Genomic DNA, 56,712 nt, shown 5'->3' on the forward strand with positions numbered 1-56,712 from the left:
TATACCCCTTTTCTTTGGCTAAAACAACATCGTCTTTTCCTTCTTCTCTTATTATTTTAGAATTATCTTGGTCATGTAACCAACCGTATTTAGTGATTTCTTGTCGGTTACCTCTCAAGGTCACATTATAATCGCTACGTTTTGTATACTCTCTTCTAGGTAAAGGTGCTGTAGTTTCGTTTTCCCAATAGCTTTTACCATCTACATGTACCCAAGTTGAAGACCCTTCGTAACGTGGACTGTCATCTACTTGATATACTTTTTGTGTCCATTGTCCTTTAACCTCGTCTTTAGATTTATTTTCAAACACCCATTCGTTATCGCCATTATACATATAGAAATCTTTGTTTTCAAACAACCAATCTTGTCTCCAATGCTTTATTATCATTGGTTGGTCTGGTCGTCCTACCTGCAATAAATGCTGAATAGAAATTTTATCATCGGCATCAGTTACTAATTGTGCCCACTCTAATCCTTTGTCTACTTTAGTTTTTGAAGGTCTATATAAAGAATCTTCACTATAAGAAAAGGTTTCGGCAAAATTAAAGGTGACTTCATAACAACCACACATCTCTTTAATAGCTTCTTGATCTTGTGATTTCTTTTTTTGCGCATTAATACTAAAAGTAAGTGCTAATACTAAGGTTAAAATTACAGTGCTTTTCATTTTATCTAATTTACTTTTTGTGTTTGAAAAAAAATTTAAAAAAAACTTATTCTTATTTAGAACGAATTAAAATAAGATTATATATTTGCGACAAATTTAACTAGAATGAGTCTAAATAAAAATAAAATTACAATTTATTTTTTTCTTTTTTTCTTTTCGTTCGCAATTGCTCAAGAAAGAACGGCTGCTGTTGATAGCACCAAAACAGAATCATTAGACGAGGTAGTTGTCACAGGGCAAATCAACCCTACTTCTATTAAAAAATCTGTACATAATGTCATTGTTATAAACAGGAAACAAATTGAACAAGTTGCTGCCAATAATCTTGCAGATTTACTCAACTTTAATCTTAACCTTAATATTATCCCGAATGCTCAAACAGGTCGTTCTACGATTTCATTTTTTGGTTTAGACTCACAATACTTCAATATATTAATTGATAACATACCAATGGTTAGTGATAATGGATTTGGTAACAATATAGATTTAACCCAAATTAATCTCGATAATATAGAACGAATAGAGATTGTAGAAGGTGCAATGGGTGTGGAGTATGGTGCCAATGCGGTCTCTGGTGTTATTAATATTATCACTAAAAAATCTATAGATAACGATTGGCGCATACAAGCTTATGTACAAGAAGAAACCGTTAGCGATGAATATGCTTGGTTTGATAAAGGTAGACATATACAAGCCTTAAGTATTACCCACAATATCAACGATAAATGGATGGCAAAAATTGGAGCTAATCGCAATGATTTTGCCGGATTCTTAAATAACAGAGAAGGTGAAAATTATTATCAAAACGATGGTCTTAGAGGTTATGAATGGCTTCCTAAAGAACAATTAACCACAAATGCCTTAATAAATTATAAAGGAAATAATTTTAGACTCGTTTATAAATTTGAATACTTTAATGAAAACATAAACTTTTACGATGCCTCAGTAAGAGCCAATATAGACACCGAAAGCCAAACTAGTAATCCTTCTGCTACAGACAAGATTTACACTACCAATAGGTTTGTAAACAACCTTAATATCAATGGTAAACTGAACTCTGGCGCTAACTATAATGCCTCAATTTCTTATCAACAACAAGAGCGCGATTTAAATGAATTTAATTACTATATTTTAAGTAGAGAACGTAGTAATGAAACAGATGAAACCTATCAATCTAGTAAAGTTTTATTCTCCAAAGGAACCATTGGAAATTTAGTAAAGAGCGACAGTTATAATTTTCAATTAGGTTATGAAGCACGTTACATGGAAGGCTTTGATACACAAGCCTCAGGAAGCATCACACAACAAGATAAAACAAATACCCAAACTAATTTAGCGGTCTTTACAACGTCTGAGTTTAACTTAACTGAAAACTTCTCACTACGTCCTGGCTTTAGATATGAATATAATACGCTTTTCGATTCTAAATTCTTAGCCTCATTAAGCGCAAGATATCTCATGAATAAAGGTTTTGAACTCCGAGGAAACGTTGGCACTTCTTACAGAGTGCCCAATTTTGAAGAGCTCTATTATTACTTTGTAGACTCTAACCATGACGTGCAAGGGAATGAAGATTTAAACCCAGAAAATGGCTATTCTGCATTTTTAAATTTAAAGAAAAAAAGCTGGTTTAACAACTCATCCTTAACCAATAATTTAAAAGTTAGCTATTTAGATGTTTCAGATAAAATTGATCTCGCTGTTGTTAACACAACACCATTACAATATCAATTTATTAATATAGACAAATATAAATTATTAGGTTTTACCTTAGAAAACACTTTACAAAGGGAAAACGTCTCATTTAATTTAGGTGCAACCCTTCAAGGTATTTCTAGAATTAATAATAGTGAGACTAATAGTAATGATGATTTTTTATACAATCTTCAGCTTAACACAAGTGCATCCTACTATGTAGAACCATGGAAAACTAGCTTTACGCTACTTTTAAAATACAATGGAGCACAAGAACAGTATTATGCTTCTGGCACAGACACAGATGGCAATTCTACATTTACTTTGGCAAAAACTGATGCCTATAGTTGGGTAGATACCTCTATAAAAAAATCCTTTTTTGAAAACAAAATAGATCTCACATTTGGTGCGCGCAACCTTTTTGATGTAACTAATGTCAACGTGAGCAATTCTGCAACAGGTGGCACTCACAGCACAACCAATAGTTCACTACTATTAGGCTATGGTCGTTCTTTTTATCTCAAATTATTATATAATCTTAATTTTTAAACACTAACACATATGAAACATAATTTTTTAAAACTCGTACTTTGCTTTGGTATTATTGCTTTTAATAGCTGTAGTAGCGATGACGACACTTCTGGACCAATCTCCATTGTTATAGAAGGCGCAGAAGTTACTCCAGATGTTGGAGGTTCTAATGAAGAAAACCAAGTATATATTGACTTAAGTACAAATACTTCAACAGCTGTACAAAGAGACTCTTGGGATTTAGGATTTTACTCTGGATCAGATTTTAGAGTTGCCATTAACGGTTCTATTTATATGGCGACCGCAGAATTATCATCTACAGATATCGATGCCATCAATTCTTCAACGACTGAAGTACAAGATCTACAACCACAAGTTGCAATCGGTACTTTTGACGCTGATAACATGGAATTTATTGATGCACCATATGGTCAAATTACAGAAACTGCAATTGAGGCTATTTCGTCTACAGAAGCAGAAAACCCAGTCTATTTAGTGAATTTAGGCTATGAAGTGGGTACAGAAGAAGCTGCTACAGGTAGCGTTGCCGTTGCAGGTGATGCAAGAGGATGGAAAAAAATTAGAGTTCTACGCGATGGTAATGATTACGTTCTTCAATATGCTGATTTAGATGATACCACACACCAAGAAGTTACTATTTCTAAAAACAGCACGTATAATTTTACCTTCTTTAGTTTTAATACGGAAACTGAAGTAAGCGTTGAACCTGAAAAATCAGAATGGGATTTAAACTTTACTGTGTTTACCAACGAAATTGAAGGTTATGGTTCTTATGGTTATTCAGATTTCGTAGTCACTAACACCAAAGGTGGTGCAGTTTCTTATAAAATTGATACTGAAACTGAAGCTTACACCTACGAAGATTTTACACTAACTGATGCCCTATCAATTGCTTTTGATAATGACCAAAGAAACATTGGTAGTTCTTGGAGAGTTGGTGGTGGACCAAGTAGTTCTCCTGCATTAATAGATACCGTATTTTATATCGTAAATGATACTTCAGGAAACTATTACAAATTACAATTTATAGCTATGTATAGTGACGATGGTGAACGTGGTCACCCAAAATTTGTTTATAGCTTACTACAATAAAAACAACAACTAAAAAGGAGTAGTGCTCTACTCCTTTTTTTACCAATGAAGTCAAACATTAGAATCATTTTAAATAACAAACCAATGAAAAAAACATTACAATTTTTAACTTTCGTACTCATTAGCACTACAACTTTCGCGCAAGAAACAGTTGTTAACTTATCTATGCAACCTACCTACGCTGACCAAGTGTATTACAAATTAAGTACCGAAACAGCAACCGCTTTCGCAAGGGATTCTTGGGATATAGCTTTTTTAAGAACTAGTGCTTATAGCTTTGGAATGCGCGTTAATAGTGGTATTGGGATAGAAGTTTTCGAAGCAGCTAACACTGCTGCTGGTTATGATACAATCGATATCGCCAATGAAGCCAATTGGACACCACTTTATAATAGTGAAACAACATGGAGCGATGGTGCTTTTGAGAAAGGATCTGCAACATATGGCTTTGGCGAATACAACCCTGTGACTCATGGTGTTGAAGGAACAATTGTATTTGTATTAAAATATGCAGACGGAACCTACAGAAAGTTTATTAACGAAGATTATGCTGCTGGTTATACGTTTAAATATGCAACTTGGGATGCTAGTACTTCTACTTGGAGTGCAGACCAAACTGTGACGATACCTAACACAAATAATCCAGACAATAAATTCAACTACTACTCTTTACAAAATGATGCAGAAGTTGTCGCGGAACCAGCAATTAGCGATTGGGATTTTGTTTTTACTAAGTATGCAACAGATTATTATGGAGATGGTAGTTTATATTATCCTGTAACAGGAGCATTACACAGTGATGAAGTAACTGTTGCACAAAATGATGAAGCTTCTGGGATGCCATCAAACCCAACGTTAACTTATTCTGATGAGATAAATACAATTGGTTCAGATTGGAAAACTTTAAACGCCTCTTATACATACGATGTTAACTCTAACAAAGCATATTACGTAAAATACGCTGATGATACTGTATATAGATTTTATTTTACAGCGTTTGGCGGAAGCAGCACAGGAGATATCACTTTAAATTTTGAAAATGTAACCAATGCATTGAGTATTGAGGACATTAATGATTCCGTTTCATTTGGTATATATCCAAACCCTTCAACAGACAAAAAAGTGAATTTAATTTATGACGTTGCTGCTTTATCTTTAAATAAAAACGAAGTGTCTATATTTTCTATAACAGGTAAAAAGGTATTTCAAACAAACCTTAATTCAAATTCAGGTTTCTACAATACAGCTTTAGATTTATCTTCATTAGTAGATGGTGTTTATGTATTACAGTTTACATCGGGTAATCAAAGTGCAACGAAAAAATTAATACTTAATTAAGTAAACCCTTAGATTTTGTTTTATTGAAAAAAGTCCTTGCATTAAGTTATGAGGGCTTTTTTTTAATGAAATACACTAAAAATCTTAGTCGCTTCATTATGCGAACTTTCAAAACACATGGCATTAAGATCGTGTGCTTTTTTCTGAGTGAAATAAGACAACATTTTTTCTGTTGGCATATTACCAGTTAATACATCCTTTGCCATAGGACAACCACCATAACCTTGTATTGCACCATCAAAGCGTCTACATCCAGCCTTGTATGCTGCATCAATTTTTTCAAACCAAGATGTTGGTGTTGTATGTAAATGAGCACCAAATTCTATATTAGAATATGACGGAATTAAGTTTGAAAACAAATAATCAATATTCTCTGCATCCGAACTACCAATAGTATCACTTAACGACAGTATTTTTACGCCCATTTTAGATAAACGCTCTGTCCACTCGCCTACGATATCTACATTCCATGGATCTCCATAAGGATTTCCAAATCCCATAGATATATAAACAACCACTTGTTTATTGTTTTTATCAGCAATTTCTAAAATTTCTGAAAGTGTAACCACAGATTGTGCTATGGTTTTATGTGTATTACGCATCTGAAAGTTCTCTGAAATCGAAAACGGGAAACCTAAATAATCAATTTCGGCATGTTTTGAAGCATCTACTGCTCCTCTAGTATTAGCAATAATTGCTAACAATTTGCTGACCGTTTTACTTAAATCGAGCTGTGCTAATACTTCAGCAGTATCTACCATTTGAGGTATCGCTTTTGGCGATACAAAACTGCCAAAATCTATCGTGTCAAACCCTACTCGAAGTAAAGATTGTATATACTGTACCTTCTTTTCTGTTGGTATAAAGGCCTTTATGCCTTGCATAGCATCTCGTGGACATTCTATAATTTTAACAGCTTTATTCATTGTTTCAAATATACATTAATTGAATATGAACTCGAAAATGAAATTGAAACTTAACATTCTATTATATTAATATAAAAATAGCTATTCCAACAAATACAACAATCTGAAGCCACTTTAAAACCATCCCAGAATTGTTATGTTTTACAACATATGTTTTTATGTTTCCCGCCAATAAAGCAATTGAAGAAAACACTAAAAACGACACTAGCATAAAAAGACCACCTAAAATATAGAATTGAATAACATGACTTAAAGTGTCACTAAATAAAAATCCTGGAAAAAAAGCTAAAAAGAATATCGTCACTTTAGGGTTGAGTACATTCATAAAAAAACCCTGAACAAATAAACCTGTTAAACTTTTTTTAGGCGCTACGTTAGATTCTAAATTTAACTGACCATCAGATCTATAAACTTTAAATGCTAGGTATAACAGGTAAATGGCACCCAATAATTTAATGCCAAAAAATAAATCTTCATTTGCAGCAATTATTGCCGAAACGCCAAATGCCAATAATGTGGTATGTATTAAGCAACCTGCTATTAAACCACACACTGTAGCCATTCCGTAAGATTTACCATTACTGATACTTTGTACTAAAACATAGATATTGTCTGGTCCTGGCGAAATGGCTAATGCTATTGTTGCTAGTGCAAATGATATAAGAATGTCGTAATTCAATAAAATTACCTCTTTAAAATGGCTTTATTAATTTTCTTTACAAGCTTTGGCCCTTCATATATAAAACCAGTATATACTTGTACTAAATCTGCTCCTGCGTCTAATTTCTCTATAGCATCTTTTGCAGAATGAATACCTCCTACTCCAATAATAGGAAATGCTTTATTGCTTTTATCTGCTAAATATTTAATCACATTTGTAGATTTTGCTTTAATTGGCTGTCCGCTTAAACCTCCATTACCGATTTCTTCAAGTCTGGCATCAGTTGTCTTTAATCCCGTTCTATCTACAGATGTATTGCTGGCAATAACACCATCGAGATGCGTTTCTGCAATAAGCTCCACAATCTCATCTAACTGTATGTTGTTTAAATCTGGTGCGATTTTTAATAGTATAGGTTTTTGTTTACTACACTTTGAATTTGCTTTTTGTACTGATGATATTAGCTCTAACAAGTAATCTTTATCATTCAGTTTGGCATGGCTACTAACATTAGGGCAACTAACGTTAAGTACAAAATAATCTACATAAGGATGCAATGCATTAAAACAGTCTAGATAATCTTTGGTATAATCTTCTGGCAGTGTTTGTGTATTTTTACCAATGTTTCCACCAATAATCACTTTTCCTTTATTCTTTTTTAGCTGCGAAATTGCGGCTTCTAAACCTTCATTATTAAAACCCATTCGGTTAATAATGCCTTTATCTTCTTTAAGTCTAAAAAGCCGTTGCTTCGGATTTCCTTCTTGCGCTTTTGGTGTTACGGTCCCAATTTCAATAAATCCAAATCCAAAATTTGCTAATTCATTATACAACACGGCATTTTTATCAAATCCTGCCGCTAAACCAACTGGGTTTTTAAATTTCAAGCCAAATAATTCTCGTTCTAGTTGTTTGTCTTCAACAACATACATCGCTTTAAAAAGATGCTTTACACCTGGAATTTTAGACAAATTCAGAATTAAAGAAAAGGTAAAATAATGGATTTTTTCAGGATCGAAACTAAATAAAACTGGACGAATTATAGATTTATACATCTTTTTGGTTTTGCTACGCAAAAATAAGTCAATTACTGTCAAATTAAAAGAAACAGAACTAAGACTTGTGCTTTAGTTAAGGGTTAACTATTTTTGAAACTATAATAAATAACCATGACAAACAAACAACATATCATTGATCGTTTTATCAGCTATATAACAATAGATACAGAATCTGACCCAAGTTCTGAAACCACGCCGAGCACAGAGAAACAATGGGATTTAGCAAACAAATTAGTTGATGAACTAAAAGCTATAGGTCTTAGTGATGTTACTATAGATGACAATGCTTACATTATGGCAACTTTACCCAGTAATGTAGATCATGAGGTCCCAACCATAGGATTTATTTCGCATTTTGACACTTCACCAGATTTTACTGGTGCCAATGTGAATCCTCAAATTATAGAAAACTACGACGGCAAAGCGATTGTACTTAATGAAGCACAAAACATAATATTATCTCCAGATTATTTTGAAGATTTATTAATGTATAAAGGGCAAACCCTAATAACTACTGATGGCACCACACTTTTAGGTGCAGATGACAAAGCCGGAATCACAGAAATTGTGTCTGCAATGGAATACTTAATTCAGCATCCAGAAATTAAACACGGCACACTAAAAGTCGGTTTTACACCAGATGAAGAAATTGGTAGAGGTGCGCATAAATTTGATGTAGAAAAATTTGGTGCTGAATGGGCTTACACCATGGATGGCAGCCAAGTTGGAGAACTAGAATATGAAAACTTTAATGCTGCTGGTGCAAAAATTACCGTTAAAGGTAAAATTGTACATCCTGGTTACGCTAAAGGTAAAATGATTAACGCCATGTACTATGCTTCTGAATTTATCAATGCTTTACCACGATTAGAAACTCCAGAACACACGGAAGGTTACGAAGGATTCTTTCATTTGCATAATATGGAAGGAGACGTCGAAGAAACGACGCTTCAATATATAATTCGAGATCACGATAAAGATAAATTTGAAGCAAGAAAAGCGTTAATGGTAAAGATTGTTGAAGACTTAAACACGAAATACGAAAGTGAAGTATTTAAGATAGATGTCAAAGATCAATACTTTAACATGAAAGAAAAAGTAGAACCTGTAATGCATATTGTAGATATTGCAGAAGAAGCCATGAAAGCTGTTGGTGTTACGCCATTAATTAAAGCAATAAGAGGCGGAACGGATGGTTCTCAACTTTCTTATATGGGTTTACCTTGTCCTAATATTTTTGCAGGAGGTCATAATTTTCATGGTCGCTATGAATATGTTCCGGTAGAAAGTATTCAGAAAGCCATAGAAGTTATTGTAAAAATTGCAGAACTAACAGCGCTAAAAAAATAACTCATATTTAATTATAATATTGATAAGCAGCGTACTAAACAACCTTTAGAACGTTGCTTTTTTTTTGTACTTAAAATAAAAAATCTTAATTTTCTAAATTAAATAGAAAAACAATGACAACGACTCCAGAACATGATGATCGTGTAGCAAAATTAACCTTTGCCTCAGTTTATCCACACTATGTGTCGAAGATTGAAAAAAAAGGGCGAACCAAAGCAGAATTACACCAAGTTATTGAATGGTTAACGGGCTATGATCTTGAAACACTAAACACGCTTATTGAAGACAAAGTTACATTTAAAACGTTTTTTGAAAACGCAAATATCCACTCCAATGCGCATCTTATAAAAGGGGTTATTTGTGGCTATAGAATAGAAGAAATTGAAACAAAATTAACACGTGAGGCCAGATATTTAGATAAGCTTGTTGATGAATTAGCGAAAGGTCGTAAAATGGATAAGATTTTAAGAGCAGGTTAAACAAGACTTTGAATTAGAGCGACTACTTTCATTCGGTTACGTTGTAACATAAAAAAAGAACAAATCATTAAAAATGATCTAATAATAACGTTGATTATGGTAAAACAAAAAAAACTAAAACAATTCGCTTTACTTATACTCTTCGTTGTAAGTAACACCGTATTTGGACAAAATACAAACCTTTCTAATGGAGTCGTTTTTGATGGCGAACCTTATTTATCTATTAACCCAACCAATTCTCAGCATATTGTTGTAGCATGGATGGGATGGGTTAATTTATCGAATCAATTTAAAATAAAAACAAAAACTAGTTTTGATGGAGGGCAAACCTGGAATGCGGCTACAGAATTACCGCATACCGTAAGCGGTTACACCTCTGCGGACCCTTCAATAGATTTCGATCATAATGGTAATGTATATGTTTGTTATATAGACTTTACTGGCACTGAGGCTCCAGTTACAGGTGGCGTTTATATTTGTAAGTCTACAGATGGTGGACTAACGTGGAATGCGCCTACTGAAGTCATTAACACAAATTATGATGGCACCAAATGGCCCATTGATAGGCCTTGGATGGTTATAGACAAATCTTCTGGCTCTAACCAAGGAAACATCTATGTTACCAGCATGAATTTAAATAGAGATAACCCAAGTTACAATCCTTATTTATCCATATCTAGTGACGCTGGCGCTACGTTTACAACCACATATATTGATACTTCTGGCTGGTTAGCAGGTAGCATTAATCCCCTTCCTATGTGTTCGCCTACTGTAAGTGCTTCAGGTAAATTTTATGGTGCCTATCCATCATATGTTTTAACTCAAAGCCTCTATCCGCAGGTGTTTCTCGCAACGTCTTTAGATGCTGGTTCAAATTTCTCGTATAATACCGTAATTACACATCAAACACCAACAAATAATGGCAACTATTCTAACGCAAAAAAAGCGAGTCTTTTACTTTGTAATCCATCTAACGAAAATCATTTGGTCTACATTTATCTCAGTGCAGAACTTGGAGATTTAGATGTGTTATTAATAGAATCTACAGATGCTGGCAGCAACTGGTCTACTCCTACTAGAATCAATGATGATCCTATTGGAAATGACCGAATGCAAGACTTAATTTGGGGCGATTTTGACTCAGATGGTGATCTTATAATTAGTTGGAGAGACCGAAGAAATGGAACCGATGGGACGTATCAAAACCCAACTGAGATTTGGGCTTCTTACCGTAGTAATACAGATACTGAGTTTTCTTCAAATTTTCAAATTTCCAATCAATCTGTAGCACATGATACGGATTTAGAATATGCCGGAAATGACTTTATGTCTATAAAAACACAAGATGATATATTATATGCGTCTTGGGGAGACACAAGAGATGGCGAATTAAATATTTGGTTTCAACGCATGGCTACTGATGGTTCTGTATTATCAACACATCAAATTGCATCAGAAGATATTCCTAATATATTTATTTACCCTAATCCTACAGTGTCTAAAATTTTTGTTGAAAGCGAAAGCTTAAAAAAAGTAGTGTTATATGATCTCTCCGGAAAACAGATGCAATCCATTGATAATGACGACAACTCTACTACAATAGAGATCAATACAATGTCTATTCCTTCAGGAACATATATTGTAGAAGTTACAACTACTGAGACTACCGTGACTAAAAAAATCATGAAGCACTAATTATTAAAATGAAGTAATCCCTATTTATTAATGACAAAAATAAGTTCCGTTGAAGAATATATTGAATTAAATACGCATTACGCAGAAGCACTTCGCGTGTTGAGAAACATTATTTTAAAAACAGAATTAACTGAGACTATAAAATGGAGCATGCCAACGTATTGCTTAAATGGAAAAAATGTTCTCGGTATTGGTGCATTTAAAAATCATTTTTGCCTCTGGTTTCATCAAGGTGTGTTTTTAAAAGATGAACTCCAATTACTGCAAAATGCTCAAGACGGTAAAACTAAGGCCATGCGTCAAATGCGTTTTAATAGCAAAGTCGCAATTAACGAGGTAGCCGTTTTAGCTTATATTAAAGAAGCTATTGAAAACCAACGTATAGGAAAGGAACTAAAACCGCAACGCCAAACGCAGCCTATTGTGATACCAGAAGTATTAAAAACAGCGTTTAAATCAAATGCTAAACTTAAAGCGGCATTTAATACGTTTTCACCTTCCCATCAACGCGAATACTGTAATTATATTATAGAAGCTAAGCGACAAGACACGAAACAACGACGTTTAGAAAAAATTATTCCTATGATTATAAAGGGCAACGGATTGCATGATAAGTATAAGAACCGTTAGTAACTCTTAGTAGAAAGGTAAAAAAAAAGACCGTTCGGTTAAGAACAGTCTTTTACTATGTAGTATTAAATACAAAACTTACTTCTTAGAAGCAGGTGCATTTAATTTATTACTCATTTCCATTGATATTGCAGAACGATCAAATTTAATCTTACCAGCTAATGTTTCAATAACACAACTGTTATCTTTATCATTAAGCTCTACAACTTTGCCGTGCATTCCACTTTTTGTAATAATACGATCGCCTCTTTTTAATTCAGCTGCGAACTTTTTTTCTTGTTTAGAGCGTTTAATTTGTGGTGCTAGAATAAAAAAATACATCACAGCAAAAATGCCAATAATAGGTAAAAATGATCCTAATGATTCCATCTATAAAATATCAGTAATTATTAATCGTGGTTATGACCTTCATGACCTGGTTGCGTAGAATACTTTCTAGGTGCACTTGAAGCATCAGTAGATAAAGGATTGATTGTAGCTTTACCTGGTTGTTGTGTAGGTGTCGCTGCTTTTGCTGGTGCATTTGGATCTGCTTTTACAGAAGCCGATATTTTAACTATTTCTTTACCACTTTCAGTGTTTGTTGTCATTGTGATAGACTTAGTAACTTTACCATTACCTTTTCCGTTAAACTTTACAGCAAATTCACCTGTTTCTCCTGGTGCCACTTCTTTAGTCCAGTTAGATGGTACTGTACAACCACATGTACTTTTAATATTACTTACTACTAGTAATGAATTTCCTGTATTGGTATATTTAAATGTAGTTTCTACAGGCGTTCCGTTTTCAATAGATCCAAAATCGTGCTCAGTTTTATCTAAACTTATTACAGGAAAATCACCTGCATTGGCATCTCTTTCTGCTGCTACTGCAATGTTTTCTGTTTTAATTTTACTTGCTGCATCTTCTTTACAAGATGTAAACGCGACCATACATAATGCACTAAGTCCTAAGATTACTTTTTTCATTATTTTTATTATTAAATTAAAATTTATTTTAAGCCTGCGAAGTTAATGAATAATTTAGTCAATTAAAATTTTTAAGTTCTCGTTAACAGAATTTTGTACGAAAAAACTGTCTTTTAAAGTGGTTTTAACCTAGAAATCGTCAAAATTGTTATCTTTTTATTCATTTTCCCTATTATTTTAAGCTTATCTGTTAAAATAATAATGTCGGGATTACATTAAACCTCTTCCCGATTTAAGATATTTATTATCCGCTTGATATTCTTTTACGATTTTATCTAAAATACCATTAATAAACAGACTGCTTTTTGGTGTAGAATACTCCTTTGCTATTTCTAAATATTCATTAATGGTAACTTTAACAGGTATCGATGGAAACTTCTGAAATTCACAGATCGCCATTTTTAATAAAACATCATCAATACTCGCTAAACGCTCACTATCCCAATTGGTTGTTTTTGTAGCAATTTCATCTGTAAAATTAGAATTGTTTAAAAAGGTTTTTTGAAATAATTCTTTTCCAAAATCTAAATCGTCTTCATCTTTAAATAAGTCTGGCAACAATGCCGTTTCTGGCGATGTTAACTTCAACTTTCTAAGAATCCTAAGAATCGCCGTATTTACTACAGGTAAATCATCTACCCAAGTTAATTTCTTATCTTCAAAAAAATCGTACAGCTTTTCGTTTGGTGCTATTATTTCTGTAAAAACATCAATAATAAAATGCTTATCCTTTTTAAAACTGCTATCTTTTTCTAAACAGTAATCCCTATACAATTCACTCTTTAATATTTCTTTAAAAAGTATGTCTACATATTCAAAATCTAAATGCCAGAAATTCAATTTTCTACTCGCAATGGCCTCTTGAAGCATCGTATTACTACTAATTAAGTGTAATAATTGATTCTCTTGAAAATTTAAATTTAAATTCTTATCTGCTTCAGATTTAACGAGCTTGTTTTGTATACGCTCATTGTGGTCTTTACTTTTTTTATGAAGCTCAATTATTAAGACTAGTTGCGCAAGATATAAATCATACATGCTCTCTAAACTGTGAAGTAAAAACTTTTGTTCTCTTAATAAATCGTCACTTTCTGTACCTTTAAAAGCATACATCGATTGCATTACTTTAATTCTTATATGTCTTCGGTTTAGCATGTGTAAGAACTTACTTGATTTTAGTTATTAAAAAAAGGTGAACCTATTTAGATCCACCTTGCAAAAGTACTATTAAATAATTTTTATTTCAGAATTAAAATAAGACTATTTTAAATTTTCTTGCTTTCTTGTTTCAATTCGTTCTCTAGCAATATTAAACGCAGCATTATGCGTGGTAATATCGTTAATCTTAGCATTATCTAAGATCTCTAAAGTTGTATTATAAATATTCTCGGTTTTACGCATTATTTCTTGTCTGCCGTAATTTTCTAATTCGGCATATACGTTTATTATTCCGCCTGCATTAATTAAAAAATCTGGTGCATATACAATCCCTCTTTCTTTTAAAATTAAGCCATGTTTTAATTCTTCAGCTAACTGATTATTGGCAGCACCTGCAACTATTTTAGCATTTAACTTATAGATGGTATCATCATTAATGGTGGCACCTAATGCACAAGGTGCATAAATATCTACCTCTTCACTATAAATGTCATTTCCGTTGTAAATAGTAACACCATATTTATCTCTAACTTCTTCTAAACGTTCTCTATTAATGTCATCGATAATTACCTTTGCTCCTTCATTCATTAAATGCTCTACAAGCTCCTCTCCTACATTTCCAATGCCTTGAACTGTTATTTTTTTATCCTCTAACACATCAGAACCAAACTGAAATTTGGCTGCTGCTTTCATACCCATAAAAACACCATAAGCTGTAATTGGAGAAGGATTTCCAGCGCCTCCTTTGCTTTCTGAAATACCTGTAACATATGGCGTTACTTCTCTAACGGTATCCATATCTTCAGTAGTCATCCCAACATCTTCTGCGGTAATATATCGTCCACTTAACGAATGTACAAACTCACCAAAGCGCTTCATTAATTCTGGTGTTTTCTGTGTTTTAGCATCGCCAATGATAACCGCTTTTCCACCTCCAAGATTTAAACCCGTTATAGCAGATTTAAATGTCATACCACGCGATAAACGCAGTACATCATTTAAAGCTTCCCATTCATTGGCATAATTCCACATTCTAGTACCACCTAAGGCAGGACCTAAAACTGTATTGTGAATACCGATTATAGCTTTTAAACCAGTATCTTTGTCATTGCAAAAAACAATTTGCTCATGATCGTCAAAAGAATACTGCCCAAAAACAGGATCTATTTTCTTTAAATCTTTTGAAGTAATTAATTCTGAAGTCATTTTAAAATTAGATTTTAGGGTGTTTTAGAGTATTCTAAAAACAGCGTGCAAAAATAAATTATTAATAGAGGATTAGCAAAATATTAACTAATAAATACGATTATCGTAATATTTTTGCCGTACCAAATACAACATGAAAGCACTAAAACATCTCAATAAATATTTTTACAAGTATAGATCGCGCCTTATCATAGGTGTCATTATAACCATAGTTTCTAAAATTTTCGCCCTATTTACGCCTCGTTTAGTAGGTGCATCAATAAATGTGGTTACTAATCGTTTAGACGGTAAAATTACCCAAGAGGTTTTTAAAACTGAAATTTTAACTAATGTAATGTTCATCGTTGGTGCCGCCATTGTGACTGGTATTTTTACGTTTTTAATGCGTCAGACCATAATAAACGTATCGCGATATATTGAATTTGACCTCAAAAATGAAATCTATAAACATTACCAAATACTGTCTTTAAATTTCTATAAAACCAACCGAACAGGAGATTTAATGAATCGTATTAGCGAAGATGTCGGCAAGGTAAGAATGTATGTTGGTCCTGCTTTAATGTATACTATAAACACTATTACTTTATTCGCTGTGGCCTTAATCTACATGATAGATAGGTCGCCTTCCTTAACGCTGTATACGTTACTACCACTTCCTGTTTTATCTATTGCGATTTATAAACTAAGTCGTCTTATAAATAAACGCAGCACTATTGTACAACAATCCCTATCGACCCTTTCTACATATTCTCAAGAAACCTTTAGTGGTGTTTCTGTTATAAAATCTTATGGTATTGAATCCGTTACAAATGCAGCATTTGAAAAACTGTCGATAGAAAACCGACAAAAACAAATTAATTTAGCTAAGGTACAAGCGTTGTTCTTCCCTATGATGATTTTATTAATAGGTATTAGTAATCTCATCGTGATCTACATTGGAGGCATGCAATACATGAATGGTAAAATTGAAAACATTGGTACCATTGCGGAGTTTATCATTTACGTCAACATGTTAACTTGGCCAGTAGCCACTGTAGGTTGGGTTACGTCTTTAGTGCAACAAGCGGAAGCTTCACAAGAGCGCATTAACGAATTTTTAAAAACGGAACCAGAAATTAAAAACACTACAGAAGCACACACACCGATTAATGGAAGTATTGCGTTTAAAAATGTATCTTTTACTTATCCAGACACCAATATTAAAGCCTTGAAAGATGTTAGTTTTACGCTAGAATCTGGTAAAACTTTAGCCATTTTAGGAAAAACAGGCTCTGGAAAATCTACTATTCTAGATCTAATTGGCCGACTGTATGATATTGATAGTGGCACGCTGTTAATAGATCAAACAGACATTTCACAATTAAATCTTTATAGCTTAAGAGAAAGTATTGGTTATGTGCCACAAGATGCCTTTTTATTTTCGGACACCATTAAAAACAATATTAAATTCGGAAAAAAAGAAGCCACAGAAGATGAAGTTATTGAAGCCGCTAAGAATGCTAAAGTTCATAAAAATATTATTGGTTTTTCTAATGGCTATGATACTATTTTAGGCGAACGTGGTATAACACTTTCTGGAGGCCAAAAACAACGTGTTTCTATTGCTAGAGCCATCATTAAAAAACCAGAAATCCTCTTATTTGACGATTGCTTATCTGCAGTAGATACAGAAACTGAAGAGAAAATATTAAAAAACCTAAAGAAACTCACAAAGGATAAAACAACAATAATAGTGAGTCATCGCGTATCTTCTGCGAAAAATGCCGACCACATAATTGTCTTAGAAGACGGAAAAATAATTGAGTCTGGAAATCACAAAAGCTTAATTAATGAAGGCGGTTACTACAAAGAATTATACACCAAGCAACGCTCCGAAAAAGAAATGTAATTATTTGTTGCAGAGGTTACTTTTTTTTTAGATTTTTGGATTGAAATTAAAAATATATTGAGTTATGAGTGGTTATGAAATGATGGACAAAGAAGAAATATATTCTAAAGTATTACGTGCTGGTAGAAGAACCTATTTTTTCGATGTTAGAGCTACAAAAGCTGGTGATTATTATTTAACAGTTACCGAAAGCAAAAAGTTCACTAATGATGATGGTTCTTTTCATTATAAAAAACACAAAATCTATTTATACAAAGAAGATTTTACAGAATTTAAAGAAATTTTAGCGGAAATGACTGATTATATCATTAATGAAAAAGGTCAAGAAGTCATAAGTGAACGTCATCAAAAAGACTTTAAACGTGAGGAAGATTTTGTAACTGAAGAAGCAAAAACAAAAGAAGACACTGAAAGTTTTACAGATATTAGTTTTGATGATATCTAAAAAAATGTTTAGTTAACACCTACAAAACCTCGATAGTCTCTATCGAGGTTTTTATTTTTAGACCAAACACCTCATACCTTATCTCATATAAATACCTAAGAGACCGTAACACCATTTTTCACTTTAGTGCTAGGATGTAATAAAAACACATCATGTTCTTTAACCGCTCCAAGGACCAAACAGTCACTCATAAAATTAGCAATTTGTTTTGCCGGAAAATTAACTACGGCTACTATTTGTCTTCCTATTAAATCGTGCTTTTTATAAAGTGTTGTAATTTGTGCAGAGGTTTTTTTTACACCTAAGTGCCCAAAATCTATGGTTAGCTTATAAGCAGGACGACGCGCCTTAGGAAAATCATCAACCTGTATGATTGTTCCTATTCGTAAATCTACTTTTGTAAAGTCTTCATAAGTTATTATCTTTTCCATTCATTAAAATTAATAAATAAATCAAATAATATAAAATGGCTCGTACAGAATCTAACATGTTGCCACTAGGTACAAAAGCTCCAGATTTCACGCTACTAGACACCGTAGATAACACTAAAAAATCATTAGAAGAATTAAAAGGAATACGTGGTACGTTAGTATTTTTTATTTGTAACCATTGTCCGTTTGTAATTCATATAAATTCTGAATTAGCTCAATTAGCCAAAGATTATATTTCTAAAGGACTTAATTGTATCGCTATCTCAAGTAACGATGTCATTAATTATCCTCAAGATGCTCCAGATTTAATGAAGCAAAATGCTATAGAAAATGATTTTATTTTTCCCTACCTATACGATGAAACACAGACCGTCGCCAAGGCCTACGATGCTGCATGCACACCAGACTTTTTCTTATTTAATGAAGACTTAAAATTAGTCTATACTGGCCAATTAGACAGTTCTAGACCAGGAAATGATCTGCCAGTCACAGGTAAAGATCTAAGATCTGCGATAGATGCTTTAATTAACAAAACACCAATAAATCCTGACCAAAAACCAAGTATGGGTTGTGGTATTAAATGGAAATAGAATTATTTCTTACTGAACGTACATTGTTAAAACATAGGATATTCATTATCCTTTAATTAATTAAATACATCATGAAAAATATTTTTGACAACACCATTACAGCAGACGTTATAGCTCGTATTAACAAACTAAATCGTACATCTCAACCTAATTGGGGAAAAATGTCGGTTGGTCAAATGCTAGCACATTGTAATGTAACATACGAGTTAGTTTTTGAAGATAAACACCCTAAACCAAACGGTTTTATGAAATGGATGCTAAAAACATTTGTCAAAAACGTAGTCGTTAGTGAAAAACCGTACAAAAAAAACAGTAGAACTGCACCAGTATTTTTAATCACTAGTGAAAAGGAATTCGAAATAGAAAAGGAACGTTTAATTGCCTACATCACTAAAACCCAAGCTTTAGGAAGTGCTCATTTTGACCAGAAAGAAAGTCATTCATTCGGGACATTATCGGCTACAGAATGGAATAACATGTTTTACAAACATTTAGACCACCATTTAACACAATTTGGAGTATAATTCTTAATCTAGTTTAGTAATAATAAGTCAGCGGTTCTAATAAAAAATCACTCTTTTTTATATAAACTTGGCAAGCTAATTTTAAACATTACGGCTAATAATCTTACTGTGATAACCACGAGACCTGCTATAATAAAAAGGTAATTTTCATCATCGAAAAAACGTCTCAATAGAAAATAAGTGAATCCTCCTAAAATACATGCCGTAGCGTAAATTTCCTTTCTAAAAATCACAGGTATTTCATTGCATAGAATATCTCTAAGTACACCTCCAAAGCTCGCTGTCATTGTACCTAACGCAATACAAATAATAGGATGCAAACCAGCAATAAGTCCGGTTTCTATACCTACAACAGTATACAGTGCAATACCAATAGTATCAAATAAAAAAAGGGATTTTCTTAAATAACTAATTTGTTTTCTAAACACAACCGCGAACACAACGGAACCAAAAATAACATACACAAAAGTCATGTTCTTCATCCAAGACACAGGTGTAATACCTATCATTACATCTCGTAACGTGCCACCACCTACAGCAGTAACAAAAGCGATTATAAGCACACCAAACGGATCCATACGTTTATTCATAGCAACTAAAACGCCAGAAATAGCAAAAGCTATGGTTCCTAAAATATCTATGGTTTGAAAAAACATGAATTATTATTTTAACTGAGACCTTTGTATTCTTTTCGTTGTTAGCAATGCATGATTACTCAACATTATTTCTAATAGGAAAAGCGGTTATCTATGATACTTCAACAGTACTCGACATAAGCGATACATGCACTTTTGAGCAAAACAAGTGGTTCGCTGCTTACATGTTTTGAGTATAATAATTATAATCCTTTAATATGGTATCTATAAATTGTACATCGTACAATTTTGACTCAATTTGAAGGGTATCACAAATCTTATTCTTCAAAATCGTTAAGGTTTTAAAATCGTTATTCTTCTTAGAAATGGTAAAGGCTTCTTTAATAATTCTTACATCTTTATCGGTTAACTGTGTAACATTGCTAAAAACAGGTTCGTAATCATCATTTATATCCTCTAAAATAGTACTTGTTATTTTGTGCTTTTTCTTTACACTAATTACCACTGTACCTGCTGCCGCATCGCCAACTCTTTGTTTTTTATCTGATAGTAAAATACTTAAAACACCAATGGATGGCGAAAAAATCCAAAGATCAACGATTCTCAGCATCCATCTTACAAAAAAATTATACCATTGCGTAGGCGAACCATCAACACTAACCACTTTTATTTTAAGTATCATTTTTCCAACCGTTTGGCCTCCAAAAAATATATTACAAAGCACAGAATAAAAAAGAGCTGGTAAGGTAAATAATCCCAAAAAGCCTCGTCTTGTCCAGCCATCTGCATCAAAAATTTCGGATACAGAAACTAAGCTTTCAATAATAGTCATATATGTTATTAAAATAATACCATCTATTAAGAAAGCTACTACACGTTCTCCCAAACCAATTAACTTATAGTCTAAGTTGACATTTTGTGCCGTGTTAATTGCTAATTTGCTCATGGAAATGTATATTCGTTTATAATTAAAAAAGATTTATGCGCGAAGCGTCTTTCGTGAAGCAAAATAAGGAAAAATGGATTGGTTTTGAAAATGCATTGGAGAATAATGCAAAAATAAATCCGGATGACTTAGCTTCTTATTATATTCAACTTACAAATGATTTGTCTTATGCTCAAACCTATTATCCTGAGAGTAAGACTTTGTTATATCTAAATTCTTTAGCATCACAAGCGCATCAAAAGATTTATATTACTAAAAAAGAATCTAAAAATAAGATCATTTCGTTTTGGCGTGATGAATTTCCTTTATTCTTTTATCAATACCACAAAACTTTACTGTATACCTTTTTAATATTTATGGCTGCCGTAACTATTGGTGCTGTTTCTACTTTAAATGACGATTCATTTATTAGACTTATATTAGGTGATGGTTATGTAAACATGACCTTAGAAAATATAGAAAAAGGTGAGCCAATGGCGGTTTATAAAAGCGGAAGTAACATCGGATCATTTTTAGGTATTACCATTAACAATATAAGAGTTGCCATCATTGCATTTGCTTGTGGTGCCATTTTTAGTGTTGGTACTGTATATGTTCTTTTTAGTAATGGCATTATGCTAGGTGCTTTTATTACATTTTTTTACAATCATGGTATTTTAGAAAAAACATCGACCGTGTGGCTTCATGGCACCATAGAAATCTCGGTAATAGTTATTGCTGGATGCGCAGGTTTAGTTATGGGAAACAGTTTTTTGTTTCCGAAAACGTATGCAAGACGAGTAGCTTTTATGAAGGGAGCAAAAGATGGATTGAAAATTGTCGTCAGCACTATTCCATTTTTTATTATCGCAGGTTTTATTGAAGGTTTTATTACACGATATGGAGAACAAATGCCTTGGTTTATTGCCTATGGTATTATTTTTTCTTCTTTATTTTTAATCGTTTATTATTATATCATTTATCCTATTGCCCTTAACAAAGCAAGTAAAATTACTGCTGTTAACTTTAATCCCAATTCCCAAATAACGTGAACGAAAAGTATATTGAATTAAGAACAAGAAGTACGTTTGGTGATATCATTAATACCTATTTTTTATTCCTTAAACATAATTTTAAAGCTTATACAAATCTTTATCTTAGATACAATGCAATTAGCATTATCCTTACCTTAATAAGTTCTTATTTATTAGTGACTGGTTTTATGGGACTAGCAAGTCAAGATTTTAGATTTGGTATGGGATCAAACATAGCAACAGACAGCTATTTTATAGCTGGTGCCATTATTCTATTTTTAATTATTTTTATTACATCACTCATTAATTATAGTTTTTCAAGTGCATATGTCTCTGATTATGTAAAAAACGAAGGTGAGGTAGACTCCAAACGCATCTGGAAAAGTATAATACAAAGTATCGGTACTATCTTCGTATTTATTTTAATAGGAGGTGTTATTGTTGTTGTCTATTTTATTGCTTCAATGATTTTAGCCTTTATTCCGTTGTTAGGGATGCTAGCGCAATACGGTCTAAACTTTACGCTTTCAGCAATTTTTGGCTTAACGTTTATGTCTATATTTTCTACCGGAAAAGGCATTGGCGAAGCCTTATCAGAAGGTTTTAATTTTACAATGTCTAATTTTTGGCGCATTGTATTGTTCGGTTTAGTTATTGGAATTCTTAATACAATGATTACAATGCTCATTATCTCTATACCAAGTGTTATAATTGGCCTGTATGTTTATTTTACTGTAGAAAGCAATGTAGATATAATGACTAGCACATTTGCAACCTTAGTATTTACATTTGGTTTTGCGGCTTTTCTACTATCATTTATATACACACAAGCTTTGTCGCAATTATCCTATGGCGTGTTATACTACAATCTTAACGAAGTTAAATACAACCTATTTCTTCAAAAGAAAATTGATCAAATTGGTGTAAATGAGTAACATAAAACTCAAACATATAACCTCAGGATTTTTAACTGCTTTTGGTGCAACACTATTACACGCTCAAGATGCCATTGTAAAAAAAGATTCATCGCACTTAGACGTTACCTATTTTAAGGAAAACTTTAAAGACAATTACTCTGGTGATGACTTTAATTATGCTATAAATGATACAGGAGGTATTAATTTAATGCAACGTGTGCTAAGAAAGTTTTTCAATTGGTTGGGAGATGTCTTTGGATTTGATATCGATTTTATTGATTATGAAACTTTAGAATTTATAGTCTATGGATTATTAGGCATTATTGTCCTATACCTTCTCATAAAATTCTTGTTAGAAAATCCGGTAAGCTCTGTATTTAAAACAGAAACCGCACCTATTGATGGATTTAGTTACGTGGAAGAAAATATAGAGCATATTGATTTTGACCAGCTGATTTCTAATGCCTTAAAAGCTAAAAACTACAGGTTAGCAACGCGTTACTTATATTTAAAATCATTAAAATCTTTAGCCCATAAAAATATCATTGAGTGGCATTTTGAAAAAACAAATACAGATTATTTAAATGAAATAAAAGACAGCCAACTCAAACCATTATTTAAACGTGTATCATATATCTATGATTATGTTTGGTATGGTGAATTTCCAATTGACGAAGCTAGTTATAATAAAAACAAAGCCGATTTTAATCAATTAATAAAAGCAACTCAGCATGGATAAGCGTTCTAAAATTGCGCTCTATATTATTGGTGCTGTCATTGTTTTTATGATGATTGCAGAAATCACCAAACCGAAGGCATTAAACTGGCAAGATTCATTTTCTGCCGCAGATAAAATCCCTTTAGGATGCTACATTCTATTTAATGAACTAGAGACCTTCTCTACGGACGACGTGTTGGTTTCAAAAAACACTATTTATGAATATCTAAAACGTGAAGAATTCTCAGAACCAAAGTCCTTAATCTTTATCAATGATCATATTAATTTTGGACAAGAGGAGTCTAAATCATTATTAAACTTTGTAGAAAACGGAAACACCGTGTTTATTAGCAGTACATACTTTTATGGCAATGTTATGGACACCTTAAATGTCAGTGTACAACGTCAATATACCAACATCTATAGAAAAGAAGGTGACAGCAAATTTACAAGCCCTAGCCTACAGTCTAATAACAAAACATTTAAAGAGGTTATTGAAAATAGTTTTTTTGAATCTGTAGATACACTAAAAACAACCATACTAGGAACGTTAACTACAAAAAACAATGACGATATAGTAGAAACGCATGCTAACTTTATTAAAGTAGAATATGGCGAAAATAACGGGCAGTTTATTTTACACACCACCCCATTTGCCTTTACCAATTACCATCTTTTAAACGATAAAGAAGATTACGCGGCAACTGTTTTATCTTATTTACCAAAACAACAAATTATTTGGGATAACAATTACAAATCAGGTCGAAAAGTAATCACTAGTCCTCTGCGCTTTATTCTATCTAACACCGCATTAAAATGGGCGTTTTACATAAGTATGTTTGGCTTAATATTATTTGTAATATTTAGAGGAAAACGTACTCAGCGTATTATACCTGTGATTAAAAAATTAGATAATGCCACTGTAGACTTTACCAGAACCGTTGGAGAATTATATTACCAACATGGCGATTTTACTAATATCATTGAAAAGAAAATACAATATTTTTTAGAATTTATAAGAACCAATTATTACCTAGAGACCTATCAATTTAACACTACTTTTATAGATAAATTGGCCGCAAAATCTAGCAACTCTAAAGAAGATACTAAAGCCTTAGTAGATTACCTTGTTTTCTTAAAATCTAAAACATATCATACAGAGCAAGAGCTCATAGAATTGAATAAAAAAATAGAACATTTTAAACGAACATAAGTTATTATGGAAGATCAAAATACACCATCATCCGAGCATTTAGATGATAAAGCACCAGCTGAAGAGCATGTCGTAAACGACACTAATGTTTCAAACGACACAAATGAAGCGATAGCACCAACCTCTGAAGGTTTTCAAAACCGAATTAATTTGCAACCCTTGCAAAATAGTGTTGAAGACATAAAGCGCGAAATCGCCAAATTCATTGTAGGACAAAATGAAATGATAGAACTTTTAATCATTTCAATTTTAACAAATGGGCACTCACTTATTGAAGGTGTTCCAGGTGTTGCCAAAACAGTCACTGCAAAATTACTTGCCAAAACCATGGCTGTAGATTTTAGTAGAATTCAGTTTACCCCAGACTTAATGCCTAGTGATATTTTAGGAACATCTATTTTTAATGTAAAAAGTAGTGAATTCGAATATAAAAAAGGGCCAATTTTCTCTAACATTGTTCTCATTGATGAGATTAATAGAGCACCTGCAAAAACACAAGCTGCTTTGTTTGAAGTTATGGCAGAACGTCAAATAACAATGGATGGTACGCGTTACGACATGGAATTGCCATTTTTAGTTTTCGCGACTCAAAACCCAATTGAGCAAGAAGGGACTTACCGTTTACCTGAAGCACAATTAGACCGTTTTCTATTTAAAATTGAAGTGGACTACCCTTCATTAGAGGATGAGATTCAGATATTGGTAGATAATCATTCGCGTCAAGACAAAATGGATTTTGATTCAATTAAAGCTGTTCTATCTGCTGAAGCCATTAAGAATTACCAAAATCTTATAAAGCAGATTGTTGTAGAAGACAACCTCTTAAATTACATTGCAGCCATTGTAAATAATACCAGAACCAATGCTAATCTGTATTTAGGTGCTTCACCTAGAGCTTCCATAGCAATTTTAAATGCAGCCAAAGCAAATGCCGCAATCAACGGAAGAGATTTTGTAACTCCAGATGATATAAAACGTTGTACTAAAGCCGTTTTAAAACACCGATTAGTATTAACACCAGAACGTGAAATGGAAGCCTTTACTGTAGACAAAGTCGTAGATCAAATCCTTGAAACCATTGAGATTCCAAGATAGTGAAACGTTTTTTTAAACATACCTACTTAACCTTTCGGTTTTTTGTTGTTGCCATGATTATGGTAGCGCTGTTTATACTCGCCTATATTTATCCTGGCTTATTAAGCATAGTAACATTTCTATTTTTTATTGCAGTTGCTTTAGTGGCACTAGATCTAATTCTGCTATTTAAACAAAAAGGAATTTCGGCATCTAGACAATTACCAGAGAAATTGAGTAATGGTGACGACAATCCCATAGAATTAACCATAGAAAACAACTACAATTTTAAAACAGATTTACAATTAATTGACGAAATGCCTTTTCAGTATCAAAAGCGCGATTTTGAAATTAACACCCAACTTAGCAAACACAATCAAAAGAAAATAACTTATACCTTAAGACCATTAGAGCGTGGCGAATACTACTTTGGCAACTTAAACATATATGCCAATTCGCCCATTGGTTTAGTCACAAGACGCTTTCAATTTGCTAAAGATGCTATGGTGCCTAACTATCCATCGTTTTTACAATTACGAAAATATATGCTGTTGGCATTTTCTAACAAATTATTTGAATACGGTTTAAAGAAAATCCGAAGAATTGGTCATACCATGGAGTTTGAGCAAATTAAGGATTACGTTAATGGCGATGATATTAGAAACATTAACTGGAAAGCCACTGCCAAGCGTAATCAATTAATGGTGAATCAGTTTCAAGATGAACGCTCGCAACCTATTTATTCGGTAATTGACAAAGGTAGAGCCATGAAAATGCCTTTTGATGGATTAAGTCTTTTAGATTATGCCATCAACGCAACATTAGTGATAAGTAATGTGGCTTTAAAAAAGCAAGACAAAGCTGGTATGTTTACCTTTTCTCGTAAGGTTGAAAACAAGGTAGCTGCAGAAAGACGGCCTTCTCAGATGAATAAAATTCTAGAAACCTTATATAATGTAAACACTGATTTTTCTGAATCTGATTTTTCAAGATTATATATTGACGTAAAACGAAGCCTTACGCAACGTGGTCTGCTTCTACTCTACACTAATTTTGAAACTTTAGACGCTCTGCATCGTCAATTACCTTATTTAAAAGCCATTGCAAAGAATCATCTGTTAGTGGTTATCTTTTTTGAAAACACCGAATTGCAAAAATTAACTGCAGTTGAAGCCGATAATACCTTTGATATTTTTCAAAAAACCATCGCTGAAAAATTTATGTACGAGAAAAAACTCATTGTCAACGAACTTCAAAAACACGGTATTCAATCTATATTAACAGCACCAGAAAACCTAACTATAAATACTATTAATAAGTATTTAGAGATTAAGGCAAGAGGGTTGTTGTAGAACATTTGTAACTTTATTAAAAACTTAATGAAATGAAAAAGAGTTTTATTAAAATGTTTACCATCATACTTTTTATTTCTTTAATAGTAAGTTTCATTTGCTATCGAAGTGGCTACTTTGATAAATCTGAGGAATCTAATAAAAATGAAATTAGTAATTCTAACGATTCAATTGTAAAAATAGAAACTATATCGTCCTCGAAATCATTAATATTAATTGATCATTATAAAAAGAAGGACACAACTTCTAAAGACACCTTAATCAATATTAAACCACTTATTTACAGTTCTAAATCTGGTGTTATTTTTAGCACTAAAGATTTAATCTTACTAAATAAAGACAGTATCTCAATAGATTCAATGGATAGCAAATGATAGATAATGACATTTGGGATATCATTTTAATTACAGCGCTGAGCTATCTTTTTCTTAGTTTAGTTTTCATTCCAATGGAAAAAGTGTTTCCAGCAAAAAAAGGACAAAAAATTTTTCGTCCAAATTGGTTTTTAGATTTTTGCTTTTTTATTGGTCAATATGTTATTTGGAGCAGCTTAGTATTGTGGACAATTAATTATTTTGGTGAATCGTTATCAGGTATAATTCCAAAAAAAATTCAATCATATATATCGTTTCAACCTTTAATACTGCAAACTTTAAGTGTTTTAATTTTAAGTGATTTTTTAATTTATTGTGGTCATAGACTTCAGCATAAAATTGATTTTTTATGGCGATTTCATAAAGTTCATCATAGCGCAAAACACTTAGATTGGCTAGCAGCACACAGAGAACATCCATTAGATTCAATTTATACAATTGGGCTAATTAATTTACCAGCATACATTTTAGGCTTCCCATTAGAATCTATTGCAGGAATTATAGCTTTTAGAGGTATTTGGGCAATATACATTCACTCAAATGTAAGATTACCACTTGGTCCACTTAGAGTATTAATTGGTGCTCCTGAATTACATCATTGGCATCACGATTTAGATAGAAGAGCTGGCAACTATGCTAACATTTCTCCAATTATGGATAAACTATTTGGAACATACGTATGTCCTCCTAATGAACCTGATGCATTTGGAATAAAAGAAGAAACATCTAACACATACCTTGGACAATTAATAGAACCTATATTACCCTATCGCATATGGCAAAGCATCAAAAAGTATTTTAATTAATAACTTATTACATCTCGTCTATATTATTCTACAATTCAGTAATTTGAAATTTAGAAACCAAGCTGTTTTATAGATATTTGATACATCAACAAAAAACAATTTCACATTAACCATTAAATCAAAACATTATGACATCTACATTACATTCATTTTTAAGCAACAAATCATCTCTAATTCTAAAAAAATTAATCTTTACGTTAGTATTTGCGCTATCAACTTTATTTGGCTTTGCTCAAGATACTGGTGTTAATATAACTGTAACCATCGATAATGTTACAAGTGATAAAGGCACTGTAAAATTATCATTGCATACTGCAGACACGTTTATGAAAGGAAAAGGTGTTATGAATGCAGAATCTAAAATTAAGGATGGAAAAATAACCGTGACCTTTAAAAACGTTGTAGCTGGCGACTACGCTATTATATCTTTTCATGATGCTAACGATAATAACCAAATGGACTTTAGAGAAAACGGAATGCCTCTAGAATCTTATGGCATGTCTAACAATCCGATGTCTTTTGGACCACCAAATTATGACGACGCTAAATTTACCGTAGCAGAAAAAGACTTAGAATTGAATATTAAATTCTAATTAAAAACTAAAAAACCTTCAGAGTGCTCTGAAGGTTTTTTTAGTTATAAGCCTAAGACGTTTTAAACCGTCTCTCCTAACCAGGCTTTCATCATCCAAACCGTTTTTTCTTGTTCTGTAATGAAGTCACTCATCATAGAACCCGTTCCTTCATCGTTTGCATCTCCTGCAGCACTTAATATAGAACGTTCAATTTTTAGTAATTCACTTAAAGAATTTACAATAAGTTCTACCGCTTTTTCATCTTTAGAAATATTTTTTCCTACTGGCACTTTCCCTGCTTTGGTATAATCTTCAAACGTATGTAAAGGCGTTGCACCTAACGTTAATATTCGCTCTGCAATTTCATCAACTTTAACATTGGCATCTGTATACAATTCTTCGAACTTAACATGAAGATCAAAAAAACCACGACCTTTTATATTCCAATGTATACCTCTTAAATTCTGATAATACAATTGAAAATTGGCCAATAATCCATTTAAATCATTTGCTAATTCTTCTGTTTTCTTGGTATCTAAACCTATACTATTTAGTGTCATAATCTCTTGTTTTTGTTACATCAAAATTAAGACATAAATAAGCAAAATATATTATAGTTTTTATGAATAGTTTTAATACTTTTATAGCCAAAATTAATAGTTATGACCATTACACAACTTAAATATGCTTTAGCCATAGCAGAACATAAAAATTTCACAAAGGCAGCTGAAAAATGTTTTGTCACTCAACCTACCTTAAGCACACAAATTCAGAAATTAGAAGATGAATTAGACATTACAATTTTTGATAGAGGAAAGAAACCTATTGAGCTTACTGAAGTTGGAAGAAAAATAGTTTTTCAGGCTAGAAACATAGTCAATGAAGCTGATAGAATACAAGATATTGTAGACCAACAAAAGGGTTTTATTGGTGGCGAATTTAGATTAGGCATTATACCTACTATTATGCCGACGTTATTACCAATGTTTTTAAAAAACTTCATTAAAAAATACCCAAAAGTTAAATTAAAAATTGAAGAATTAACCACTGAAGAAATACTAACACGTATTAGCGATGGCCACTTAGATGCCGCAATTGCAGCCACACCTTTAGAAAGCGATAATATAAAAGAACGTGTTTTATATTACGAACCATTTGTGGCTTATATACCTGAAAGCCATAGATTAAAAGACTTTAAATCTATTGAGGTTTCTGATTTAGATATTGATGACATGCTACTTTTAGAAGATGGGCATTGCTTTAGAGATGGCGTCATTAATCTATGTAAAACCTTTAAAGATCAAATTGATGATAACTTTCAACTTGAAAGTGGAAGTATTGAAACATTAATTAAATTATCTAATGAAGGTTTAGGCATGACGCTTTTACCTTACTTACATACCTTGGATGTGAGAGAAAAATTAAGTCCAAATTTAAAGCATTTTAAAGAGCCTTCACCAGCGAGAGAGGTCAGTATTATTTATCATAAGAGTGAACTAAAAATGCAGATCATTGATGCTTTACACAGTGTCATTTCGGGAATTATAAGAGGTGCTATTGCTTTTCAGAATGTAGAAATTATTAGTCCTAAGGCCAAATAATAACCAAATAAAACCTCATAACATGTCTCATCTGTTATGAGGTTTTTTCTAATGATAACAACCGTTATTCTACAATGCAAAATTGACATACAGTGATAACCGTTGTTTAGATTGCACATTGTCTCCAAACAAATTTTGATATATTGGTAGTGTATAACTCGCTCCAAAAATAAACTTCTCAATAGCCACTTCAGAGCCTAAAGAAGCATTTAGTATACTTCCATCAGTATCATTTAGGCTTTCATTGTACTGCTTAATGGTGTCATATTCATCTCCAGAAATTCCTGCGAAAGGCATAATATTCATTTTTTCTTTTGAAAACACTGTATATACATTAACGGCATAACTAAATTGATTACCAAACTGATATTCATTTTTGTTTTCTCCTTTTAAATAATAACTTAAAAGTGTATTAACACCTATCTTATCACCACCATAATTATAGCCTAAGGAAAAAATACCATCTACACTACCTGTACCGACTTGAAATCCTGGATTTACATTATCTATTAACCGTTCTTCAAATTTTCCTGTTGGTAATTTTACTCCTAAACCAAATTGTAACGAATGTCCAGACGGTTCTTTTGTTAAATTATAATTTATCGCTGTGGTATCGTTACTTTTTTTCTTATAAAACATAAGCTTATACCATCCTATTGCACTTGCATCGCCTAAGCCATTTAAATGTTCTGTTTGCCCTTGGTAGGTTCTACTCAAATCTTGATACGGTACATTTGCAGTGACATAAAATTTATCATTTAATGGAATCTGTGCCCAAAGTTGTACTGTATTAAAAGTTTCTTTACTCACAGGAGAATTTCTAAAAATCCCTGTTTTTGATTCAAAATTTTGATATATATATCGTAAGCCAATAAAATTAGCATTACTCAAAGTTCCAAAACCAAAACTACCACTACTTGTAGAACAACCGCATAAATCACAAAACCATGCATAGGTGCTGTGCTGATTACACGAGGTTGTATTATTATGAGCTGAGAGCACATTAGTACTTAAACTAATTAAAAGGAGTCCTAATAGACTTAATTTAATATTCTGAAAAACGTTCATCTTCTAAAAATTGGTCATCGGTTAAAGTATATAAGAAAGCGATGATGCTTTCTTTTTCATAATCAGAAAGCGTAATGCCATAACTGCCATCAGCTCTTAATAATACGTCATCTACATTGCCATTATCAACCACAGCCGAATCGTAAAAATCTAAAACGGCTTGCAGCGTTGAAAATCGACCATCATGCATGTAAGGATACGTGACTTCTACATTTCTTAAACTTGGTACTTTAAATTTGTATAAATCATTTGGGTCTTCTAAAATATCATAACGACCTTGATCGTTTAATAACGGATTAATTGATAGTCCGTTATTTCTAAAGCTTTGATCAGAAAACAAATCTGTAGCATGACATGTTGCACATTTATTTTGAAATGTATTTAACCCATTCAACTCAAGTTCTGTTAAAGTGACATTATCTTCATTTCTTACATATTTATCATATTTAGAATTTGAAGAAATCATCATAACCATAAATTGAGATAGGGCTTTTAACATATTTTCTGTATTCACTTCGCCATCTTCAAACGCTCTAGTAAATTTTTCTTGATAGTATGGTTCTGCTTGCAACTTAGTGACAACATTGCTAAATGTTTCTCCCATTTCAATATCACTAGTTAATGGAATTATTGGTTGTAGGTCTAAGTGCGAAGCTGCACCATCCCACATATAAGACGTTTGAAAAGCTAGATTTTGTATAGGTTGTGCATTTCTAAAACCGACACCTCCATTTACACCATGACTTAAATTATGGCCATGATGAGTAAATGCAAACGCTTGTTCATGACAAAACGCACAAGCAATTGCATTATTTGAAGATAACTTTCCTTCATAAAACAAATCTTTACCTAACTCAAAGCCGGCTTCTGTAAGAGGATTATTATCTAAATTATATACTATGTCTGGAAAATTAGATGGTATCTCTAAGGCTAGAGTAACTGGTTCGTACTTTACAATATCTGAGGCTTCCGAACAAGACAGAATGCCAATCACTATTAATAACAACACACTAATTTTATTCATAATCAATACATTAAAAAACGACTGAAACACTAGCGCCTCAGTCGTTTAAGATTATTAGTCGTTGTGTACGTGATGTACTTCAAATACAGTTTGCATATTATTTGCAATTACTGGTGTCTCAGTGGCATCAGTATGTACCTGATCATAGCCTTCTGAAAAATTTACCGATGTTGCACCATCAAATACTTTTGAAATATCTGCTTTGATATGAATTTCTGGTGTTTTATCTTCCCTTACTAAAACCGTATTAGGAAAACTTAAAGTAACTTCTCTATAATTATCTAAGGATGAACCAACACTTCCCATATGAATATTTAACGGTTCGTCTGTTAGTGTAGACGTCGTAAATACACCATCAAACCTAACAAATTTATAACCAGATGCCCAACTCCACATCATACCTTCTTCTGATGCCAAATCTAAAAAGTCACCTTGTCCTTCTGCACCTAAAGCAAAACGTTCTTGGTCTATGCCAATGCCAAAAGTAATCGCTGTATAATCTGCAGCATCTATATCATCTAAAGTGATAAAAATTTCACCAGCATTGTTGCCATCTAATTCATCTACAATAAAGGCATTATCCTCTGCAGGATAGGTATAGACATTACCATCAGTATCTGTAACACGAACGTTACTAATGATATATTTTAAATTATTAAGTTGATACGATTCACCGTTAGATTTGGTGTAAGACGTTTCAAAAATAAAATCGTAATCACCAACAGCATTGTCGAATTTTAGTATTAAATCGCCTTTTTCATCCGTTAAATCTTCGTTATTGTCGTCATCATCAGATGAACAGTTTATTAAAATTGCACATGCAAAGAGTGCAAATGTAAATTTGAGTAATTTCATTTTAAAAAATTTTATGTTTTAATATTAAATACGTGACAATCTCTATAAACTTTGTTGTTGTTGTTGTTGTTGTTGTTGTTGTTGTGATACTAACACAACACAAAAAGACATATAACGCGCTAAAACTTCAGTTTATAGCACAGCAGATATGATCTCAATACATAAGAGATTGCAAATAGGGAATCCTTAGATTCAGAAAAAAATAAAATTAAATAATGGGTGGTTTAAAATGGACGTACTCAAAATGATAGGCGTAATTTTGAGAATAGGCGCCTATTTTTTGTTTATTATAATATAATTTGAAATTCTTGATATCAATAGTGATAAATGTTCCTGTAAAAACCGGAAAAAAGGAATCAAATAAACTTATAATGGCTTGCCCTTCATCATCTGTATTATCTACAGCAGATAATTGTTTTGCTAAATGACATTTACCATTACATTGCAATTCTGGCTGATCCTTGTTTATACAATAAGTCTCTATAATATAATCTATATTGAGTTGATAGTACAACACGTTACCCACAAAGTATATAGGACGTAATGCAAACACAAATAGCAATATAAAAACTATTAATTTATTCAGAAGTAAAGATTTTTGGCAAAGATAAGATTAGGTATAAAAAAAAGCGACACGTATGTCGCTTTTTTTTTATGCTTTTAAATAAATTAAACATTTATCTAGTTCTGGGTTTTGATTGATTAAGGATTGAATATATATTCTTAGTTCTTCAAGTTCATGAGGTAATAAACGTCTCACCGCTTTTTCAACTTCCTTACAGAATAATGATGCATCAAAACTCACTTTGCTAAGTACAGTTTTTGTATACTCATACATTGCTCTTGCCATAGGTTATTTTATGTTTTAGGTTTAACAAAAGTAGATTTTTATAATAGGCTTAAGTTTTAAATATGCTTAAAGATAGCAAAAAAAAAATAATGACATTTAGATATTAAAAAAAATTAACAGCTTATTAAGTTAAATATTTTTTGCCGTACCTCTATTTAAATAATTCGTATTGTAAAATAACAATGTCATTTTATCCGAATTTTAAAACCGATTATCGCCATCTAGAAGGTCACCAATACCACCTAAAATACTGCCTTCTCCTTTAGATTTTCCGCTTCTAGGAACAGAAGCCAAAACGCGGCCAGCCAATCTACTGAATGGCAAGGATTGAATATATACTTTGCCAGGCCCTTGTAATCTGGCAAAGAATAAACCTTCACCACCAAATATAGAGTTTTTAATACCTCCAATAAATTCTATATCATAGTCAATACCTTGTGTAAACCCAATAATACAACCTGTATCTACTCTTAAGGTTTCACCAGCAGCTAAGGTTTTTACGGCAGTTGTGCCACCTGCATGTACAAATGCCATACCATCACCTTCAAGTTTTTGCATAATGAAGCCTTCACCTCCAAAAAGGCCTCGACCTAATTTTTTTGAAAATTCCACTCCTATACTAACCCCTTTAGCGGCACACAGAAAGGCATCTTTCTGGCAAATAAATTTCCCGCCAAACTCTGTTAAGTCAATCGGAATAATTTTCCCAGGATAAGGCGAAGCGAAAGAGACATTACGTTTCCCTGTTAAGTCGTTATAGAAAGCTGTCATAAACAAACTTTCACCGGTTAGTATGCGTTTTCCTGCACCTAAAATTTTTCCTAAAAACCCAGTATCTTTTTGCGATCCGTCTCCAAAAATGGTGTCCATTTTAATACCATCATCCATCATCATAAAACTACCCGATTCTGCAATTACACCTTCTTGTGGATCTAGTTCTATTTCTACATATTGCATTTCTTCACCGTAAATACGATAATCTATTTCGTGTGCCTGCCTGTTGTTATTGTCTGGTAATCTTTCCATAGCTAATTATTAAATTGATTTTATTGATTCAGATATATGTAGGTAATTTTTAAAATTTGTTACAGTAGATTATTCATGCATTTATGATTTCACTTTTAAAGTCCATTGAAAATTAAATGTTGAAACCTCTATTCCTTCTGCATTAATGCCTTTAGAATTTAACCATACTGTTTGTCCTTCACCAGTTTCAATCGCTTTGGTAATAGTATCATCAATTTTATGACCTTCATTACAAGTAAATGTAATTCTTCCTGTCGCTTTTTTTGTAAATGATGCGTTATTTGAAGCCACAAGCATAGATACTTTTTTACCACTATCGTTAATTTTTTTCATTACTAAAGCACCTGTTGTTAACTCTGCAGCCATGCCTTGCACTGCCCAAAACATAGATTTAAAAGGATTTTGATTTACCCAACGGTGTTTTACCGTGACAATGCAAGAATTGGCATTTAATTCTTTAGTTCTCACACCTGTAAAGTATGCTGCTGGTAGCTTAAACATGAGATATTTATTAAGTTTTGATGCTGTGATATTCATATATGTTTTTAATATTTTTCACTAAAATAACCGAAAATATTTAACCTCACTAATGTTAAGGAAATGTTAATTTTTAGTACTATGCGTAACATAATACCTTTTTAAAGACATATATTTGTATAAGCAACTATTATATACTTTTTATTATGTTAGAAAATCATCATAAAAATTTAGCCACATTTATCCACTTATCTACCTTTTCAAGATTTGTAATACCATTTGGAAACTTTATAGGTCCTATAGTCCTTTGGGTTGTTAATAAAGACAAGTCAGAATTTATAGATGCACATGGAAAGCAAGCTATTAATTTTCAAATTAGTGTGTTATTATATGCCCTAATCATAGGCACACTGAGTGTTCCTTTTTTTATTTTTAAATTATTTAGAGGCTTAGATGTTCTTGATTTTAATGGATTTCATGATTTTCATATCAATGTTGGCGAACCTTCTCCTCTACTATATATTGGCGGCAGTTTAGGAGCTATTGCCATAATTGCCTTTATCATAGAATTGGCTTTAATTGTAAAAGCTAGTTTGTCTGCAAGAGATGGCCAACCCTATAAATATCCATTTACCATCAATTTTTTAAAATAATACAATGTGAATTAATCACTCACGATTTCAAAATACATTAATCATCAATCAAAAAATGAACCGTTTAATAGAATTAAAGACTCATAACACATGAAGATAGAAAACACAAAAGCACAAATGCGTAAAGGTGTTCTGGAGTATTGCATTTTATCTATTTTAAAAGATGAAGATGCTTACGTCGCAGAAATTCTTGGCACACTAAAAGACGCAAAAATGCTTGTTGTAGAAGGTACCATATATCCACTATTAACAAGATTAAAAAATGCTGGATTACTCAATTATCGTTGGGAAGAATCTACATCTGGACCACCAAGAAAATATTATGGACTTACAGAAACAGGAAAACTATTTCTAAGCGAGTTAAACTCTACATGGAGTGACTTACAAAATGCCGTAAACCTAGTAACCAACACAAAAACAACAAAAAAATGAATAAAACAGTCAATATAAATTTAGCAGGTATATTCTTCCATATAGATGAAGATGCTTACCTTAAATTATCACGCTATCTTGAGGCTATAAAACGTTCATTTACAGACTCTCAAGGTCAATCTGAAATTATTTCAGACATAGAAGCTCGTATCGCAGAACTGTTCTCAGAACGAATACAGAATGAAAAACAAGTCGTTGGTATTAAACTCGTTGACGAGGTTATTACCATAATGGGTCAGCCTGAAGATTATCTTGTAGATGACGAAATCTTTGAAGATGAACCAAAACGCAGTAACTATCAGCAAAAATCATACGCGTCTAGACGTTTATTTAGAGATACTGACAATTCTTATATTGGTGGTGTTTCTGCTGGACTAGGACACTATTTTGGAATTGATCCCTTATGGATTAGATTACTATGGTTTTTATTAATCTTTGGTGCTGGTACAGGATTACTGCTTTACATTCTTCTTTGGGCTTTAATACCTGAAGCAAAAACAACTGCAGAAAAATTAACGATGTCTGGAGATCCCGTTAATATCAGTAACATTGAAAAAAAAATTAAAGACGGCATTGACACCGTTTCAGAAACCGTAAAAAATGTAGATTTAAAAAAACATGGAGACAAATTAAAAGAAGGATTTGATCACGTATCTGATAACATCTCTGAGACTGTTAGAAGCGTAGATTTTCAGAAACAAGGCAATAAACTAAAATCGAGCTCACAACACTTTTTTGAAGGCATAGGATCTATAATCATGTTTTTCTTAAAAGTCATAGCAAAATTTATAGGTGTATTGTTAATCATTATTGGAATTAGCACTATTATAGGACTCGTTGTGGCCTTCTTTACTGTAGGTGTAACCAATGCCGTTCATTTTCCAGGTATGGATTTTATTGAAGCTTCTAATGCTGCTAACATACCTATTTGGCTTATGTCACTTTTATTGTTTTTTGCTATCGGAATTCCGTTTTTCTTTGTCTTTTATTTAGGATTAAAGATTTTAATAAACAACTTAAAATCTATAGGTAGCATTGCTAAATTCACACTTTTAGGTCTATGGATTATGGCCATAATTGGTATAGTCATTACAGGTATAAGGCAAGCAACAGAACATGCATTTGACGCTAAAGTAACACTGAATGAACAATTACCTATTAAAGCCAATGACACAATACATGTATCGATGGTAGGTTTTGATAGCAGCAATGATTATTTCTATAACAATAATAGAGGATATAGAATTTATGAAGATGACAATGGCCGTTCAATTACCTCCTCTAACATAAGGTTAATAGTCCGTTCTACCAAAGATTCTTTAGCTTCTATAATTATAAACAAAGAAGCTACAGGCAGCAATTACAGGACTGCAAAACATAGAGCAGACAATATAATTTACAACTATCATTTTAACAATAATCATCTCAATCTTGATGCTTTTTTAACTACTGAATTAGACAACAAATTAAGTGACCAAGAGGTAACTATAATTCTAAACTTACCTATAGGATCTATCTTATTTGCTGACCAAAACACGCATCATTATCATCAAAATTCTAGATACTACAACGATATCCTAAAAAGCGGTATGGAAGCGCATTATCTTAAAATTATTGAAGGCGATGTGGAGTGTTTGGATTGTCTACTAGAGAACGAAGAAAAATCTGAATTTGCGGATGAAGAAAATGAAATAATTGAAGCCATCACTAACAAAAAACCATCTCAAAAGGATACACCAGAGGTCAGCGTTAAAATTAATGAAGATGGTGTAGATATTGAAGTAAATGACAATTGAGTTATGAAAATTTACAGTTCAGTATTAAAAATTATAGTCATAACTAAATAAACTACACTTTTGTAGTATAATTTATCAATCAAAAAACGAACAAAATCAATCAATCAATCAATCAATCAATCAATCAATCAATCAATCAATCAATTTATCATGACCACACTTACAAGAATTATCGTAACCAGTATTATTAGCATGTTAATGTTTTCTTGCAACTTTTCAATGCAATTAGGAGAAGGTGTTAGTGGAAACGGCAATGTAATAAAGGATGAAAGGCCAATTCAAAATAACTTTGATAAGATTAAAGTTAGTCAAGGCTTAGACGTACACATTACACAATCTTCTACGCCTTCACTTACCGTAGAAGCAGATGAAAACCTTATGGATCTCATAATGACAGATATTGAAGATGGTACTTTAAAAATCTATTCTTCTGAAAACATAAGACGTGCAACATCTAAAAAAGTTCTAGTAAACGTTGAATCTATTGCTTCCATTAAAGCCACAAGCGGAAGTGATGTCTTATCAAAAAACACCATTGCAGTAGATCAACTAGAGCTCCAAACGACTAGCGGAGCAGATATAAACTTGGATGTAAAAACCAATCATTTAGATTGTAATGCTACAAGTGGTAGTGACATAACTTTAAGTGGCGAAACCACCACTTTAAACGCTAGTGCGACTAGTGGAAGTGATATTAATGCACAGCATCTGAAAGCAGAGACTTCTAATGTAAAAGCAACGAGTGGTGCAGATATTTCCGTAAATACCTCAAAAGCCCTTACGGCCAAAGCCACAAGCGGAGGCGATATTAGATATTCTGGAAACCCAGAAAAAATAGATAAAACAGACACATCTGCCGGAAGTGTTAGACAAGAATAGTAAGATAGAACAAGAAGTCCAACCAACGCTTAACACGTTAAAATTCAACAAACAACATCCTAAATTCTAACTAAAAAAGAGTTTGGGATGGTTTTTGTTTACTTTAGTTTATTAGTTATTAATTGACCAATATTAAATAGAAATCATTAATATTGACAAACAGAACGAAAATTATAGGTCAAAACAAACAAAAAGTGACTATTTTAGTGCGTTGTGTGTCTCTTATATGACAGTAAACTTAAGAATATGAAAAAATTACTACTCATTCTTCTTTTATCTATCACTTTGGTGCCAAATGTTATAGCACAATCAGAAGAGAAAATTAAAGGTAACCGCAACGTTACAATTAAACAAACGTATATCGATGACTTTCATACCATAGTTGTGGATGGCGATTTTTCAATTGAAATAGTTTATAACAGTAAGCCTTCTGTAAATATTGAAGCAGATGATAATTTACACGAGGTTATAGATTTTAATGTTATTGAAGGCACACTTACCTTTATTGAAAAGAAGCGTATTTCATCAAAAAAGAAACTAAATATTACGGTAAATTATGGTGATGGCTTACACACTATTGAAACCAAAGGTGATGGCGAAATAAGATCATTAACGACAATGAATCTCGACGATGCCATATTAGTAACCTCAGATAATTCTAGAGCCTATTTAAATATTGTTTCAAAAACGTTTGATTATAAAAGTTCTGGTAAATCTAAAACAAGATTAAATCTAACAGCAGATTCTACCAAAATTGAATTGAGTGATAATAGCAAGCTAGACGCTTTAATTACATCAAAAATTTCAGATTTTGATTTGTACCAACGTTCTGATGCTGTTATTGAAGGTAATACCAATTCCTCTGTAATACGATTAGATAATTCTACAAATTTTAATGGATCTAAATTTGATGTTACTTCTGTAGATGTATATACTGAAGATTCTAGCGACTTAAGTATTTCCGCTTTAGAAACTATTTCAATTTCTTCTTCAGGAAATAGCGAGATCTATTTATTTGGTAGTCCTGCGATTACTATTACTAAATTTGAAGACACTTCAAAATTGCAAAAAAAGAAGCTATAAATTTAAGAAGCTTTTATTTTAAGTGAAAATTCTATTTCTATTAAAGGAGAAACTTTAACCATTCCTAACATTTTTGCTGGTGCAACTAAGTTAAAGTCTGTTATATCTAATGGCATAACGCCATTTACATGTAGTATGTCATTATTTACTATAGACACTGGTATGTTGTAAGTTTTTACCACATTACTTATAGAAATTTCAATTGTAGCTGTTCTAGAGTTACTACTTGTTTTAACTTTAGATAATTCTATTAATTTAAGTGTAATTTCTGGAAATTCTTCTGTTTTTAATAAGGCTTTAAAATCTTTATTAATTGCTTTACCACCACAATCAAATTCTACATTAGGCAGTATTAATTTAGCGTCGTCAAATTCTATATTGTTTTCAAAATCTACGTAGGTAATAGCTATGGATTTTGAGATAGCAGACATATTAAACTCACACTCAAAAGTACTCACATTGGTTTTTCCATTAATTTTTAAAAAACTATCTGTTGCCAAAACAACCGTTAATTCTTTAGTTGTAGCATCCTCCTTTTTGTACTCTGTTTCAAGAGCGCATATAAAAAAGAAAACGAGAAATAATAATGTTCTTACCATAATGAAAATAAAAATGGTCTTCATCTAAACAGACAAAGACCAAGTTAATTATTCCTTTTAGAAACTAATAACAGCCTCAACTATAAGTCCATTAAACTTAGCATCTTCTAAAAGATTAGCTGTAGGGTAATCGTTATATTCTTGAGTTACATATTCTGCTTTTAAAAGTACATTTTGAGTCAAAAACCAACCTGCACCAAACTGAAATCTATTTACACTAACATCGTCACCACTAGCTAATTCTGCACTAACTGTATTGTAACGCGCTCCCATAAACACATTTTCTTTTTCTCCAAATCTGTAAATAACCTCACCTGCATATTGTTCTGCATTTCTTCTATCTGTTTCGGCTAAATCTCTTCCAGATGTTAATTCTAAGGTACCAAACACTTCTAAGCCACCATACTTAACAAATGGGTTAATCATTATCGCTGTAATTTGATTTGAAAAAGATGGATCAAAACGTCCTGATCTAAAGTTATCATTTGTTGCAGAGGCATCTTGTAAAATATTGTAATATCTAGAACCTGCTCTATCTGCAGAATATAAGTATACATTTTGTGCATAACCTGTATTGTAAACAGAACCAGATAATCTAAATCTAAAGTCATCAGATATTTGCTTATCATAGCCTACTTTAGCCAAAAATGCAGCTCCACCAGTAGATCCGTCAGAAATAGAAGTACTTTGATTTAGTTTACCATTTGTAAAGCCTACCATACCAAAGAAACCATTACCTGTATTGTAATATACTTCGGCACCAACTTCTGTTGTAAAAGAATCCATTATTAAGTTTCCTACAAATGGGTTATGTATAGCTTCTGCATTATCACTTCTTCTAAAGTGTGCATCACCATAGTTATTTTCCATGTGACCTATTTTAATAGTCGTCTTTTTCATAAGTTCGCCTAAGAAACCTTCTTTTATAAAATCTAATTTATCAACTTGAAAATAACCACCTTTTACGTATGGTTCATTGTGGTGTCTAGAAGACAAATAAGTTCTTAAGTGCATATTTACACCATCAAAAAGTGCTACATCTAAATCTAAGTTAGCTGTGGCAAGGTTAAAGTTACTACCAACTTCTGCTAGTGCTACAGAACCTGAGTTTTCATTATCTAAAGCCTGATACTGTAATGCGAACGCACCTCCTATTCTTACTTTTATATCTTCAAAAGTTGAAACTGTGTCTTTTTTTGCTTCAAATAAATTTACACCTCTTTGATCTGGAGCTCTATAGTTATCTAAATCTCTTTTTGCTTTGTTTTGTGCTGATACTGTATATCCCATTGTAATTACAATGAAAAGGGTTACGAGTTTTAATACTGGTTTCATATTTATTTGGTTTAATTGTTATTAATTAATTTTTATTGAATATTGATTTAAAGATGATTTTTATTTCATCTCCTGTTTTAATTGTTCCTAAAAGTGCTTTTGGCGGATCTACACCAAAATCTGTCATTTTAAAAGACTTTTCACCCTCTAAAGACACTTTAGATCCATCGAGTTTTACGGATAAACTTATTGCTAAGGATTTGGTAACACCTGCAATCGTCATATCGCCTACAATGGTAACTTTAAATGAAGTGTCTGTAAGTTTTTCAACTGAGCTAACAGAAGTAAGCTTATAATCCAAAGTCTTATAATCATCCGTGTTTAAGGCCTCGTAAGTATTGTTATCCATAGAAGATTTTCCGCTTTTAAGGCTTTCTGCTTCTATAGAAATACTTAAACTTTCAATTGCTAAATCTTCTGTATTAGAAATTACTAGTGTACCAGATTGTTTTTCTGTATCTAAATGCCAATCGTGTAAAGAAGATGTACCGTGTACTTCTAATACTGAATTAGAATTGCTTAAAGTGAAGTTTTGTGAATATGTTATTTGAGTAGAAAATAGACTACTCATAATAATTAAAATAAAAAATACTGGGAATTTAATTGAATGTTTCATTGTCTTGCTATTAATGTTTATGCAAAGATTTACATTAATAACATTTTAAATTATGACAAAAATCATATAACTGATTATATCATATTTTTTAACACAAAAATTGAATTATCTCTAAAATTTATACATAAAAAAAGCCGAAACATACGTTTCGGCTTTCATATAATATGGTAAAAAATTTAGTTATAACTAGACGTTGCAATTTCAAAATCTGCATCCTTAGCTGCTAAATATCGTTCTGCATCTAATGCTGCCATACAACCTGTACCTGCAGCTGTAATCGCTTGCCTATAAACATGGTCTGCAGCATCACCACTTACAAATACACCTTCTACATTGGTTTTACTTGTACCTGGTTTTGCATTAATGATATAACCCGTATCATCTAAATCTAAAATCCCTTTAAATATATCTGTATTAGGCTTATGTCCAATAGCAACAAAGAATCCTGTTGCATCTATGACATGCTTCTCTTTGGTTTGATTATTAAACACGCTCACACCTGTAACCACCTGACCATCACCTAAGACCTCATCGGTTTCTGTATTATAAAGGATGTCTATATTTTCTGTATTTATAACACGTTGTGCCATAATCTTAGACGCTCTAAACTCATCACGTCTTACCAACATTGTTACTTTTTTACACAATTTAGATAAGTAATGTGCTTCTTCACAAGCAGAATCTCCTGCTCCAACAATTACGACTTCTTGATTTCTATAAAAGAACCCATCACAAACCGCACATGCTGAGACACCACCTCCTAATTTCAAGTATTTTTGCTCAGAAGGCAAACCTAAATACTTAGCAGAAGCTCCAGTTGAAATGATTACTGTATCTGCATGAATTTCTTTTTCTTCATTGATCCATGCCTTATGTATATCTCCAGAAAAATCCACTTTTGTTACCCAACCATGACGTACATCAGTTCCAAAACGCTCAGCTTGCTTTTGAAGCTCCATCATCATTTCTGGGCCAGTAATACCTTCTGGATATCCAGGGAAATTCTCAACATCATTAGTTGTGGTTAGCTGACCACCTGGCTGCTCACCTTGGTATAAAACAGGCGCCATATTAGCTCTAGATGCATAAATTGCTGCAGTATAACCTGCTGGACCAGAACCTATAATTAAACACTTTACTTTTTCAATTGTATCTGCCATTTTATTCGTTTTTATTTCGTTAAACAAAAGTAGGTTTTTTGAATAAAACCTTACAGAATAGTTATTAACACTTCTTATCACACTATAAACATATTAAATACGCCTGATTTTAAATTTTAATTCACTAACTTATAGGTGTTTAACCATTAAAACATCAAGATTATGAAATTAAAATTTTTATTATTAAGTATGGTTTTTGTGTTCATTTATGCTTGTAAAGATCAATCAAAAACCGATATGGAAGTATCTACTGTAGATACTGAAATCAGAGCAAACACCAATCGTTTAAAAGGAACTTGGGAACTTGTAGGATTTTATAATTATAAGGATAATGTCGTTGTAGATTCATTTTCTAACAACACCATTTCTAGACAAATAAAGATGTATTCAGATAGTAAAGTTATGTGGTGTAAACTATTAAAATCAGATTCTATTGAGTTTTTTGGATTTGGATCCTATTCTTACGATGATGGCCATCTTACTGAATCCTTAGAATTTGGTTCAGCCTTTATGAATGAAGTTATAAAAGAGAAACACCAATTTAATTTTGAGCTTGAACTTACCGAAAATCGTTTTGAACAAATTGAATTAGATGAAGACGGCAACAAAATTTATTCAGAAAACTATAAGCGTATTGAATAACTCGTGTTTTATTTAAACAAAAAGTCTGCGAGCATTGTTGGGAACCAATGCATCGCAGACTTCAACCCTAACTAATAAATCATATTTCAGGACAATCCAAAGCCTATAAACGCATTAATCTTTTAATAAATAAACTACGGTTAGTCTTAAATATGAAGGTCCTGAATTTGGTGTTCTCCAGTAAGCATCGCCATCTAAATCATAACTATTTATTGAATAAATTCTATCTAGTTCTTCACCTGAAGCCTCTGTAAGTAACAGAGCATTGGCTTTTGCTTTTTTTAAAGCACTGTTTACCAATTCTTTTAATTGATTTTTAGATACAACATCTCTAACTTGTACATAACTCGGCATCACTTGAGCCATATTTATACTTGTTACTTTTAAAATTTCTGTCTTCTCTAAAGTTTCGAAATGCAGTATTGTACCGTCTTTTCTATAACCTGTTGCTGCATAAGCCAAATCATCTTGAACAAATTTTGAGGTATCTACGCCTAATTTTTTAACTGCTTCAAAATATTTTGCTTTTAATTCTTCTAGTGTTGTACAAGGGTTTTCAGCATAATAGTTATTCTCTAAAGACAATGTAACATCTGTTTTATATTGCTTTTTTTCTGACTGTATTTCTACCGATCCATAAGTCGTAATTGTACGAACCGCTTTATTATCTTGTGCTATTCCTAATGTAGACACACACAATAGTATTACTAATATTAACTGTTTCATTTGTATTGTTTTTATATCAATTTATTTTGAAATCTTTATCCTATTAGACTGTGAACATAAATGATGCTGCAATCATCCAACCGCCTACTATGAGTCCTAATATGCCCAATTTTCCAAGCTTAGGCGCTAATTTCTCTCTCAATTTTGCTGCTTTTTCTTTAGCGGCTTCGTTTTTACTTAACAATAGTTTATTAATCATACCAAAACCTAGCATAAATCCTAGAGTGGCTTCAACAAAACTACCAGCTAATAATGTGATCCACCACACAGGTGCTACTGACAACCAACCCATATTAAGGAAGGCTGAAATAATTCCCCAAACACCAAAGAAGCAAAAGACAATACCAATCCAACCTTGGTAAGGTGCTACTTTGTCTAACAACTCTTGTGCGTTAGGCTTTTTTGATAAAATAAGTGATGGTACTGCGATAATGCTTAAAAGGATTAATGAAATTCCGTAAATCATAAGTTCTAATTTTTAATGGTTAATTATGTTATTATTTATGATACAAATTTCAGTAAATAAGCACGCCTGAAACAGACGGTAAGTAGTAAAAATGATTACCCTGTTTTCAGGGATAGCGATATTAAGTTACAAAAAAACAGACCCAATGGCCTGTTTTTGTATTAGTTATATAAAAATGTGGTCTAGAATTTAATCTAACATACCTTTTTCTACAGCGTAGCGCGTTAAACCTGCTAAATTTCGAACACCCAATTTAGATATTAAGTTTTTACGATAACTTTCAATAGTATGTTTACTTAAAAATAATTGATCTGCAATTTCTTGGGTTGTAAATTCTTGCGCAATGAGTTTTAGTACTTCGGTTTCTCGTTTACTTAAAGCTATTTCTGGTTCGGACTTTTCTGAAAACATAGCTTCCATTAAAACTTGCTTTATACGAGGCGAAAAATAATTCTGTCCATCTAATATGGATTTTATCGCTTTAAGTAATTCGGTTTTTTCAGCATTTTTAGAAATATAGCCATTAGCATTTGCTTCCGTTAAGGTCTTTATTTTTTTAGCGTCTTCTAGCATGCTAACCACTAAGGTCTTTATTTTTGGAAACTCCTCTTTTATAGCTGCATTGAGTTCTACACCATCCATTTCTGGCATGTTTATATCAGTAATTACCAAATCAATTTTTTCTTCTGTATTGATTCTTAAATATTTTAAAACCTGCGTTCCTGTTTTTGCAGTAAGCACAATATTTATTGATGGTTCTTCTGCTAAAATACTAGTTAATCCATCTAAAAACATGGAGTGATCATCTGCGATTATAATTGAAAATGGTGTATTCATAATTTATTTTTGTGGTAAGCTTATACTTATAACAGTGCCTCTGTTTTTTGCTGTATTTATTGAAATGGTGCCCTTAAACTCGGCAACTCTGGCTTCTATATTACTTAGTCCTATACCTTTATGTTCTATATCTAAATTAAACCCAACACCATCATCCTCATAGATAAGTTCTAAGCTGTTTTCTTCTGATAAAGATGTTAATTGAATACTAACTTCTTCCGCTTTTGCATGTTTTAAAGCATTAGTAATTAGTTCTTTTATAATATTAAACAATGCCACTTGCAAGGTGACTTCTATGGCATTTATAGCGTCTTTTGGATACGCATCAAAACGTAATTTCACGGACACATCTTCACTGATGTTTTCAATATAATTGGTCACTAAAACGGTAAAGGCTGAAGTTTCAAATTCTTTAGGAATTAAACTATGCGAGATATCTCTAACCTGATTATACGTTGCATCGAGCTGATTTAGGATTTGCCTAAACTCGGGTTGATGATCTCCTAAACTATTCATTTTTAATTTTATGCCTGCCAAATTACCACCAATACTGTCGTGCAACTCTCTCGCTATTCTGTCGCGCTCTTTTGCCTGAACTGCCATCGCATTTTTTGCCAATTCTAATTCTTGCGATTGCAATAAGGTTTTTACTTCTTGTTGGTTAATGGCGTCTTGTTGCTTATTTAATAAACTTTGTGTCTGTAATTTTTGATAATACACTATTAACAATAAAATTACAGGAATTAAAATAACTATAAAACCAATTAAAAAGGCATATTTTATGGTAGACTGACGCTTTATTTCTGCCGTCTTCAATATTTGATCTTCTTGTAATTTATTAATTTCCTTTTCCTTTTTTAAGGTTTCATATTTTAGTTCTAAATCCTTTACTAATCTTTGATTTTGTTTGCTAGCTATTTCCTTTCTAATACTTTGATATTGCGTCATTAGACTATACGCATTTTTATAATCCTCTTTTACAGTATAGAGTTTTACTAAGGCACTGATAACGTTTTGTTGCAATTCTAAACGGTTCCATTGCACTGTATTCACGTAAGCTGTACTTAATGCCATTTCTGCAATATCGTAGTTTTTTAACATCGCATAACCATATCCAACTTTTAACGTTGCCGCTATAAACACATCATAAAACCCTTTATTTAAGGCTTCAACCTTTACTTGCTCAGCAGAATGAATCAATTTATTAAAATGAGCGTTTCTTAATTCTATTTCAGACAAATTGAGTTGTAGTTGTAGTTTTTCTTTTGGAAAATCTAACAAAAACCCTTCAGACAACGCACTATCTATCATCGTTTTAGCCAAATCATATTCCTTATTTAAGATTAAATAAAGGCTTTTTACGATGACATTCTTTAAATAAAAATCTTGATCGTTCTTGGTTTGAGGTAATTCTTCTAATAATGTCTGAGATTTTTGAAATTCGCCTTTATATAAATAAGTTTCGGCAAGCTGTAATTTTAAATAATTTTGAATATTATGTTCTGAGGTAGATTGTTCTATCCCAAGAATATAAGATTTTATGGCCTCATCAAACAAACCCATTTTTTGAGTCGCAACACCTTCAAAATACAAGGCGTTTAGTCTAATGTTTCTTATATTTTGATAGGTAGAATCTTTGTAATATGCTTCACTTTTTATCAATTGCGCATAATGCATCAGTGAATCTGCGTGACCAGATTTTAAATAAATCTGAGCGATCGTATCTAAATATTGAAACCTAACTTGTTGTGATTCTGAAGCGTTTAAGTTAACATGAAGACGATTACTTACCACTTGAGGCATATGACCAAAGGCCTTAAAATTTATATCATTTTGGCCATGACCAAAAAGGCATAAAATTCCGAATAAAAGAAAAAGTGGATTTTTAATTTGCATTACGATTTTAAAATTCTAGACACAAAAGTAATGTTTTACTGTTTTGTGCGATTTGGTATGGCAATATTAAATATTAGTATGACTTAATTTATCACGGTTTTCCGTGAAAACAAAAAAAAAGCCTAGAGGTATTAACTCTAGACTTGTTTTATTTATGGGTTAACTATTTATTTCTTAACGATTCCTTTTAATAAAGAAAGTACAAATAGTACTAAAAATATAAAGAAGATAATTTTAGCAATTCCTGCTGCTGCTCCTGCAATGCCTCCGAAGCCTAATACAGCTGCTATGATTGCTATTATAATGAATGTGATCGTCCAACGTAACATATTTTTGATTTTTTAAATTTATACCAGAAATTAGCCTATCTAATGTCTTAGTATAAAAATACGAAGGCTAATGATGACACCTTAACGCAAATGATGAGATGACTAACGCATTTAAAAACATTGTATAAAAAAAGTGCCAATAATACTTGACACCTTTCTAATTGCTAACGTTAGCCACTTTGTCATTAATAAATATCTTCTAAGGCATTAATTTTAGCCAACCCATTATTAATTATAGATTTTTGAGATTGGAGTATAGATTTGGTACTCATCGGAAGACTTGTTTCGTTTAACAAATCCTCATATTCTTCAATTGCTGCCTTTTCTCCTCTAATAGCCTCATTTAGCATAGACTCTTCATCACTTGCTGAAAACACACTTTTAATATCCATCCATGCACGATGAGTTGCACCTGCTAGACTTCCTCCTGTCTCTACATCTTGGTTAAAACTTCTAATTTCTTGCTTTAATTCTCTACCAAAGTTGAAACGCTCTTGAGCTTTATGCCTAAAGTATGTTTTTAAGACGTTGTGTTCAATATGGTCAGCCGCTTTCGTAAACCCTTTTTCAGCATCGTATGTTTTTTCTAATAAGTTATTTAGTTTTTTTCCAACTTGTTCTGTGTAAGTACTCATTTTTTTATAGTTTAAAATTAATGGCACTATTTGATGAGATTCGTGCCATATTACATCTTTGTATTTTTTGCCAACGCGCTAAATCTTCATTATTTTTAATTAGCTATTGACATGGTATTTTAATCGTTTAAAATTTAATTCTATTGATCATTCCTCTTAACTATAGACCAACCGCTTACGTTCGGATTCTATCTTAAGAAATGAGAAAAATGACCTATTCAAATATAGATTAACAGCAGTTACAGACTTTGCTCATTAGATGTAATGATTAACGGTATCCGAATAAAAAATAAATTTTCAAACCAAATTTCATTTATCTTTACATTAAAACAATCCACATTTTTTTATTTGTATTAAACGATGCGAAAGAAAATGTGTTTTTTAATAAACCGATTAAGTGTTTCTACGCTTTAAAAAACAGAAACTAGTGTCCAGTATATTTAACAACTAATGTTAGTAAATAATTTATGACAGAAATAGCTATTAGTGCCGAAAACACAAAAGACATTATAGAACAACTTCAAACTAATATTGGAGGAGAAATATTAGAACGTTGGGGAGAATGTACCTTAGTTGTTGATAACAAAAAAGCGAATGGCACAGTGAAGGTCATCCCGTTTGATTGGGGTGTAAATCTTATGATTTATGATATTGTCTTTTTTAACGACGTTGTTTTAAAAATAGAGGCTACAGAATTTAATCCTATTCGTTTTATTTACAATCTAAAAGGTGAATTTTTACATCGCTTTAGTATTCATAGCAGAGAAGCTTTGATAGAACAGTTTCAAACGTTAATTTTTACCAATAAAACGGATGGTATTAATTGTTTACATTTTAAAAAAAATGTAGCTATTGAAACTAATATTATTCAAATAGTTAGGAAAGACTTTTTAAAGAAACGTACAACAAAGGTTTCTACATTAAATAAAAAACTACAAGAAGTATTTGTAGATACTGACCACGACAATCGTTTTTATCATCATGGTTCGCTTAATTTAAAAATGGCAGACCATGTAAAAAAATTGCACAACATTAAAACAAAAGGGATGTTGCGTATTTTAAAAATGGAAGCTAAAGTTTACGAGATTTTATCTTTGCACATACAGCAATACAATAGACAATCTCAAGGTGTAGAATTACCAACATCGTTAGTTAAAAGCGAACTAAAACGAGTTAGAAAAATTGGTGAGCAAATATTAAAAAATCCTGCTAAATCGTATAATTTAGAAGATTTATCCATTGAATCTGGTTTGTCGCAAGCCAAGCTTCAAGATGGCTTTAAATTTTTATACACCAGAACTGTTACAGAATTTATAAGGCATGTAAGATTAGAATTAGCTAGAGATTTATTAAAAACTAGTGATTTAAATATCTCACAAGTGGTTTATACTATTGGGTTTACTAGTAGAAGTTATTTTTCTAAAATCTTTAAAGACAAATATGGAATTTCACCAAATGAGTTTAGTAAACAAATTCCGTCTAAAGTTATGGTTAGCTAAATTATCTTTTAAATAGCCATTTTTTAATTAAAGCAATAAGGCTGTATTTACCTGTTAATTTTAAAGCTGTACTCACCCAATTTAAGGGTTGTAAATCTTCCTTATATTCATTTTTTATAAGTTTTAACTCTTCCCAGGCAATATCGCGCTCTAGTTTATAACGTTTTAAATCGTTATTTATATCTTTAAATGATGTGTATGTCTTCATGCTAATTGAAAAAATTTGGTCCTACCTTTTTTATAATTAAGCTATTAAATTTAGCTCTAAATAGGTATATTAATATTGCCATAGCTATATAAATGAGTCCCATAAGTAAAAAGCCTAATGAATGACTTTGAAGAAGCCTACTCAATTCCATTGCACCTGCAACAGACAAGAATACAAGGCCTGCAAATAAAAGACTACCAACAGCTAGTACCTTAGCCATTAAACTCAATGACAAGATTAACTGTTGAAAAATCTTTAATCTAAGATATTGGTGAGATGATTTAATATAGCGTTCACCAGCATTAGATGCTTTTTCTGTGGTTTGATTTATGTCTTCAAATACACTCATCAATTAGGCTTTTTTCTGTAAATTCTTATTCTTTGCTTTCAAATCTTTCAATTTAGCTTCAAGCGTTGTAATTACATCTTCAGCTTTATAACTGGCGTTAGATACTATAGATTCTACTTGGTGATCTAAATTCTCTTTATGCGAAGAAATTGTGTTACCTAAAGAATCTCTAAGTTCCGTTGCTTTCTCTGCCATTAAATCTCTTTTTGAAGCAGCTTCGTCAGCAATTCTCTGTCTTGTTACACTTCCTTTATCTGGCGCAAATAAGATGCCTAATACTGCTCCTACTGCTGTTCCTGCAAATATTCCTAATACTGTATTTCCGTTATTACTCATAATTGTTTTTTCGTTTTAATTATATTTTATATTCAGCGCTTTGCTGTGATACAAAGGTATGACCAACACTAAGTATAGCTTAACTCTTTAGATAGCGATGTTAGCTGTAATGCTATTTATTGTTAGCGTTAAACATTATAGCAATAGCATTAAAACATAAAATTGAATACATTTAAATTTGCAATAGAAAAAATTGACTATGACAACAGAAATCACAACATACAATCCCTATAAAGGAGACACACTTAAAACCTATACTTTAGATACTAAAGACGTTTTAAATAACAAATTAGAATTGGCTGACAGTGCACAAAAAGATTGGAAAGTTTTAAAAATTTCTAAACGCATTAAATTATTACAAAATCTTGCGAATGAAATGGATAAAAAGAAAGCTGAATTAAGTGAACTGATGACAAAGGAAATGGGTAAACCAATTCTAGAAAGTAAAGCAGAAATTGAAAAATGCACCTTATTAATAGATTTCTATATTGTTAATTCTGACCAGTTTTTACAAGATGACATTATTGAAACGGAAGCGCACGAAAGCTTTATAAGTTACGACCCATTGGGTTGCATTTTGGCTGTTATGCCTTGGAATTACCCTTTTTGGCAAGTTTTTAGATTTGCCATACCAACCTTAACAGCAGGTAATGTTGGGCTATTGAAACATGCCTCTAACGTTACAGGTTGTGCTATTGCCATTGAAAATTTATTTATAGATGCCGGATTTCCAAAAGGTTGTTTTCAAACTCTCGTTACAGATCATGATGGTATAGAAACTATTATAAAAAATGATATCGTTAAAGCCGTTTCATTAACTGGAAGTGAAAAAGCCGGAAGAAAAATAGCAGAATTGGCAGGTAAAAACCTTAAACCATCTCTGTTAGAGTTAGGCGGAAACAATGCTTGTATTGTTTTAAAAGATGCCGATTTAGAAAAACATATGGATACAATGGTTAAAGCAAGAATGCAAAACTCTGGTCAAAGTTGTATTGCTGCTAAACGATTTATAGTAGTTGAAGAAATATATGATGAATTTATTAAGCAATTTAAATCTAAAGTAGAAGACTTAAACTATGGCAATCCTACAGATGAAACTACTACTATGTCTTGTCTTGCGCGTGAAGATTTAGCTCAAATTTTAGAAGAACAGGTTAATAAATCTATAGACTTAGGTGCTAAAGTTTTAATGGGACATCAACGAGATGGCGCTTATTACCATCCTACGCTACTAACCAATGTTTCAGCAGAAATGCCTGTTTTTAAAGAAGAAACTTTTGGACCTGTAGCGGCAATCATTAAAGTAAAAGACGAAGATGAAGCTTATAATTGTGCCTCTCAATCAAGATTTGGTTTGGGAACAATGGTATTTACATCTAATTATGAAGCAGCCTCTAAACGTATTTCAGAGATAGAAGATGGTGCTTTTTTTATTAATGAGATGGTAAAATCAGATCCAAGATTACCTTTTGGTGGCACTAAAATATCGGGCTACGGAAGAGAACTATCTAAAGAAGGTATGTTGGCATTTGTCAACAAAAAAACAATTTACATTAACAAATAAGATTTTTTTTAAACGTTTTAAAGAAACGCTTTACTACAATTTTAATTTAATAAAAAAAGCTCAGCAAATGCTGAGCTTTTTTTATTAAAAAGTCGGGGTGGCAGGATTCGAACCTGCGGCCTCCACGTCCCAAACGTGGCGCGATAACCGGGCTACGCTACACCCCGAATTTTGGTATCCCTTTTTTCGGACTGCAAATATAGAGTTTTTCTTTATAATCTAGCAACATTTAGTTAACTTTAAAATCTAATCTTATTTTTTATAAAATTTACATGAAATTAAGACACCTCATAATTAGTTTTACAGTATGCACTACATTAGCTTGTGCCCAAGACAAGACGCCATTAAATACCGAAAACGGTTATGAAGTCATTGTGCCAGATTTAAATATTCCATGGGGTTTTACATTTTTACCAGACAAATCACTTCTCATAACAGAAAAGTCAGGATCGCTAATTCACTTTAAAGACGAAAAAAAAACAATTATTTCTGGCTTACCCGAAATTTATAATAGAGGTCAAGGCGGTTTACTAGATATCGCATTACATCCAGAATACAAAACAAATGGCTGGCTATATTTTACTTATGCATCAACCAAAGGAGAAAACTCTGGAGGAAATACAGCCATTGCAAGAGCAAAACTAGAAAACGATAGCTTAACCCATTTAGAAGTACTATATAAAGCACTACCTAACACCACAAAAGGACAGCATTTTGGATCTAGACTAGTGTTTGATGACAAAGGATTTTTATTCTTTTCCATTGGCGATCGTGGCAATAGAGACGAAAACCCACAAGATATCACAAAGGACTGTGGAAAAATATATAGACTTAATGCAGATGGCTCTATTCCAGAAGACAACCCATTTATTAATGATTACAACGCTAAAACAGCGATATATTCCTACGGCCACAGAAACCCTCAAGGCATGACTATACATCCTGTTACCAAAGAAATATGGACAAACGAACATGGCCCTAAAGGTGGTGATGAAATCAATATCATTAAAAAAGGCGCTAACTATGGATGGCCAATAATCAGTTACGGTGTTAATTATAGTGGCACAAAATTTACCGAGATTACTCAAAAAGAAGGCATGGAACAACCCTTTCATTACTGGGACCCTTCTATTGCGCCAAGTGGCATGGCCTTTATTGACAGTGACGTATATGGCAATTGGAAAAACAACCTACTTATTGGTTCTCTAAAATTTCAATACTTAAATATGTGCACTATTGAAGATAATAAAGTCATAAAAGAAGAACGCCTTCTAGATGGTTTAGGTCGAGTAAGATGCGTTAAACAAGGACCTGATGATTACATTTATGTCGCTATAGAAAATTTAGGCATAGTAAAATTGATAAGAAAATGAAAAACTACGCTTTAATATTAACACTACTATTTTTGTTAATCGCATGTCATTCAAAAGAAAAAAAACAGAATTACATTTCTGAAAATCAAGATCAATCTTCCCTTAAAGAAAGCATCAAGCGCGGCAGCGTTGTGTACGATGATTTTTGTATTTCTTGCCATTTACCCAATGGCAAAGGTATCCCAAAAGTCTTCCCTCCTTTAGCAAATTCAGATTACCTAAAAAACAATCAAATCAAAAGTATAAAAGCAATTAAATATGGTTTGACAGGAAAAATTACAGTAAACGGAACATCTTACAACGGAACAATGACCGCATTAGGACTGTCCGATGAAGAAGTCACTGATGTGACCAATTATATTAATAATAGTTGGGATAATAAGATTGACAACTTTGTTACATCTGAGAAAGTTTCCAAGTTATAACTATACTATAATACTTAAATAACTAAATTTGTAAAACTCAAACAAATTAAGATTAATCATATGCTTATAATAGGAATTGCAGGTGGAACAGGCTGTGGAAAAACCACAGTAGTCAATACAATTTTAAAAGAATTGCCAGAAGGCGAAGTTGGTGTTATCTCTCAAGATTCTTACTATAAGGATACAACTCATCTCAGTTTTGAAGAACGCGTAAAAATTAATTTTGACCATCCAAGATCTATTGATTTTGAATTGCTTGAACAACACTTAAAAGACCTAAAAAACGGCATATCAATTAACCAACCAGTATATTCATTTGTAAAACATAATAGAACTGGAGATATAATTGTGACTAAACCAAGAAAAGTAATGATCGTGGAAGGAATACTTATTCTTTCTCATCCCGAAATTCGAAATCTTTTCGATATCAAAATATTTGTACATGCCGATTCAGATGAAAGATTAATTCGAAGGCTAAAACGAGACATTTCAGAGCGCGGAAGAGATATTGATGAAGTTTTACAACGCTACCAGAACACGTTAAAACCAATGCATCAGCAATTCATAGAACCAATGAAAGAGTATGCCGATATTATTATCCCAAACAACAAATACAATACAGTAGCTGTAGACATTGTAAAAACTATTATTAACGAACGTTTGTAATGAATTTTTTTAAATCTAAATACCTAAAACCTTTTAAGAACATTTACGTAATCGTTCTAACTGTTTTTGTGGTTTGGATGCTGTTTTTTGATGCACATTCTTGGATTTTTCATCACGAATTGAATAAAGACATTGAAGAACTCGAATACCAAAAAGAACATTATAAAAACGAAATGGCTAAAGATGACAAAGCCATAAAAGAATTAAGTACTGAGGAAGGCATTGAACGAACTGCTCGAGAAAATTACTACATGAAAAAGCCAAATGAAGATATTTATATAATTGAGTATGAAGACAGCTTAGTGAAACAACAACAAGATGAGTAAATCCTTATTTAACGATTTTGAAGATGTATCTTCAAAAGCATGGA

At 32.2% G+C, this 56,712-nt stretch carries 66 protein-coding genes and 1 tRNA gene (2 of these 67 only partly in view); 34 read left to right on the forward strand and 33 right to left on the reverse strand.

Annotated features, from left to right (window positions below; all coding sequences use genetic code 11):
• A protein-coding gene (locus HNV08_RS10325; protein ID WP_173281235.1) for a DUF6607 family protein crosses the window boundary here: on the reverse strand, positions 1-667 show its 5' portion. It extends 236 nt beyond the left edge of the window; the window shows 667 of its 903 coding nt (coding positions 1-667); it begins with the start codon at positions 665-667; its stop codon lies beyond the left edge, outside the window.
• A gap of 105 nt (positions 668-772) precedes the next feature.
• Between HNV08_RS10325 and HNV08_RS10330 the strand changes: the two genes are divergently transcribed.
• The 3 genes from HNV08_RS10330 to HNV08_RS10340 all read left to right on the forward strand — a co-directional run bounded on the left by HNV08_RS10330 (position 773) and on the right by HNV08_RS10340 (position 5,344).
• Complete coding sequence (locus tag HNV08_RS10330; RefSeq protein WP_173281236.1) at positions 773-2,911, forward strand: TonB-dependent receptor plug domain-containing protein; 2,139 nt, start codon at positions 773-775, stop codon at positions 2,909-2,911.
• A gap of 12 nt (positions 2,912-2,923) precedes the next feature.
• Positions 2,924-4,006, forward strand: coding sequence for an HmuY family protein (locus HNV08_RS10335; RefSeq protein ID WP_173281237.1), 1,083 nt, complete (start codon positions 2,924-2,926; stop codon positions 4,004-4,006).
• Positions 4,007-4,090: 84 nt separating this feature from the next.
• Positions 4,091-5,344, forward strand: coding sequence for a T9SS type A sorting domain-containing protein (locus tag HNV08_RS10340; RefSeq protein ID WP_173281238.1), 1,254 nt, complete (start codon positions 4,091-4,093; stop codon positions 5,342-5,344).
• 62 nt (positions 5,345-5,406) lie between these two features.
• Here HNV08_RS10340 and HNV08_RS10345 read toward each other — a convergent pair whose 3' ends face one another.
• The 3 genes from HNV08_RS10345 to HNV08_RS10355 all read right to left on the reverse strand — a co-directional run bounded on the left by HNV08_RS10345 (position 5,407) and on the right by HNV08_RS10355 (position 7,986).
• Positions 5,407-6,270 carry a hydroxymethylglutaryl-CoA lyase gene (locus HNV08_RS10345; RefSeq protein WP_173281239.1) on the reverse strand — a complete coding sequence of 288 codons (864 nt, stop codon included), beginning with the start codon at positions 6,268-6,270 and terminating at the stop codon, positions 5,407-5,409.
• 61 nt (positions 6,271-6,331) lie between these two features.
• Positions 6,332-6,949 carry a LysE family translocator gene (locus tag HNV08_RS10350; RefSeq protein ID WP_173281240.1) on the reverse strand — a complete coding sequence of 206 codons (618 nt, stop codon included), beginning with the start codon at positions 6,947-6,949 and terminating at the stop codon, positions 6,332-6,334.
• Positions 6,950-6,954: 5 nt separating this feature from the next.
• Complete coding sequence (locus tag HNV08_RS10355; protein WP_173281241.1) at positions 6,955-7,986, reverse strand: quinone-dependent dihydroorotate dehydrogenase; 1,032 nt, start codon at positions 7,984-7,986, stop codon at positions 6,955-6,957.
• 114 nt (positions 7,987-8,100) lie between these two features.
• Here HNV08_RS10355 and pepT point away from each other — a divergent pair, with 114 nt between their 5' ends.
• The 4 genes from pepT (at position 8,101) to HNV08_RS10375 (ending at position 12,143) form a co-directional block, all read left to right on the forward strand.
• On the forward strand, positions 8,101-9,339 hold the full coding sequence (pepT, locus tag HNV08_RS10360; protein WP_173281242.1) for a peptidase T: 1,239 nt from the start codon (positions 8,101-8,103) through the stop codon (positions 9,337-9,339).
• 113 nt (positions 9,340-9,452) lie between these two features.
• The gene (locus tag HNV08_RS10365) at positions 9,453-9,818 is read left to right on the forward strand and encodes a DUF2200 domain-containing protein (protein WP_173281243.1); all 366 of its coding nucleotides are present in this window, start codon (positions 9,453-9,455) and stop codon (positions 9,816-9,818) included.
• Between the two features lie 96 nt (positions 9,819-9,914).
• Positions 9,915-11,513 (forward strand): T9SS type A sorting domain-containing protein, encoded by a 1,599-nt coding sequence (locus HNV08_RS10370; protein WP_173281244.1) that lies wholly within the window; start codon positions 9,915-9,917, stop codon positions 11,511-11,513.
• A gap of 30 nt (positions 11,514-11,543) precedes the next feature.
• Entirely contained in the window at positions 11,544-12,143 is a 600-nt protein-coding gene (locus tag HNV08_RS10375) for a YdeI/OmpD-associated family protein (RefSeq protein ID WP_173281245.1), read from the forward strand.
• Between the two features lie 78 nt (positions 12,144-12,221).
• On the opposite strand, the gene yajC is transcribed toward HNV08_RS10375, so the two are convergent.
• From yajC to HNV08_RS10395, 4 genes are all read right to left on the reverse strand, one after another.
• Positions 12,222-12,512 carry a preprotein translocase subunit YajC gene (gene yajC, locus HNV08_RS10380; RefSeq protein WP_173281246.1) on the reverse strand — a complete coding sequence of 97 codons (291 nt, stop codon included), beginning with the start codon at positions 12,510-12,512 and terminating at the stop codon, positions 12,222-12,224.
• A gap of 20 nt (positions 12,513-12,532) precedes the next feature.
• Positions 12,533-13,111: a DUF1573 domain-containing protein gene (locus HNV08_RS10385; protein WP_173281247.1), complete on the reverse strand. Its 579-nt coding sequence runs from the start codon at positions 13,109-13,111 to the stop codon at positions 12,533-12,535.
• 210 nt (positions 13,112-13,321) lie between these two features.
• Positions 13,322-14,266, reverse strand: a complete 945-nt coding sequence (nusB, locus tag HNV08_RS10390; protein ID WP_241697210.1) for a transcription antitermination factor NusB — start codon at positions 14,264-14,266, stop codon at positions 13,322-13,324.
• Between the two features lie 105 nt (positions 14,267-14,371).
• Entirely contained in the window at positions 14,372-15,475 is a 1,104-nt protein-coding gene (locus tag HNV08_RS10395) for a Glu/Leu/Phe/Val family dehydrogenase (protein WP_173281248.1), read from the reverse strand.
• Between the two features lie 133 nt (positions 15,476-15,608).
• On the opposite strand from HNV08_RS10395, the gene HNV08_RS10400 reads away from it, so the two are divergent.
• Both HNV08_RS10400 and HNV08_RS10405 read left to right on the forward strand, forming a co-directional pair.
• Positions 15,609-17,363 carry an ABC transporter ATP-binding protein gene (locus HNV08_RS10400; protein WP_173281249.1) on the forward strand — a complete coding sequence of 585 codons (1,755 nt, stop codon included), beginning with the start codon at positions 15,609-15,611 and terminating at the stop codon, positions 17,361-17,363.
• Between the two features lie 64 nt (positions 17,364-17,427).
• Positions 17,428-17,808, forward strand: a complete 381-nt coding sequence (locus HNV08_RS10405) for a PUR family DNA/RNA-binding protein (RefSeq protein ID WP_173281250.1) — start codon at positions 17,428-17,430, stop codon at positions 17,806-17,808.
• A gap of 95 nt (positions 17,809-17,903) precedes the next feature.
• Here HNV08_RS10405 and HNV08_RS10410 read toward each other — a convergent pair whose 3' ends face one another.
• The gene (locus HNV08_RS10410) at positions 17,904-18,239 is read right to left on the reverse strand and encodes a tRNA-binding protein (protein WP_173281251.1); all 336 of its coding nucleotides are present in this window, start codon (positions 18,237-18,239) and stop codon (positions 17,904-17,906) included.
• A gap of 35 nt (positions 18,240-18,274) precedes the next feature.
• Between HNV08_RS10410 and HNV08_RS10415 the strand changes: the two genes are divergently transcribed.
• Positions 18,275-18,829: a thioredoxin family protein gene (locus HNV08_RS10415; protein WP_173281252.1), complete on the forward strand. Its 555-nt coding sequence runs from the start codon at positions 18,275-18,277 to the stop codon at positions 18,827-18,829.
• Positions 18,830-18,900: 71 nt separating this feature from the next.
• Entirely contained in the window at positions 18,901-19,353 is a 453-nt protein-coding gene (locus HNV08_RS10420; RefSeq protein WP_173281253.1) for a DUF1569 domain-containing protein, read from the forward strand.
• A gap of 47 nt (positions 19,354-19,400) precedes the next feature.
• Here HNV08_RS10420 and HNV08_RS10425 read toward each other — a convergent pair whose 3' ends face one another.
• Both HNV08_RS10425 and HNV08_RS10430 read right to left on the reverse strand, forming a co-directional pair.
• Positions 19,401-20,009 (reverse strand): trimeric intracellular cation channel family protein, encoded by a 609-nt coding sequence (locus tag HNV08_RS10425; protein ID WP_173281254.1) that lies wholly within the window; start codon positions 20,007-20,009, stop codon positions 19,401-19,403.
• A 160-nt stretch (positions 20,010-20,169) separates the two neighbouring features.
• The gene (locus HNV08_RS10430; RefSeq protein WP_173281255.1) at positions 20,170-20,895 is read right to left on the reverse strand and encodes an RDD family protein; all 726 of its coding nucleotides are present in this window, start codon (positions 20,893-20,895) and stop codon (positions 20,170-20,172) included.
• A gap of 35 nt (positions 20,896-20,930) precedes the next feature.
• On the opposite strand from HNV08_RS10430, the gene HNV08_RS10435 reads away from it, so the two are divergent.
• The 9 genes from HNV08_RS10435 to HNV08_RS10475 all read left to right on the forward strand — a co-directional run bounded on the left by HNV08_RS10435 (position 20,931) and on the right by HNV08_RS10475 (position 28,955).
• Positions 20,931-21,926: a stage II sporulation protein M gene (locus tag HNV08_RS10435; RefSeq protein ID WP_173281256.1), complete on the forward strand. Its 996-nt coding sequence runs from the start codon at positions 20,931-20,933 to the stop codon at positions 21,924-21,926.
• Positions 21,923-22,843 (forward strand): hypothetical protein, encoded by a 921-nt coding sequence (locus tag HNV08_RS10440; RefSeq protein WP_173281257.1) that lies wholly within the window; start codon positions 21,923-21,925, stop codon positions 22,841-22,843. The genes HNV08_RS10435 and HNV08_RS10440 overlap by 4 nt, the downstream gene beginning before the upstream one ends.
• Complete coding sequence (locus HNV08_RS10445) at positions 22,836-23,564, forward strand: DUF4129 domain-containing protein (protein ID WP_173281258.1); 729 nt, start codon at positions 22,836-22,838, stop codon at positions 23,562-23,564. Before HNV08_RS10440 ends, HNV08_RS10445 begins: the two co-directional genes overlap by 8 nt.
• Entirely contained in the window at positions 23,557-24,756 is a 1,200-nt protein-coding gene (locus tag HNV08_RS10450; protein WP_173281260.1) for a DUF4350 domain-containing protein, read from the forward strand. The genes HNV08_RS10445 and HNV08_RS10450 overlap by 8 nt, the downstream gene beginning before the upstream one ends.
• A gap of 6 nt (positions 24,757-24,762) precedes the next feature.
• Positions 24,763-25,851: an AAA family ATPase gene (locus HNV08_RS10455; protein ID WP_173281261.1), complete on the forward strand. Its 1,089-nt coding sequence runs from the start codon at positions 24,763-24,765 to the stop codon at positions 25,849-25,851.
• Positions 25,851-27,182: a DUF58 domain-containing protein gene (locus HNV08_RS10460; RefSeq protein ID WP_317170232.1), complete on the forward strand. Its 1,332-nt coding sequence runs from the start codon at positions 25,851-25,853 to the stop codon at positions 27,180-27,182. Before HNV08_RS10455 ends, HNV08_RS10460 begins: the two co-directional genes overlap by 1 nt.
• A gap of 32 nt (positions 27,183-27,214) precedes the next feature.
• Entirely contained in the window at positions 27,215-27,556 is a 342-nt protein-coding gene (locus HNV08_RS10465; protein WP_173281262.1) for a hypothetical protein, read from the forward strand.
• Positions 27,553-28,362 (forward strand): sterol desaturase family protein, encoded by an 810-nt coding sequence (locus HNV08_RS10470; RefSeq protein WP_173281263.1) that lies wholly within the window; start codon positions 27,553-27,555, stop codon positions 28,360-28,362. Before HNV08_RS10465 ends, HNV08_RS10470 begins: the two co-directional genes overlap by 4 nt.
• A gap of 128 nt (positions 28,363-28,490) precedes the next feature.
• Positions 28,491-28,955, forward strand: a complete 465-nt coding sequence (locus HNV08_RS10475) for a DUF2141 domain-containing protein (RefSeq protein WP_173281264.1) — start codon at positions 28,491-28,493, stop codon at positions 28,953-28,955.
• Positions 28,956-29,017: 62 nt separating this feature from the next.
• Here the strand turns inward: HNV08_RS10475 and HNV08_RS10480 are convergent, their stop codons facing one another.
• A complete protein-coding gene (locus tag HNV08_RS10480) occupies positions 29,018-29,497 on the reverse strand; it encodes a Dps family protein (RefSeq protein ID WP_173281265.1) in 480 nt (159 codons plus the stop codon).
• Positions 29,498-29,599: 102 nt separating this feature from the next.
• On the opposite strand from HNV08_RS10480, the gene HNV08_RS10485 reads away from it, so the two are divergent.
• Complete coding sequence (locus HNV08_RS10485) at positions 29,600-30,538, forward strand: LysR family transcriptional regulator (protein WP_173281266.1); 939 nt, start codon at positions 29,600-29,602, stop codon at positions 30,536-30,538.
• A gap of 69 nt (positions 30,539-30,607) precedes the next feature.
• On the opposite strand, the gene HNV08_RS10490 is transcribed toward HNV08_RS10485, so the two are convergent.
• The 7 genes from HNV08_RS10490 to HNV08_RS10520 form a co-directional block, all read right to left on the reverse strand.
• Positions 30,608-31,606, reverse strand: a complete 999-nt coding sequence (locus tag HNV08_RS10490) for a transporter family protein (RefSeq protein ID WP_194242001.1) — start codon at positions 31,604-31,606, stop codon at positions 30,608-30,610.
• Positions 31,584-32,630, reverse strand: a complete 1,047-nt coding sequence (locus tag HNV08_RS10495; protein WP_173281267.1) for a cytochrome-c peroxidase — start codon at positions 32,628-32,630, stop codon at positions 31,584-31,586. Before HNV08_RS10495 ends, HNV08_RS10490 begins: the two co-directional genes overlap by 23 nt.
• Positions 32,631-32,684: 54 nt before the next feature.
• Positions 32,685-33,485 carry an MbnP family protein gene (locus HNV08_RS10500; protein WP_173281268.1) on the reverse strand — a complete coding sequence of 267 codons (801 nt, stop codon included), beginning with the start codon at positions 33,483-33,485 and terminating at the stop codon, positions 32,685-32,687.
• A gap of 208 nt (positions 33,486-33,693) precedes the next feature.
• On the reverse strand, positions 33,694-34,038 hold the full coding sequence (locus HNV08_RS10505; RefSeq protein ID WP_173281269.1) for a hypothetical protein: 345 nt from the start codon (positions 34,036-34,038) through the stop codon (positions 33,694-33,696).
• 99 nt (positions 34,039-34,137) lie between these two features.
• On the reverse strand, positions 34,138-34,335 hold the full coding sequence (locus HNV08_RS10510) for a hypothetical protein (RefSeq protein ID WP_173281270.1): 198 nt from the start codon (positions 34,333-34,335) through the stop codon (positions 34,138-34,140).
• Between the two features lie 201 nt (positions 34,336-34,536).
• Entirely contained in the window at positions 34,537-35,361 is an 825-nt protein-coding gene (locus HNV08_RS10515) for a TIGR00266 family protein (protein ID WP_173281271.1), read from the reverse strand.
• An 81-nt stretch (positions 35,362-35,442) separates the two neighbouring features.
• Entirely contained in the window at positions 35,443-35,898 is a 456-nt protein-coding gene (locus HNV08_RS10520; RefSeq protein WP_173281273.1) for a DUF4442 domain-containing protein, read from the reverse strand.
• A 146-nt stretch (positions 35,899-36,044) separates the two neighbouring features.
• On the opposite strand from HNV08_RS10520, the gene HNV08_RS10525 reads away from it, so the two are divergent.
• The 5 genes from HNV08_RS10525 (at position 36,045) to HNV08_RS10545 (ending at position 40,681) form a co-directional block, all read left to right on the forward strand.
• A complete protein-coding gene (locus HNV08_RS10525) occupies positions 36,045-36,491 on the forward strand; it encodes a DUF4870 domain-containing protein (RefSeq protein WP_173281275.1) in 447 nt (148 codons plus the stop codon).
• A gap of 90 nt (positions 36,492-36,581) precedes the next feature.
• Complete coding sequence (locus HNV08_RS10530) at positions 36,582-36,923, forward strand: PadR family transcriptional regulator (protein WP_173281277.1); 342 nt, start codon at positions 36,582-36,584, stop codon at positions 36,921-36,923.
• Entirely contained in the window at positions 36,920-38,719 is a 1,800-nt protein-coding gene (locus HNV08_RS10535; RefSeq protein ID WP_173281278.1) for a PspC domain-containing protein, read from the forward strand. The genes HNV08_RS10530 and HNV08_RS10535 overlap by 4 nt, the downstream gene beginning before the upstream one ends.
• A 150-nt stretch (positions 38,720-38,869) precedes the next feature.
• Complete coding sequence (locus HNV08_RS10540; RefSeq protein ID WP_173281279.1) at positions 38,870-39,598, forward strand: head GIN domain-containing protein; 729 nt, start codon at positions 38,870-38,872, stop codon at positions 39,596-39,598.
• A 246-nt stretch (positions 39,599-39,844) separates the two neighbouring features.
• The gene (locus tag HNV08_RS10545) at positions 39,845-40,681 is read left to right on the forward strand and encodes a GIN domain-containing protein (RefSeq protein WP_173281280.1); all 837 of its coding nucleotides are present in this window, start codon (positions 39,845-39,847) and stop codon (positions 40,679-40,681) included.
• Between the two features lie 2 nt (positions 40,682-40,683).
• Here HNV08_RS10545 and HNV08_RS10550 read toward each other — a convergent pair whose 3' ends face one another.
• The 4 genes from HNV08_RS10550 to trxB form a co-directional block, all read right to left on the reverse strand.
• Entirely contained in the window at positions 40,684-41,304 is a 621-nt protein-coding gene (locus HNV08_RS10550) for a YceI family protein (RefSeq protein WP_173281281.1), read from the reverse strand.
• Positions 41,305-41,337: 33 nt separating this feature from the next.
• Positions 41,338-42,615, reverse strand: coding sequence for a hypothetical protein (locus HNV08_RS10555; protein ID WP_173281282.1), 1,278 nt, complete (start codon positions 42,613-42,615; stop codon positions 41,338-41,340).
• Between the two features lie 25 nt (positions 42,616-42,640).
• Positions 42,641-43,231, reverse strand: a complete 591-nt coding sequence (locus HNV08_RS10560) for a YceI family protein (protein WP_173281283.1) — start codon at positions 43,229-43,231, stop codon at positions 42,641-42,643.
• Between the two features lie 176 nt (positions 43,232-43,407).
• Complete coding sequence (trxB, locus tag HNV08_RS10565; RefSeq protein WP_173281284.1) at positions 43,408-44,391, reverse strand: thioredoxin-disulfide reductase; 984 nt, start codon at positions 44,389-44,391, stop codon at positions 43,408-43,410.
• A gap of 162 nt (positions 44,392-44,553) precedes the next feature.
• Between trxB and HNV08_RS10570 the strand changes: the two genes are divergently transcribed.
• Positions 44,554-45,033 (forward strand): hypothetical protein, encoded by a 480-nt coding sequence (locus tag HNV08_RS10570; RefSeq protein WP_173281285.1) that lies wholly within the window; start codon positions 44,554-44,556, stop codon positions 45,031-45,033.
• Positions 45,034-45,147: 114 nt separating this feature from the next.
• Here the strand turns inward: HNV08_RS10570 and HNV08_RS10575 are convergent, their stop codons facing one another.
• The 6 genes from HNV08_RS10575 to HNV08_RS10600 all read right to left on the reverse strand — a co-directional run bounded on the left by HNV08_RS10575 (position 45,148) and on the right by HNV08_RS10600 (position 49,922).
• Positions 45,148-45,759 (reverse strand): hypothetical protein, encoded by a 612-nt coding sequence (locus HNV08_RS10575; RefSeq protein ID WP_173281286.1) that lies wholly within the window; start codon positions 45,757-45,759, stop codon positions 45,148-45,150.
• 43 nt (positions 45,760-45,802) lie between these two features.
• The gene (locus tag HNV08_RS10580) at positions 45,803-46,225 is read right to left on the reverse strand and encodes a hypothetical protein (protein ID WP_173281287.1); all 423 of its coding nucleotides are present in this window, start codon (positions 46,223-46,225) and stop codon (positions 45,803-45,805) included.
• A gap of 189 nt (positions 46,226-46,414) precedes the next feature.
• Entirely contained in the window at positions 46,415-47,062 is a 648-nt protein-coding gene (locus HNV08_RS10585; RefSeq protein WP_173281288.1) for a response regulator transcription factor, read from the reverse strand.
• Positions 47,063-47,065: 3 nt separating this feature from the next.
• Entirely contained in the window at positions 47,066-48,958 is a 1,893-nt protein-coding gene (locus HNV08_RS10590) for a sensor histidine kinase (RefSeq protein WP_173281289.1), read from the reverse strand.
• A 167-nt stretch (positions 48,959-49,125) separates the two neighbouring features.
• Complete coding sequence (locus HNV08_RS10595; protein WP_173281290.1) at positions 49,126-49,287, reverse strand: DUF1328 family protein; 162 nt, start codon at positions 49,285-49,287, stop codon at positions 49,126-49,128.
• A gap of 185 nt (positions 49,288-49,472) precedes the next feature.
• Positions 49,473-49,922: a ferritin-like domain-containing protein gene (locus HNV08_RS10600; protein WP_173281291.1), complete on the reverse strand. Its 450-nt coding sequence runs from the start codon at positions 49,920-49,922 to the stop codon at positions 49,473-49,475.
• Positions 49,923-50,389: 467 nt separating this feature from the next.
• Between HNV08_RS10600 and HNV08_RS10605 the strand changes: the two genes are divergently transcribed.
• Positions 50,390-51,421, forward strand: coding sequence for a helix-turn-helix domain-containing protein (locus tag HNV08_RS10605; protein WP_173281292.1), 1,032 nt, complete (start codon positions 50,390-50,392; stop codon positions 51,419-51,421).
• 1 nt (position 51,422) lies between these two features.
• Here HNV08_RS10605 and HNV08_RS10610 read toward each other — a convergent pair whose 3' ends face one another.
• From HNV08_RS10610 to HNV08_RS10620, 3 genes are read right to left on the reverse strand one after another with little or no spacing between them, the layout of a single operon-like run.
• Entirely contained in the window at positions 51,423-51,629 is a 207-nt protein-coding gene (locus tag HNV08_RS10610) for a DUF6327 family protein (protein WP_173281293.1), read from the reverse strand.
• Position 51,630: 1 nt separating this feature from the next.
• Complete coding sequence (locus HNV08_RS10615; RefSeq protein ID WP_173281294.1) at positions 51,631-51,978, reverse strand: hypothetical protein; 348 nt, start codon at positions 51,976-51,978, stop codon at positions 51,631-51,633.
• A gap of 3 nt (positions 51,979-51,981) precedes the next feature.
• Positions 51,982-52,314: a YtxH domain-containing protein gene (locus tag HNV08_RS10620; RefSeq protein ID WP_173281295.1), complete on the reverse strand. Its 333-nt coding sequence runs from the start codon at positions 52,312-52,314 to the stop codon at positions 51,982-51,984.
• A gap of 199 nt (positions 52,315-52,513) precedes the next feature.
• On the opposite strand from HNV08_RS10620, the gene HNV08_RS10625 reads away from it, so the two are divergent.
• On the forward strand, positions 52,514-53,878 hold the full coding sequence (locus HNV08_RS10625; protein WP_173281296.1) for an NAD-dependent succinate-semialdehyde dehydrogenase: 1,365 nt from the start codon (positions 52,514-52,516) through the stop codon (positions 53,876-53,878).
• Between the two features lie 92 nt (positions 53,879-53,970).
• Here the strand turns inward: HNV08_RS10625 and HNV08_RS10630 are convergent.
• Positions 53,971-54,045 (reverse strand) — tRNA-Pro (locus tag HNV08_RS10630).
• 105 nt (positions 54,046-54,150) lie between these two features.
• On the opposite strand from HNV08_RS10630, the gene HNV08_RS10635 reads away from it, so the two are divergent.
• The 5 genes in view from HNV08_RS10635 to HNV08_RS10655 are tightly spaced (at most 45 nt apart) and all read left to right on the forward strand, a layout consistent with a single transcriptional unit that may run on beyond the window.
• A complete protein-coding gene (locus HNV08_RS10635) occupies positions 54,151-55,251 on the forward strand; it encodes a PQQ-dependent sugar dehydrogenase (protein ID WP_173281297.1) in 1,101 nt (366 codons plus the stop codon).
• A complete protein-coding gene (locus HNV08_RS10640; protein WP_173281298.1) occupies positions 55,248-55,676 on the forward strand; it encodes a c-type cytochrome in 429 nt (142 codons plus the stop codon). The genes HNV08_RS10635 and HNV08_RS10640 overlap by 4 nt, the downstream gene beginning before the upstream one ends.
• Before the next feature lie 45 nt (positions 55,677-55,721).
• Positions 55,722-56,342, forward strand: a complete 621-nt coding sequence (gene udk / locus HNV08_RS10645; protein ID WP_317170237.1) for a uridine kinase — start codon at positions 55,722-55,724, stop codon at positions 56,340-56,342.
• Positions 56,342-56,668, forward strand: coding sequence for an FtsB family cell division protein (locus HNV08_RS10650; protein WP_173281300.1), 327 nt, complete (start codon positions 56,342-56,344; stop codon positions 56,666-56,668). Before udk ends, HNV08_RS10650 begins: the two co-directional genes overlap by 1 nt.
• A protein-coding gene (locus tag HNV08_RS10655; RefSeq protein ID WP_173281301.1) for a methylmalonyl-CoA mutase subunit beta crosses the window boundary here: on the forward strand, positions 56,661-56,712 show its 5' portion. 1,334 nt of this gene lie beyond the right edge of the window; 52 of the gene's 1,386 nt are visible here — the first part of the coding sequence; it begins with the start codon at positions 56,661-56,663; the stop codon falls past the right edge of the window. Before HNV08_RS10650 ends, HNV08_RS10655 begins: the two co-directional genes overlap by 8 nt.

It is taken from the genome of Winogradskyella eckloniae, from assembly GCF_013249045.1.
GTDB classification, from domain to species: domain Bacteria; phylum Bacteroidota; class Bacteroidia; order Flavobacteriales; family Flavobacteriaceae; genus Winogradskyella; species Winogradskyella eckloniae.

Excerpts from the sequence above, each read along its gene's own strand:
- HNV08_RS10330 (WP_173281236.1), top strand. The coding sequence starts at position 773 with ATGAGTCTAAATAAAAATAAAATTACAATTTATTTTTTTCTTTTTTTC.
- HNV08_RS10335 (WP_173281237.1), top strand. The coding sequence starts at position 2,924 with ATGAAACATAATTTTTTAAAACTCGTACTTTGCTTTGGTATTATTGCT.
- HNV08_RS10340 (WP_173281238.1), top strand. The coding sequence starts at position 4,091 with ATGAAAAAAACATTACAATTTTTAACTTTCGTACTCATTAGCACTACA.
- HNV08_RS10345 (WP_173281239.1), bottom strand. The coding sequence starts at position 6,270 with ATGAATAAAGCTGTTAAAATTATAGAATGTCCACGAGATGCTATGCAA.
- HNV08_RS10355 (WP_173281241.1), bottom strand. The coding sequence starts at position 7,986 with ATGTATAAATCTATAATTCGTCCAGTTTTATTTAGTTTCGATCCTGAA.
- pepT (WP_173281242.1), top strand. The coding sequence starts at position 8,101 with ATGACAAACAAACAACATATCATTGATCGTTTTATCAGCTATATAACA.
- HNV08_RS10365 (WP_173281243.1), top strand. The coding sequence starts at position 9,453 with ATGACAACGACTCCAGAACATGATGATCGTGTAGCAAAATTAACCTTT.
- HNV08_RS10370 (WP_173281244.1), top strand. The coding sequence starts at position 9,915 with ATGGTAAAACAAAAAAAACTAAAACAATTCGCTTTACTTATACTCTTC.
- HNV08_RS10375 (WP_173281245.1), top strand. The coding sequence starts at position 11,544 with ATGACAAAAATAAGTTCCGTTGAAGAATATATTGAATTAAATACGCAT.
- yajC (WP_173281246.1), bottom strand. The coding sequence starts at position 12,512 with ATGGAATCATTAGGATCATTTTTACCTATTATTGGCATTTTTGCTGTG.
- HNV08_RS10385 (WP_173281247.1), bottom strand. The coding sequence starts at position 13,111 with ATGAAAAAAGTAATCTTAGGACTTAGTGCATTATGTATGGTCGCGTTT.
- nusB (WP_241697210.1), bottom strand. The coding sequence starts at position 14,266 with ATGCTAAACCGAAGACATATAAGAATTAAAGTAATGCAATCGATGTAT.
- HNV08_RS10395 (WP_173281248.1), bottom strand. The coding sequence starts at position 15,475 with ATGACTTCAGAATTAATTACTTCAAAAGATTTAAAGAAAATAGATCCT.
- HNV08_RS10400 (WP_173281249.1), top strand. The coding sequence starts at position 15,609 with ATGAAAGCACTAAAACATCTCAATAAATATTTTTACAAGTATAGATCG.
- HNV08_RS10405 (WP_173281250.1), top strand. The coding sequence starts at position 17,428 with ATGAGTGGTTATGAAATGATGGACAAAGAAGAAATATATTCTAAAGTA.
- HNV08_RS10410 (WP_173281251.1), bottom strand. The coding sequence starts at position 18,239 with ATGGAAAAGATAATAACTTATGAAGACTTTACAAAAGTAGATTTACGA.
- HNV08_RS10415 (WP_173281252.1), top strand. The coding sequence starts at position 18,275 with ATGGCTCGTACAGAATCTAACATGTTGCCACTAGGTACAAAAGCTCCA.
- HNV08_RS10420 (WP_173281253.1), top strand. The coding sequence starts at position 18,901 with ATGAAAAATATTTTTGACAACACCATTACAGCAGACGTTATAGCTCGT.
- HNV08_RS10425 (WP_173281254.1), bottom strand. The coding sequence starts at position 20,009 with ATGTTTTTTCAAACCATAGATATTTTAGGAACCATAGCTTTTGCTATT.
- HNV08_RS10430 (WP_173281255.1), bottom strand. The coding sequence starts at position 20,895 with ATGAGCAAATTAGCAATTAACACGGCACAAAATGTCAACTTAGACTAT.
- HNV08_RS10435 (WP_173281256.1), top strand. The coding sequence starts at position 20,931 with ATGCGCGAAGCGTCTTTCGTGAAGCAAAATAAGGAAAAATGGATTGGT.
- HNV08_RS10445 (WP_173281258.1), top strand. The coding sequence starts at position 22,836 with ATGAGTAACATAAAACTCAAACATATAACCTCAGGATTTTTAACTGCT.
- HNV08_RS10450 (WP_173281260.1), top strand. The coding sequence starts at position 23,557 with ATGGATAAGCGTTCTAAAATTGCGCTCTATATTATTGGTGCTGTCATT.
- HNV08_RS10455 (WP_173281261.1), top strand. The coding sequence starts at position 24,763 with ATGGAAGATCAAAATACACCATCATCCGAGCATTTAGATGATAAAGCA.
- HNV08_RS10465 (WP_173281262.1), top strand. The coding sequence starts at position 27,215 with ATGAAAAAGAGTTTTATTAAAATGTTTACCATCATACTTTTTATTTCT.
- HNV08_RS10470 (WP_173281263.1), top strand. The coding sequence starts at position 27,553 with ATGATAGATAATGACATTTGGGATATCATTTTAATTACAGCGCTGAGC.
- HNV08_RS10475 (WP_173281264.1), top strand. The coding sequence starts at position 28,491 with ATGACATCTACATTACATTCATTTTTAAGCAACAAATCATCTCTAATT.
- HNV08_RS10480 (WP_173281265.1), bottom strand. The coding sequence starts at position 29,497 with ATGACACTAAATAGTATAGGTTTAGATACCAAGAAAACAGAAGAATTA.
- HNV08_RS10485 (WP_173281266.1), top strand. The coding sequence starts at position 29,600 with ATGACCATTACACAACTTAAATATGCTTTAGCCATAGCAGAACATAAA.
- HNV08_RS10490 (WP_194242001.1), bottom strand. The coding sequence starts at position 31,606 with ATGAACGTTTTTCAGAATATTAAATTAAGTCTATTAGGACTCCTTTTA.
- HNV08_RS10495 (WP_173281267.1), bottom strand. The coding sequence starts at position 32,630 with ATGAATAAAATTAGTGTGTTGTTATTAATAGTGATTGGCATTCTGTCT.
- HNV08_RS10500 (WP_173281268.1), bottom strand. The coding sequence starts at position 33,485 with ATGAAATTACTCAAATTTACATTTGCACTCTTTGCATGTGCAATTTTA.
- HNV08_RS10510 (WP_173281270.1), bottom strand. The coding sequence starts at position 34,335 with ATGGCAAGAGCAATGTATGAGTATACAAAAACTGTACTTAGCAAAGTG.
- HNV08_RS10515 (WP_173281271.1), bottom strand. The coding sequence starts at position 35,361 with ATGGAAAGATTACCAGACAATAACAACAGGCAGGCACACGAAATAGAT.
- HNV08_RS10520 (WP_173281273.1), bottom strand. The coding sequence starts at position 35,898 with ATGAATATCACAGCATCAAAACTTAATAAATATCTCATGTTTAAGCTA.
- HNV08_RS10525 (WP_173281275.1), top strand. The coding sequence starts at position 36,045 with ATGTTAGAAAATCATCATAAAAATTTAGCCACATTTATCCACTTATCT.
- HNV08_RS10530 (WP_173281277.1), top strand. The coding sequence starts at position 36,582 with ATGAAGATAGAAAACACAAAAGCACAAATGCGTAAAGGTGTTCTGGAG.
- HNV08_RS10535 (WP_173281278.1), top strand. The coding sequence starts at position 36,920 with ATGAATAAAACAGTCAATATAAATTTAGCAGGTATATTCTTCCATATA.
- HNV08_RS10540 (WP_173281279.1), top strand. The coding sequence starts at position 38,870 with ATGACCACACTTACAAGAATTATCGTAACCAGTATTATTAGCATGTTA.
- HNV08_RS10545 (WP_173281280.1), top strand. The coding sequence starts at position 39,845 with ATGAAAAAATTACTACTCATTCTTCTTTTATCTATCACTTTGGTGCCA.
- HNV08_RS10550 (WP_173281281.1), bottom strand. The coding sequence starts at position 41,304 with ATGAAGACCATTTTTATTTTCATTATGGTAAGAACATTATTATTTCTC.
- HNV08_RS10555 (WP_173281282.1), bottom strand. The coding sequence starts at position 42,615 with ATGAAACCAGTATTAAAACTCGTAACCCTTTTCATTGTAATTACAATG.
- HNV08_RS10560 (WP_173281283.1), bottom strand. The coding sequence starts at position 43,231 with ATGAAACATTCAATTAAATTCCCAGTATTTTTTATTTTAATTATTATG.
- trxB (WP_173281284.1), bottom strand. The coding sequence starts at position 44,391 with ATGGCAGATACAATTGAAAAAGTAAAGTGTTTAATTATAGGTTCTGGT.
- HNV08_RS10570 (WP_173281285.1), top strand. The coding sequence starts at position 44,554 with ATGAAATTAAAATTTTTATTATTAAGTATGGTTTTTGTGTTCATTTAT.
- HNV08_RS10575 (WP_173281286.1), bottom strand. The coding sequence starts at position 45,759 with ATGAAACAGTTAATATTAGTAATACTATTGTGTGTGTCTACATTAGGA.
- HNV08_RS10580 (WP_173281287.1), bottom strand. The coding sequence starts at position 46,225 with ATGATTTACGGAATTTCATTAATCCTTTTAAGCATTATCGCAGTACCA.
- HNV08_RS10585 (WP_173281288.1), bottom strand. The coding sequence starts at position 47,062 with ATGAATACACCATTTTCAATTATAATCGCAGATGATCACTCCATGTTT.
- HNV08_RS10590 (WP_173281289.1), bottom strand. The coding sequence starts at position 48,958 with ATGCAAATTAAAAATCCACTTTTTCTTTTATTCGGAATTTTATGCCTT.
- HNV08_RS10595 (WP_173281290.1), bottom strand. The coding sequence starts at position 49,287 with ATGTTACGTTGGACGATCACATTCATTATAATAGCAATCATAGCAGCT.
- HNV08_RS10600 (WP_173281291.1), bottom strand. The coding sequence starts at position 49,922 with ATGAGTACTTACACAGAACAAGTTGGAAAAAAACTAAATAACTTATTA.
- HNV08_RS10605 (WP_173281292.1), top strand. The coding sequence starts at position 50,390 with ATGACAGAAATAGCTATTAGTGCCGAAAACACAAAAGACATTATAGAA.
- HNV08_RS10610 (WP_173281293.1), bottom strand. The coding sequence starts at position 51,629 with ATGAAGACATACACATCATTTAAAGATATAAATAACGATTTAAAACGT.
- HNV08_RS10615 (WP_173281294.1), bottom strand. The coding sequence starts at position 51,978 with ATGAGTGTATTTGAAGACATAAATCAAACCACAGAAAAAGCATCTAAT.
- HNV08_RS10620 (WP_173281295.1), bottom strand. The coding sequence starts at position 52,314 with ATGAGTAATAACGGAAATACAGTATTAGGAATATTTGCAGGAACAGCA.
- HNV08_RS10625 (WP_173281296.1), top strand. The coding sequence starts at position 52,514 with ATGACAACAGAAATCACAACATACAATCCCTATAAAGGAGACACACTT.
- HNV08_RS10635 (WP_173281297.1), top strand. The coding sequence starts at position 54,151 with ATGAAATTAAGACACCTCATAATTAGTTTTACAGTATGCACTACATTA.
- HNV08_RS10640 (WP_173281298.1), top strand. The coding sequence starts at position 55,248 with ATGAAAAACTACGCTTTAATATTAACACTACTATTTTTGTTAATCGCA.
- HNV08_RS10650 (WP_173281300.1), top strand. The coding sequence starts at position 56,342 with ATGAATTTTTTTAAATCTAAATACCTAAAACCTTTTAAGAACATTTAC.